The organism is Paraburkholderia fynbosensis, from assembly GCF_902859935.1.
In the GTDB taxonomy this organism is placed as follows: domain Bacteria; phylum Pseudomonadota; class Gammaproteobacteria; order Burkholderiales; family Burkholderiaceae; genus Paraburkholderia; species Paraburkholderia fynbosensis.
Window position 1 is genome coordinate 112,836 of sequence record NZ_CADIKI010000017.1, and the last position, 55,955, is coordinate 168,790.

Genomic DNA, 55,955 nt, shown 5'->3' on the forward strand with positions numbered 1-55,955 from the left:
AGATGATCGTCACGAGGCAGGTGATCGCGAAGCTTTGCATCAGCGTCGCGAGCACGTTCTTCTTGCGGACCATGCCGCCGTAGAACAGCGCCAGACCCGGGATCGTCATGAACAGCACGAGCGCGGTGGAGGTCAGCATCCAGGCGGTGTCGCCCGAATTGATCTTCGACGAATCGACCGAAAACGGCGCGGTCGGCGCCGCCGGGGCGGCGTCGGCTGCGGGAGCCGATGCCTCAGGCGCGGCTGCTGCCGGTGCCGAAGCTGCTGCGGCGGCTGGTGCGGCCGACGCGTCCGGCGCCGGGGCGCTGGCGGTCGCATCGGGAGCCGAGGCGGCTGCGGGAGCGGACGCGTCGTCCGCAAGGGCGGCGCCCATACCGCCCGCGAGCAGCGAACCGGCCATCAGCAGGGACATCAATAATTTGCGCATCTTTCGTTTCCTCTTATCGCTATCTGTGTCGCTATCTTTTCGTGTTACAGAGCGTCCGCGCCGGTCTCCCCGGTGCGAATCCGGATTACCTGCTCGATCGGCGTGACGAAGATCTTGCCGTCGCCGATCTTGCCGGTGCGCGCTGCGCGTTCGAGCGCCTCGATCGCCTGGTCGACGATGTCGTCCGAGACAGCTGCCTCGATCTTCACTTTCGGCAGGAAATCGACGACATATTCAGCACCCCGATACAGCTCCGTGTGGCCCTTCTGGCGGCCGAAGCCTTTGACTTCCGTCACCGTGATGCCCGAGACGCCGATGGCCGACAAGGCTTCGCGCGCCTCATCGAGCTTGAACGGCTTGATGATTGCGGTAATGAGCTTCATGAAATCCCTCGCTAAGTTGCGTAACCCGTTGCGTAACCGTTTTGCGTACCCGTAACCCGTTCCTTGGTCTCATCCCTCTGCCGGCGAAAAGCGTCCGGCAGTGCGCGCGGGGCAGTAACAGCAACTCGCATGCCATGTTGTGTCAGACTGCGCACCGCGCGCGCCAGGAAAGGCGCGCAAGCGGCCTTGGCCGGATGGCTAACGATGGCCGGGCACGCTGGCGCGGCGTATGGATCGTTGCTAGAGTGTTCGAAGGTTTAAACGCGAGGGCGACGCACCAAAGGCGCTCATGCCGCAGCGGCACGCAAATTGGGACGCACCAAGACGGCCCATGCGTGATGACAAAGCACAGGCGTAACGAAATATGCACATTTTTTGTGCACAAAGGGGAACACCATGAAACAACCAAACGATGTTTTCAATGACTTTCAGGCTCGTATGAGCGAGCTGTTCAAGAACTCGCCGGCCAAAGACGTCGAACGCAATGTGAAGGCCATGCTGTCGCAGGGCTTTTCGAAACTCGACCTCGTGACGCGCGAGGAATTCGATACGCAGACCCAAGTGCTGGTACGCACCCGCGCCCGCCTCGAAGAGTTGGAGCGCCGCGTCGCCGAACTCGAACAGAAGCTGCCGGTCGCCTCACCAACGCCTTAACGCATCGCTTGTAGCGCACCAGCTGTGCAGTGCTGCCCATCACAGGCAAGCGAGCCGTGACGTCATCAGCGTTTTAGGGGACTTGCGCGCGCCTCCGGCGTGCCGTCCGACGGGAGAAGATATGTCGCTTGCCGTGGTGCGCAGTCGCGCGCCGGCCTCTGGCCGCGCGCCCGAAGTTACTGTCGAGGTTCACCTCGCAAATGGATTACCCTCATTTTCGATCGTCGGGCTTCCTGATCTGGAAGTGCGCGAAAGCCGCGAGCGCGTGCGCGCAGCCCTGCAAAACTGCGGCTTCGACTTCCCTGTCCGACGTATTACCGTCAATCTCGCCCCCGCCGATTTGCCGAAGGAATCCGGCCGCTTTGACCTGCCGATCGCGTTGGGCATCCTCGCGGCGAGCGGGCAGATTCCCGTTGAATCCCTACTGTATCGGGAGTTTGCCGGCGAGCTATCGTTGACTGGCGCGCTGCGGCCGATGCGCGGCGCTTTCGCGATGGCGTGCGGGACGGCGCGCAGCGGCGCGGCTCAGCGCGGCGCGTACGGCGGCGGCTTCTCATCTTCCGCGATCCACGGAGAGTCGACCGTGGCCCCCCTCCCCCCGGAGCGTACTCCGCAGCTCTATCTCCCTGCCACCAGCGCGGCGGAAGCCGCGCTCGTGCCCGGCGTCGATGTCTACGGCGCCGCCGACCTGCCGTCGCTCTGCGCCCACCTCGCCGGAGCGCCCGATGCGCGGCTTTCTCCCGTCGCTGCGCCCGACCTCGCCGAAAGCGCGCCCGCTGCCGTGCCCGACATGGCCGACGTGATCGGCCAGCGCGGCGCGCGCCGCGCCCTCGAAGTTGCCGCGGCCGGCGGGCACCACGTGTTGCTGATCGGACCGCCCGGCGCGGGCAAATCGATGCTCGCCGCCCGCCTGCCGGGCCTGCTGCCCCCCATGACCGACGACGAGGCGCTCAGTTCTGCCGCTTTGCTATCCGCCAGCCGGGCTGGCTTCACGGCGGCGCAGTGGCGGCAGCGCCCGTTTCGGGCGCCGCACCATTCGTCGAGCGCAGCGGCGCTGGTCGGTGGGCGCAATCCGCCGCAGCCCGGCGAGATCACACTGGCGCATCTGGGCGTTTTGTTCCTCGACGAACTGCCCGAATTCAGTCGCGATGTCCTCGAAACGCTGCGCGAGCCGCTCGAAGCCGGTCGCATCACAATCTCGCGCGCCGCCCTGCAGGCGGATTTCCCGGCGGCCTGCCAGCTGATCGCCGCGATGAACCCGTGCCCCTGCGGATGGCGCGGTGACCCGGGCGGCCGCTGCCGCTGCACGCCGGAAATCGCGGCGCGTTATCTGCGCAAGCTGTCCGGCCCTTTGCTCGATCGAATCGACATTCAACTTGAGATTCCGGCGCTCACGCCAGCCGAACTTGCGGCTCGGTCGGCGACGGCTGGCGAGGCGAGCGCGGCGATCGCTCGACGGGTATGCGTCGCACGCGAGCGACAACTGCGGCGGCAGGGCAAGACCAATCGCGAACTCGGCGGCCGGGAAGTGGACGAGGTCTGCCGCCCCGACACGGCGGGCGAAGCGCTGCTGCGCGAAGCCGGCGAGCGCTTCCGATGGTCAGCGCGTGCTTACTATCGGGTGCTAAAGGTCGCCCGTAGCATCGCCGACCTCGCAGGGGCGACGATGCCGAGCGCTGCGCAGATCGCGGAGGCCATCCAGTACCGACGGGTTTTTGGCTCGTTATGAGGAGAAAAATATGCTGTCAAGACTTGACTTATGCACACATGCGCGCTTCGGATAGATTTTGATACATCTGAAAGGTGCGCTGAAGGGCTCGATCGAAACCCATTGATTTAATTGGATTTTTTAAAACAACCGAAGTCGGGGAGAACTGTCAGGATGCCCGCGGGACGGGCATGTGCGGCAGATAGCGGGGGAGTTCTCAACAGAGTTATCCACAGGGGCGCCGAGCATGGGGGAAACTTCAACGTAAACCGGGAATTAGCGCACGATGCTGCGAAGGAACTTTCACTATAAACGTCGTTCCCTCGCGCGCCCGATCGGCCAAAAATACCGCCTTCAAAAAAGTTTGAACGATGAAAAAAACTGTTCCACCTGCTCTGGCGGCAGCGGTTTGTCGGCGATGATTGCCGCCTGATAGACGTGCCGACCGCGCGCCGCCAGACGGGCGTAGACCGTGCGCATTTCATGCTGCGAGCCCGCCTCACCGCTGAGCTTCATTTCGAGACCCAGCACCTGACCGCCCGCCGCAAGCGGGATTTGCACTGCGTGCGCGTGGGGCGCCGCGCCAACGTTACGAGCTAGGCCGTCGCGCAGAAAAGCCAGCGCCGCACGCTGCGTGGCTTCCTGGTCGTCGGGCAGCATGACGGTGCCGACCGCGAATACCGCGTTACCGGCTTCGGCCGTTTGCATCGTCATCGGCATCGCCGCGCCGCCGATCTGCACCGGCCGCTGATCGTTGCCCGGCTTGGCGGGAAAGTCGACGGTGTAGCCGTTGTCGTTGTTCATGATGGTGCGCCAGTCGAAGGTCGGCGAGCAGGCGCTCAACGAGGCGCCGAGCGCCAACGCGCAAGCAGTCGCAGCGAGCAGCCTACGCCCGCGCGGCCGGCGCGAGGCAGCGTCCGCAGCGCCGACCGGCGGGTTGTCATCGGTTGGCAGGCCGCTTCGGAAACGGCTACCGAAAAAAAAGCAGGCAGGGATTCGGGCGAGGAAACGGCTAATGCAAAAGGCAGTTCTGAACATGGGGACAGAAGATCGGACCGACCGAACGTAAAACCCTATTATCCGCTGCCGCCCCGCCTCCTGCCGTGCCAACGGAATGGGGCTACAATAGCGACGCTGTCCAGCACCGGCCCAACGGCCCGACCGACCCACTGGCCCGCGCGTTCCGCGCGACTCTCGAGGTTCCGTTCATGAACTCCAACCCATCTTCCGCCGCCCGGCGCGCGAGCCCACTGCGCTACATCATCGCAGCCGCCGTGGCGATCGTGCTGGCGGTCGCCGGCTACTTCGCGTTTGCGGGTCAGCAGCGCGTGCCCGATGCCACCTTCACGCTGCTGTCCGGCCAGAAAGTCACGACCGCGGACCTGAAAGGCAAGGTCTATCTCGTCAACTTCTGGGCGACGAACTGCGATACCTGCATGAAGGAAATGCCGCAGATGGTCGAGACCTATAATCGTTTCAAGGGCCGGGGCCTCGAATTCGTGGCGGTTGCCATGAACTACGACGCGCCGATGTACGTGACCAACTACACGCAAACGCGCCAGTTGCCGTTCAAGGTTGCCATGGACGACGGCTCGGCTGCCAAGCAGTTCGGCAACGTGCAGCTCACGCCCACCACCTTCCTGATCGACAAGGACGGCAAGATTCTGAAGCGTTACGTCGGCGAGCCCCAGTTCGCGGAACTCGACCAGTTGCTGGAAAAGGCGCTGAAGGCGTAACGCCCTGTGCCCTAGCTCGATCCGAGTCGATCTGATTCAAACGCGCCGGCCGCGCCTTGCCGCCGGCGCCGTTCCTCACCGCTCCCCTTCCCCTTTGGCCGCCAGGCCATATCGCTTGATCTTCTCGTAGAGCGTGGCCTTGCCGAGCTGCAGCTTATCCGCCGCCACCGCTACTGCCCCGCCGGCCTGCTCCAACGCTTGCGCGATCATCGCCCGCTCGAACTGCTCGACACGCTCCTTCAACGGTTGCGTGGCAGCGGGGTCGTCGGCGCAAGACATGACCGGATCTTCTGCGACGCCGAGCACGAAGCGGTCGGCAGCATTGCGCAGTTCTCGCACGTTGCCCGGCCAGTCGCGCTGCATCAGGCTCGCGCGCTGGCGATCGGTGAGAATCGGCGCAGGACGTTGGTAACGCACCGCCGCATCCAGCAGGAAGTGTTCGAAGAGGGGCACGATGTCCTCGCGACGCTCGCCCAACGGCGGCAGCGCGATCGTCACCACGTTCAGCCGATACAGCAGATCGCGCCGGAACGAGCCGTCCGCGACGTGCTCGGCCATGTCGCCCTTCGCCGCCGCGACCACCCGGCAATTCACGCGAATCGGCTGATTCGAGCCGAGCCGCTCCAGCACGCCGTCCTGGAGCACGCGCAGCAGCTTGACCTGCAACGCGAGCGGCATGCTCTCGATCTCGTCGAGAAACAACGTGCCGCCCGACGCATGTTCGAGCTTGCCGATTCGCCGTTTCGCCGCGCCGGTGAAGGCGCCCGGTTCGTAGCCGAACATCTCGGACTCGAACATCGGCTCCGGCAACGCGCCGCAATTCACCGCGATAAACGGCTTGTCGCGCCGCGGCGAGAGCTCGTGCAGACTGCGTGCGATCAACTCTTTCCCCGCGCCGGTATCGCCGTTGATCAGCACGGAGGCGTCGGTCGGCGCGATGTTCGCGATCAGCCGCCGCACCTGTTCGATCGCGGGACTGCGGCCGATAATCCGCGGCGCCACCGAGTTCTGCTCCGCCAGTTCACGGCGCAGGGCGAGATTCTCCAGCACCAGTTTGCGGCGCTCCAGCGCGCGCCGCACGGTTTCGATCAGGCGCTCGGACGCGAACGGCTTCTCGATGAAGTCATACGCGCCGTCGCGCATCGCCTGCACGGCCATCGAGATATCGCCGTGGCCGGTGACCAGGATCACCGGCACGTCGGGCGCTCGCTCGTGGCACTGCGCGAGCAGATCGAGCCCGCTCGCGCCCGGCAGGCGAATATCGCTGACGATCACGCCGGAGAAATCCGCGCTGATCATCTTTGCCGCGGCTTCCACCGACGCATGGCCGACCACGTCGAAGCCCGCCAGTTGCAGGCTCTGCACGCTGGCGCGGCGCACCAGTTCGTCGTCTTCGATATACAGCACTTGCAGGCCGTGGTTCAGCATCGCGTTTTCCATCTTGATTCAGGAACCCGTGGTCAGCGGGTCCGCCGGGTGGCTCGTCTGCACGCGCGCGCGGCGCAGCGTCAACACGAATAATGCACCGCCGTCCGGCGCGTTGCGCGCGACCAGCGTGCCGCCGCAATCGCGCGCGATCGACGACGAGATCGCCAGCCCGAGTCCCAGCCCCTGCCCCATCTCCTTGGTCGTGAAGAACGGTTCGAACAGACGCGGCAGCACGTCGTCAGGAATGCCAGGGCCATTGTCACTCACCATGACCGACACGTTCGCCTCGGCGACTTCGATCTCGATCGCGATGCGCGGCGCGCTCATGCCGGCAATCGCGTCGAGCGCATTGCCGAGCAGGTTGATCAGCACCTGTTCGAGCCGCAGGTCGTCGCAATGCGCGATCAGTTCGGGATGGTCGTCGGTGAGACTGAGCGGCGTGCGCGCGCCGCTCACGGCATCGCATAGCGTGAACACGACTTCGACGCCCTGCAAGCGCTTCTGCAGCAGCCCGACGACATTGCGCAGCGCCCGCATGATCGGCGCGCGCGCATTGCGCGGCCGCGCCCGTCCGACGAACAGCTTCAACTGATTGGTGATCTTGCCCATGCGCTCGGTAAGCGCCGCGATCGCTTCGAGGTTCTCGCGCGCCGACGCCTGGTCGCCGCGTTCGAGCAGCACGCGCGTGTTGTCCGAGAAACCGCGCAACGCGGCAAGCGGCTGATTCAATTCATGCGTGATGCCGGCTGCCATTTGCCCGAGCGCGGCGAGCTTGCTCGCCTGGATCAGCTCGTCGTGCGCGGCGCGCAACTCCTGCTCGGCGCGCGTGCGCTCGATCACTTCCTTCTGCAACTGTTCGTTCGCCTGCGACAGATCCACCGTGCGTTCGGCGACCCGCTGATTCAGTTCCGCGTAGGCCTTTTGCAGCAGCGTGCGACTGCGCATCATCTCGCGCACGCGAGCGCGGCGCATACGCCAATAGAACGCGAGCAACACGATGGAGATGTAGGCGAAGCCGGTGACGATGGTCGCCTTGCGCGCGTCGGCGTCGACCGGATCGACGGGCGCCATCGTGATCAGATGCCAGTCGGGAATGCCCATGCTGCGGCGCGACGCGAGATAGCGCGGCGCATAGCGGCCGCCGCCGATGCGCACGATCTGCGCATGGCCTTCGAGCGTGCGCTCGATCGTCAGCGGCAGCGGCGCGATGGTCTGCTGCGCGTACTGCCGCGCCTGGTAGATCGAATCGGCGACCGGTCCCGACAGCGGCCGTACCGTGTGATATTTCCACGCCGGCACCGAGGACAGAAAGATCACGCCGTGATCGTCGGTGACGACGAGCGGCTCGGACGCATCCGCGCCCTGAAACCATTCGAGATCGAGTTTGACGACCGCCACGCCGACGATCTTGCCGTCGCGCCGCACCGGTTGCGAGATGTAATAGCCGGGCGCCTGCGAAATCGTGCCGATGCCGAAGAAGCGACCCACGCCGCCATTGACCGCATCGAGAAAATACGGCCGGAACTGATAGCCCGCGCCGATGAAACTGCCCGGCCCGCGCCAGTTGCTGGCGGCGACGCAGTAGCCGTCGAGCGGAATGATGTAGGTGACCGTGGCCCGCGCGTGGCGGTTGAGGTCTTCGAGATAGACGTTCGCGCGTTTGACGTTGGCCGGGCTTGGGTCGACCAGCACGTCCTGCACGATGGGATGCTCGGCGAGCAGATAGGGCAGCGACTCGTAGCGTTCGAGCGTGCTCCTCAGCGCGCTGGCGGTGCGCTCGACGCGCACGGCGGCGTTGCGCCGCAGGTTGTCGATGCCGCTTTGCCACGCGATGCTGTAGGTCAGTGCGCACGCCGCCACGAGCCCGGCAACGAGCGCGAAGAGGATCAACAGGCGGCGCGTCACGTTGGCAATGTCCGATCGGTCAGGATCGGACATTGTGGCATAAGGCGGCGCGTCGCCGTCGCCAGCTTCGCGATGCGGAAAAGCGGTGGATCGACGCGGAGCACCCGGTTTCATACGCGGGTGTCCGCAGCCGTTATAGAGAAGGCCGAACCTGCGCGCGGCTTAAACGCCGGCCGGTTCTTTGACCACCACGTCGCCGCGCAACGCGGCATTCAGCTTGTTGCGGTCCAGCTCCTTTTCCCATGCCGACACCACGACCGTCGCCACGCCGTTGCCGACGATGTTGGTCAGCGCGCGGCATTCGCTCATGAAGCGGTCGATACCGAGAATCAGCACCATGCCCGACAGCGGAATGGTCGGCACCACGGCCAGCGTCGCGGCCAGCGTGATGAAGCCCGCGCCCGTCACGCCGCTTGCGCCCTTCGACGTCAGCATCGTCACCGCCAGCAGCGTGAGCTGTTGCGCCCACGTGAGTTCGGTGTTGGTCGCCTGGGCGATGAACAGCACGGCCATCGTCATGTAGATGTTGGTGCCGTCGAGGTTGAACGAGTAGCCGGTCGGCACCACGAGGCCCACCACCGAGCGCGAGCAGCCGAGCTTTTCGAGCTTGAGCATCAGTTGCGGCAGCGCGGCTTCCGACGAGCTCGTGCCGAGCACGATCAGCATCTCTTCCTTGATGTACGCGACGAAGCGCAGGATGTTGAAGCCCACGAAGCGCGCGATGATGCCGAGCACGACCACCACGAACACGATCGCGGTCAGATAGAACGTGCCGATCAGCTTGAGCATCGGCAGCAGCGAGCCGATGCCGTATTTGCCGATGGTGAACGCCATCGCGCCGAACGCGCCGATCGGCGCCAGCTTCGTGATGATGCGCACGATGCCGAACAGGATGTGCGAAAGGCCTTCGATGAAGTTCGTCACGACCTTGCCCTTCTCACCGGCCGTGGCGAGCACCGCGCCGAACAGCAGCGCGACCAGCAGGATTTGCAGGATCTCGCCTTGCGCGAATGCCGACGACAGCGTGTCCGGGATCAGGTGCATCAGGAAGTCGACCGTGGTCTGGCCGTGCGCCTTCGCCGCGTACGACGCGACCGCCTTGCCGTCGAGCGTGGCCGGGTCGATGTTGAAGCCGGCGCCCGGACGCAGCAGGTGGGTGGCGAACAGGCCGAGCACCAGTGCGAAGGTCGAGACGATTTCGAAGTACAGCAGCGCCTTGCCGCCGACGCGCCCGACCTTCTTCATGTCCTCCATGCCGGCGATGCCGGTGACCACCGTGCAGAAGATGATCGGCCCGATCACCATCTTGATCAGCTTGATGAAGCCGTCGCCGAGCGGCTTCATGTCGACGGCGAGATTCGGGTAGAAATGCCCGAGTGCAATGCCGATGATGATCGCCACGATCACCTGGACGTACAGCACTTTATAGAAAGGTTTCTTCACGATGGTTCCTGCTTGGGGAGATGAGCTCAAGGCCTGCCACACTGCGCATCACGCGAACGAAGATTCGTCAGCCTGTGCACGGCAATAGGCCGCGACAAGACGACGAATTCAGAAATACCGGGAAGGGAAGTCGGACATCGTTGTCTCCTTGCTTTAGTTGTCGGACCGTTGCGGCCGCACCCTTTGTTTTGCAAGGTCGATGCCAGGCGGATATAAATCTTAGCGCCTTGATTCTTATGAGATTTTTATCGCAGCAACACGAATGCCGTCCGGAATTCCGGAAATCCGGACGAGGGCTGTCGGGGAATCCGGAATTCGTCGAGGCAAACCTTGCGGGAAAACCCGCAGGCTTTTTTTGCGTGTGCCTGCGGTTGCGCGGCGCGAGTGTGCCGACCGCACCGCTTCACTCACGCTTCAGCGCCCGCGTCATGCAACCCTCAGGCCGGACTCGCCGGTGCGAACAACATGTCGTGTTGCAGCTTGTCGATGCGATCCGTGCAAATCATGTCGACGCCCCATTGCGCGAGCAGTTGCGCGCGCGCCGGATCGTTCACCGTATAGGCCAGCACGCGCAACCCGGCCGCGCGAATCTGCGCGACCAGCGGCTCGCTCAGATAGCGGTGGCTCGCGTGCAACGACACGCAGTCCAGTTCACGCACAATGCGCAGCCAATCCGCCGGCACCTCTTCGAACAGCATCCCGCGTTGCAGCGACGGAGCGGCATCGCGGGCGGCGGCAAGCGCCTCGAACGAAAACGACGACAGCAGTGGCGGCGTCTGTCCATGCCACAACGTCAGCGCGCCCCTTGCCACCAGGGTGCCGGTGAGCACCTCGCGGCCCGGACACGGTTTGATCTCGATGTTGGCGGCGATGCCGTCGCGTGCGCAACGTTGCGCCGCATCGGCGAGCGTCGGCAAGCGCGTGCCGGCGAATTGCGGTCCGTGCCACGCGCCGGCGTCGAGCGCGGCCAGTTGCTGCCACGTGTGTTCGGCGGCGGCGCCGTGGCCATTGGTGGTGCGGTCTAGCTTGTCGTCGTGGAGCAGAAAGAGTTGGTTGTCGGCCGACAGCTTCGCGTCGAATTCGACCATGCGGTAGCCGTAACGCACGCACGCGTCGAAACCGGCCAGCGTGTTTTCCGGCGCCAGCGTGCCGCCGCAGCGATGCGCGACCAGGCGCGGATAAGGCCAGTCTGCGGATAGACCGCGATCAATCCCGTTTGCCACGTCTCGTTACCTTGCAGAAAGAGCGGTTGAGTCTGCTCGCGATGCGGTGCGTTGCAAGCCGCTATCACCCGCAAGGGCGTTCATACGGCACGCTGGGCGGCTTCACACGCGAGTCCCGCGCGTAGTATCGCGCGTGGGCGAATGCGACGATAGTCCGGCATGGGCGCGCGCCTCGTCTCGTCGTGTTCTTCAGTCTTTGCAAGTTCGTGATCAGGATGACGAAGCGCCCGGCTCGCGGATCCCTCGCCACGGCGCAGCGCCAATGTTTCCCGCCTCATGTGGAATTGATCGGAATTGATGCGTGCCGGCGCCCGGCCATTGCAGGCACAAGGTGGCGTAGTCCGCCGCTGCCCCGACGCCGCCGGGCAGCGGCGCTCATGCCGCCTTTAACGCGCTTGCGAAGCCGCCTGCACACGCACCCTGCCGCCGTCGGTCTGCGGCAGCAGCAGTGTGCTCACCACGCCGATCAACAGACTGAACAACACGTAGTACAGCGGCGCGGCATTGCTGCCCGTCACCTTGACGAGCCACGTGTTGACGAACGGCGCCAGTCCACCGAACAGCAGCACGGCCAGGTTGTACGTGAGCGCCGCACCCGTCGAGCGCACGCCGACCGGAAACACTTCCGTCAACACGATGGGCACGGGCGCCCAGATAAAGCTCATGAAGAACGACACCCCCACTTGCAGCAGCAACAGCGAGTGGAACGAGGGCGCGGCGATGAAGTGATGGAAGAAGAACCACGCGGCCACGCCATAGCCGACCATTCCCGGCAGCAACACCGCCTTGCGTCCGTATCGATCGGACAGGTAGCCCGCGAGCGGACAGACCAGCAGGATGACGGCCGTTCCGAAAAAGGTCGCGAGATTCGCGTCCGCCGTCGCGATGCCCAGGCGCTGCTTCGCGAAGATCGGCAGGAAGAACACGAACACGTACGCGGAGACCGTGCCCACCACGCAGATGCCGGTGCTGGAGATCATCTCGCGCGGATACTTGCGCACGAGATCACGCAACGGCGTGCGCGCGGCCTTCTGCGATGCGCTCGCGGCGCTGCGGCGATAGGCAAGAAACTCCGGCGATTCATCGACCTTCGAACGGATGATCCAGCCCACCGGGCCGATCAGGATGCCAAACAGAAAGGGCAGGCGCCATCCCCATGATTCCAGTTGCGCCGCGCTGAGGTGGGTGGTGAGCAGGTACGCCACCGCGGCGCCCAGCGAGAATGCCAGCGCCTGCGAGCACATCTGGAAACTGCCGAAGAAGCCGCGCCGATGAGCGGGCGCGAACTCCACCAACATCGTGGTCGCACCGCTGAATTCGCCGCCGGCAGAGATGCCCTGAATCATCCGCGCCAGTACCATCAGGATCGGCGCGGCGACGCCGATCGCGGCATAGGTCGGCAGCAGGCCGATCATGCCGGTGCCGAGCGCCATCAACACGATGGTGATCGACAGTGCCTTCTTGCGCCCGACCCGGTCGCCGTACAACCCGAGCAGCACGCCGCCGAGCGGGCGTACGGCAAAGCCGATGCCGAAGGTCGCCAACGTCAACATCAGCGAGGCGAGCGGGTTGTCGGCCGGGAAATACAGGCGCGCGATCGTCGCCGCAAACAGCCCGTAGATCGCGAAGTCGAACCACTCGAATGCATTGCCGAGAACGGAGGCAATCACCACCTTTCTCACCATCGAGGACGATGGCACGGGGTTAGCGGACATTGCGAATCTCCATGAAGATGTGATTGGCGAGTGCGCTCAACCCAGCCGACGCCGCACGATTTCGAGGAACACCGCCGCGCCTGCCGGTGCCGTGTCGTCGTCGAAATCGAATGCCGGGTGATGGCACGTCAGGCCGTCGTGACCGAGGAAAAAGTACGAACCCGGGCGCTGCTGCAGCATGAAGGCGAAGTCTTCGGACGCCATCAGCGGGGCGACGTCGGAAATCACATTGTCGACGCCCAGCACGTGTTCCGCGGCGGCCCGCACGACGTCGGTCTGCTCAGGCGTGTTGACGGTGGGCGGAGAACTCTGCAGATGCTCGAATTCGACCGTGCATCCATACATACGCGCCGCGCCGTCGCAAATATCGCGCAGGCGCTTCAACGTCAGTTCCTGGGCCGCGACCGACAGCGTGCGCACGGTCCCTTCCAGCATGGCGGTGTCCGGGATCACGTTGATCGCGGTGCCGGCAATGAACTTGCAGACACTGACCACGGCGGTGTCGAGCGGATCGATATTGCGGCTGACGATACTCTGGATCGATTGCACGATGGCCGCGCCGATCATCAGCGGATCGATCGAGCGGTGCGGCATCGCGGCGTGGCTGCCAACGCCCTGGATGTCGATCCGGAAAAGATCGCAGGCCGAAAGAATCGCGCCGCTGCGCACGCCGACCTTGCCCGCTGGCAACGCGTTGTTGTTATGCAGCGCGTAGATTTCGTCGCAATGAAAGCGCTCGAAGAGACCATCGCGAATCATCTCCGAGCCGCCGCGCAACGTTTCTTCGGCGGGCTGGAAAATCAGATGGACGGTGCCGCGAAACGCGCGATGCGCCGACAGATGCTTCGCGACGCCCAGCAGAATTGCCGTGTGGCCGTCGTGGCCACAGCCGTGGAAAACGTTGTCATGCGTCGAGCGGTGCGCGACGGTGCCCTTCTCCTGCATCGGCAGCGCGTCCATGTCGGCGCGCAATCCGATCGATGGCCCCGCGCCCAGCGTGCCCCGGATCGTGCCGACCACACCCGTGCCGCCCACGCCGGTCTGAACTTCGATGTCCCAACCAGTCAGCAGGCCGGCGACCAGTTCAGCCGTGCGATGCTCGTGAAATCCCAGTTCCGGATGCCGGTGAATGTCCCGCCGCCACGTCCGCATCGATTCCGCGAGCGCACCCCACTCCACATTTGTCTGCATGCCAGCATCCCTCGAAACATGATGAAGGTGAGATCTTTTTCGCCGCGGCGATGAGGATCCCGTTACCGGAAGATACTTTAATAGTTGCAAATTTCAACTAGTGCTTTTACGGACGAACGGCGCGCGGCGGCCATGCTTCGTCTATCATCGAGCTTGATCTGAGCGGCTATCCACGCCGCTCGGGCGACGCCCCCGACCCAACCCGAGCCCGACAGTCCCAAGCGGTATGCCACCTGCCAAGCCGAAAGCCCGCGCCGTTACCGAAGACATGAAGTTTGCGCGCTTCCTCACGTTCAAACTGGATCTGATCAAGACCGAGATGATCAGCCGAGCCAATGCGGTGTACAAGCCGGCGTGCGGTTTCGATGTGCGCTCTCTGCGCGTGCTGCGGATCATCTGCGATGCGCCTGGTATCACGGCGACGGCGGTGAGGGAACAGACCTTGATCGAGAAGACGCTGCTGTCGAAGCTGCTGGCGGATCTGATCGAGCGCAAGCAGGTACGGCGCACGATCCATCCGGATGACGCGCGTCACTTCCAGTTGTGGCCGACGACCACCGGCAAGCGCACGCGGGCGGCCAGCGACGAACTGGGGCAGGCTTTGGAGGCGGAGTTGTTATCGGTGTTGAGCGACGAAGAGCACTCGGCGCTCGATCGTATCGTCGACAAACTCGTCGACGCATTTCGCGCATCGGCACAACGCGAGGGCGCGAAGTCCGCGGACTGATGCTACAGCGAGGTAGCAGCGTGGGATGAGACGGGTGGCCGGGCGCAAAGCCGGCAGAAAAAAGCCCGCAACGCGTGCGGGCTTTTTCATCCTCAATACGGACAACGAGCTAAAGCGTTCAGACCACGCCGGCCCCATGCGCCTGCAAATCGGCGTGGTAGCTCGAGCGGACCATCGCGCCGACCGCGGCATGCGTGAAGCCCATCTTGTACGCTTCTTCCTCGTACATCTTGAAGGTGTCCGGATGCACGTACGAGCGCACCGGCAGATGGTGTTCCGACGGTTGCAGATACTGGCCGATGGTCAGCATGTCCACGTCGTGCTCGCGCAGGTCGCGCATCACTTGCAGAATCTCTTCTTCGGTTTCACCGAGACCGACCATCAGGCCGGACTTGGTGGCGACGTCCGGATGCAGCGCCTTGAAGTCCTTCAGCAGCTTCAGCGAATGCGCGTAGTCCGAACCCGGACGCGCTTCCTTGTAAAGACGCGGCACCGTTTCGAGGTTGTGGTTCATCACATCGGGCGGCGCGGCGTTGAGAATGCCGATCGCACGATCGAGACGCCCGCGGAAATCCGGCGTGAGAATTTCAATGCGCGTTTCCGGCGACATCTCGCGAGTCTGACGAATACATTCGACGAAGTGCGCCGCGCCGCCGTCGCGCAGATCGTCACGGTCGACGCTCGTGATCACCACGTACTTCAGCTTCAGCGCGGCGATGGTGCGCGCGAGGTTGCCCGGTTCTTCGGGATCGAGCGGGTCGGGACGACCGTGGCCGACGTCGCAAAACGGGCAGCGGCGCGTGCACTTGTCGCCCATGATCATGAAGGTCGCGGTGCCCTTGCCGAAGCATTCGCCGATGTTCGGGCAGCTCGCTTCTTCACACACCGTGTGCAGGTTGTGTTCGCGCAGAATCTGCTTGATTTCGTAGAAACGCGAATTGCCGGTGGCCGCCTTGACGCGAATCCAGTCCGGCTTCTTCAGCTTTTCAATCGGGACGATCTTGATCGGGATGCGAGCAGTTTTGGCTTGCGCTTTCTGCTTCGCGGTAGCGTCGTAGGCGGCGGAAGCCGGCACACCTTCGGGCGCGGGGGAAGCTGCGAGGTTCGCGGTAACGTCAGTCATTCGTTCGGTCCAGTCAGGCGGTGAGCGCACCAGCCTGTGGTTGGGCGACGGCCGCGGGACTGCCGTCGAGGTTTGCGGTGAGGCATGCTGCAAGGGTACGGGCCACGTCGTCCCAGCCGGCGGCAACGCCGAGCGTTGCCATGTCGACCGTTTCGAGCCCCGCGTAGCCGCATGGATTGATCGCCAGAAACGGCCGCAGATCCATCTTCACGTTCAGGCTCACGCCGTGATAACTGCAGCCGTTGCGGATTTTCAAACCGAGTGCCGCAATCTTGGCGCCGGCATGCAGTCCGGCGCCCGGATCAGGCGCTACGTAGATGCCGGGGGCGCCGGCCTTGCGTTCTCCGGCGAGATTATACGCCGCCAGGGTGTCGATCACGGCCTGCTCGATCCGAGTGACCATGTCGCGCACCATCAGCTTGCGGCGACGCAAATCGAGCAGCAGGTAGGCGACCACCTGGCCGGGCCCGTGATACGTGATCTGGCCCCCTCGGTCGACCTTGACCAGCGGGATGCCGCTGTCGGCGGCCAACAGATGCGCCGGATCGCCGGCCTGCCCAAGCGTGAAGACGGGTGGGTGTTCGACCAGCCAGATTTCGTCGGCGGTATCGGCCGTGCGTGCATCGGTGAATGCGCGCATCGCGTCGAAGCTGGCTTCGTAGGATTCGTTGCCGAGCCAGCGCAGCGTAAGCGGCGCCGTGGCGGGTGAGTGAGACGGGGAAACCGGGATGGTGCTCATGGTCCCGGCAGTTTACCGAAATACCGGGATCCGCGCCGGGGGTGACTTCATTCGAAAGGCCTCGGTGCGGACGGGCGCTGTGTTGCCGGGTGCGTAGGGAGCAGCGCCGGTTGGAAGCGCATTGGACGGCGTGGCGGCACGTGTGCCTATTACGGCCAGTGACTTGGCGTCTCGGCCTATCGGCGGCCACCGCCCAACGTCATCCGCGCGCCGCCCCCGCCTCAAACCGTGCGCCAACCGCCGCGCAGGCGCATCATCAACCGTTCACCGACCCGCGCGAGCCAGTTCAACGCGCGTTCGTCGCAGCGCGTCGGTACGGAAAATGCCACCTTCGCGTGCGTGGTGCCCTCGGCGCTCAGCCAGAGTCGCTCACCGCGCCGCAGCCGAAGCGTGTGGCCCGGTTGCAGCCAGTAGTCTTCGGTGTCGTCGCTACGCGTGACCCAGATTGCGCCGCCATGGACCACCAGCTTGGTGCTGCGCGCGACCTTCATCGGCAGCGTTTCGCCGTTACGGATTTCAAACGCAATGCTAGAGGAAATTTCTCGCATGATGCCCTCGCCAAAAATCGTTTCATGGCTACAATCGTAGGCGTAGCAAGGGTTTACGCAAAACGATCTATTTTCATCTCTATGTGAGAAATATTGCGATGGACCTCCGTCAATTACCGGCGCTGAACGCAATCAAGGCATTCGAGGCCGCCGCACGTCACGAGAGCTTCTCGCGCGCCGCCGACGAACTGTTCGTCACGCACGGCGCCGTCAGCCACCAGATCCGCGCGCTCGAAGCCGAACTGGGCGTATCGCTGTTCGCCCGCGACGGCAAGCGCGTGCGCCTTACCGAAACCGGCCGGCGCTACGCCACGCATGTGCGCACCGCGCTGATGGCGCTCGCCGACGCCACCCGCGAAATCCGCGCCGGCGACCGCGAGCGCCGCCTGGTGGTGTCGATGCTGTCGTCGTTCGCAGCGCGCTGGGTGACGCCGCGCATCGGCAGCTTCATCGAGGCGCACCCGCAATGGGACCTCGAACTGCTGTCCACCAACGCGCTGACCGACTTCGCGCGCGACGACGTCGACGTCGCGATCCGTTTCGGCTTTGGCAAATATTCGGGGCTGCATTCGGAGTTGCTGCTGGAGGAGATTTTCTTTCCGGCCTGCGCGCCGCATTTCAACGGCGGCAACCTGCCGAAAACGCCGGCCGATCTCGCCAAAGTCCCGTTGCTGCGCTCCGACGACGAATTGTGGCGCCCCTGGTTCGACGCCGCCGGCCTCACCGACTGGCCTGAGCCCAAGCGCGGCGTGCTGTACCAGGATTCGTCGAATCTGCTGCAAGCGGCGATCGACGGCCAAGGCGTCGCGCTCACGCGCCGTTCGCTGGCGATGCATGAGATCGCCGCGGGCCGCCTCGTGCGTCTATTCGATGTGGACGGGCCGAGCCCGTGGCAGTACTACTTCATCTGCCCGCCGCAAATGCTCGACACCGCCCGCGTCAGGGCTTTCCGCGACTGGGTGTTCGACGAGGTGGGACGCTTCAAGCAGCTGTTCGACCGGGCTTGCCAGGCGGGACCCGCTGCGAGCCCCGGTCTGGCGGCGGACGCATTGCACGTCACGCCGTGATACGAAACGTCGCGCGACGCGTTACAGCACCACTTTGACCATCGGATGGCCGGTCAGCGCGAGATAGATGCTATCGAGATGCTCGCGGCTCGTGGCGCGCACGGTGACCGTCAGCCCCGTGTAGTTGCCGCCGCTGGACGGCCGCGTTTCGACGCGCGACGCGTCGACTTCGCCGTCGAACTGGCGGACCACCGTGACGATGGTTTCGGCGAACTCCGGATGCGATTTACCCATGATCTTGATCGGGAAATCGCAGGGGAAATCAAACAGTGAGTCGGTCGCGGAATTCATTCTCTACTCCTTGCTGCGCCTGTTGCGCTTCTTTGTCCTTGGCTCGCTGATACGCCGCATACAGCGCCGCAAACACCGCGCCCGGCTTGCCCTCGCCGACCGGCTGGCCGTCGAGCCGCGTGACCGGCAGCACTTCCTTGGTGGCCGAACTGACGATGATCTCGTCGGCCGCGCGCAACTCGGCTTCGCTGATCTCACGCGCTTCGAAGCGGATGCCGCACTCGGCCGTCAGCTCCTCGATCAGACCGTAGCGAATCCCTTCGAGGATCTTGTGGCTGCGCGGAGGCGCCGACAGCACGCCGTCCTTCACCATCCACACATTCGACGACGATCCCTCGGTCAGCATGCCGTCGCGAAACTGGATCGTCTCGAACGCGTCATTCTCCGCCGCGAATTGCGCCATCAGCACATTGCCGAGCAGCGACACCGACTTGATGTCGCAATTGAGCCAGCGGCGATCCTCGGCGCTCACGCAGGGCACGCCTTGGGCACGCTGCGCGGCGTCCGGCAGATTGAGCGGCGTGACCATCACGAACACGGTCGGCTGGATGCCGGCCGGGAAAGCGTGGCCGCGCTTCGCGACACCGCGCGTAACCTGAATATAGGCAATCGCATCCTGATCCGCCGGCAAACCGCCATCAGCCTCGTTCGCCGCGACCACCCGCTCAATCAGTTCGCGCCAGCCGGCGTCGTCGAACGGATTGGCGATGCCGATCTTGCCCACCGAGCGCGCGAGGCGCGCGAGGTGCTGCGGAAAACGGAACGCGGTGCGCCCGCCCTGATGCGCCAGGCGCGACGCGTACAACGGTGCGACCTCGTAAATGCCGTCGCCGAAAATAAAGCCGCGATCGAGCACCGGCACGCGCGCTTCGGACAACGGCACCAGCTCGCCGTTCAGATAAACGATCGGATCGAGCGAAACCTCGGAAACAGCGGTCATTGCGTCAGGCTCTTATTTCTTCTTGTTGAACATCAGCATCAGCGAATCCCACACGCGGCCGACCACGCCGGCTTGCGGCACGGCCTGCAAGGCCACCACCGGGAACTGCGCGAGCACCTTGCCGTCGGCCACCAGCTTGGCGACGCCGACCTGCTGACCGTTCGCGATCGGCGCGATCAGCGTGTCGACCTGCTCGATCTGCGGCTTGACCTTGTCGGCCATGCCCTTCGGCACGGTGATGTACTGGTCGCTCTTCACGCCGATCTGCACACTGTCCTGCGCACCCTTGTAGACGCGCGGCGTGCCCACCACCTGATTCGCCTTGTACAGATGCACCGTGTCATACGCGGTGTAACCGTAATTCAGCATCTTCAGGCTGTCCTGCACGCGGTCGTGTTCCTTGGTCTCGCCCATCATCACCGAGACGAGACGGCGCGACGCGTCGGTCGTGCCCGGCAGCGAACGCTTCGCGCTCGCGATCAGGCAGTAGCCCGCCGCTTGCGTGTGGCCGGTCTTCAGGCCGTCGACGGTCGGGTCGATCCACAGCAGGCGATTGCGGTTCGGCTGCTTGATCTTGTTGTACGTGAAGTCCTTGACCGAGAAGATGTTGTAGTAGTCGGGGAAGTCGCGGATCAGACGCGCCGACAGCACCGCGAGGTCGCCCGCGGTCGTGTAGTGCTGCGGGTCGGGCATGCCGTTCACGTCGGCGAAATGGGTGTTCTTCATGCCGAGGCGCTGCGCTTCGGTGTTCATCATGTTGACGAACTGCGCCTCGCTGCCGCCGACCAGTTCGGCCAGCGCGATCGCCGCGTCGTTACCCGACTGGATGATCATGCCGTACACGAGGTCGTGCACGGTGACCGGCTTGTTCGCTTCGATGAACATGCGCGATTCGTCCGTGCGCACGCGGCGCACCGCTTCGCTCGGCATCACGGTCTGATCCATCGTGATCTTCTTCGTCTGCAGTGCTTCGAAGACGAGGTAGGCGGTCATCAGCTTGGTCAGCGACGCCGGCTCCACGCGCTCGTCGGCATTGCCGGAGGCGAGCACCTGATTGCTGGTGGCGTCGACGAGCACCCACGAGCGCGCGTTCACCGCCGGCGGCGGCACTTGTGCGAACGCGGTGCTGGCAGCGAGGGTCGCCGGCAACACGATGCCGAGGGTGACGGCGCGGCTAAGCTTGAGGGGAACGAAGGAAGCAACTGACGGGAAGGACGTGCGGCCGGTGGTCGAGAAACGCATAAGGTCGGTTCGTGCGGAAAATACATCGCGCGCAGGGCGCATAGTTTGGAAGAGCCGGTCGGCGGGCGTCTGGCCGTAAAACGGCGCGGCGCCCATTGGACTTCCGGCGACCTGGTTGGTTCGCGCAGCATGCCCCACAGGCACCGCTGCGCGCGAAATGACGCTCCGCGACGCGCGAACTGCCGGATGGACCGTGCTGCGCTCAAAAAAAGAGCGCTCATTATACGCGCGCTATCCGGCCAATCCCGGGTGGCGCAAACCGATTAATTGGCGGTTTCGCGTACCTGTACCCCGGAAAACGCGCGCGCGGCGCGGATCATCGCCACGCGTCGACGATGATCCGCTTCAGCACGTGCAGTTTGCGGTGCAGGAAATGTTCCGCCCCGGGAATCACGACCACGGGCAATTCCTGCGGACGCGCCCAGTCGTAAACGGATTGAATGGGAACAGTCTCGTCGGTCTCGCCGTGAATCACGAGCGTGTTTTCCGGCACCGGCGCGACATCCCAACGGCTCGCCGCGGTCCCGACCAGCACCATTCGCTCGATCTCCTGACCTTCTTCGCGCAGTTTCGCGGCCACGTGCGACAGCACGAAGGTACCGAACGAAAAACCCGCGAGCACGAGCGGCAGATCGCCCTGCCCGGCTTCGGCGCGCATGTGGTCCAGCACCGCGCGCAGATCGTCGCGCTCGCCGATGCCCGCGTCATGTTCACCCTGCGTCTGGCCGACGCCGCGAAAATTCGAACGATAGGTGACGTAGTTCAACTGCACGAGGGTGCGCGCGAGCGTCTGCGCAACCTTGTTGTCCATCGTGCCGCCGAACAGCGGATGGGGATGCGCGACCAGCGCAATGCCGCGCGGCGCGGCGCCGTTCTCGCGCATCTCGTCGGGCAGATCCAGCGCGACCTCGATCTTGCCGACCGGGCCGTCGATCAAATATTTCTTCGTGTGTACGTTCATGGGAATGCTTATTGATCGATTTTCAGACGCTCGACAATCTTGCCGTTCAGAAGGTGCGAGTCGACGATCTCGTCGATGTCGCTCTCGTCGACATACGTGTACCAGACGCCTTCGGGATACACGACGAGCGTCGGCCCCAGCTCGCAGCGATCGAGGCAGCCAGCCTTGTTGATGCGCACCTGGCCGGGGCCGGCAAGGCCGAGTTTCTTCACGCGCTTTTTTGCGTACTCCTGCATTGCCTGGGCATTGCAGTTCGCGCAACTCGGGCGCTCGGCACCGGGTTCGCGCTGATTCAGGCAGAAGAAGACGTGGTGCTTGTAGAAGGAATCCATGATGTCCGGGACGAGTTTGTGAGGGAGGGCCATGGCGCTGTCGGCGCGCCTCGTGTGCGGTCGATTATAGCGAGGGGGGCTGATGGCCGCCGATGCGGGCCAGCGGCGAGGCGTGTGCTGTGCGGGTCCATTGCGCGTGTGTCGGGCAGGCCACTCTCGCACCGCACCCTCCCTCACACGCGCTTCATACGCCGCTTGAGCCATGCCTGTTCGACGACAAACGCCAGCCACACCAGCGCCGCATACGGCCAGATCCACGCGAGCCAACGCGCGAGCCCGTTGAAGTGCAGATAACGCCCTTGCCGCCAGTCGGCCAGCACGACATCGAAATAAGGATTCACCGGCAGCAGATTGACGAACACCAGCGCAACCACCAGCGCCATGCTCGCGAGCGCCGCGCGCGAGCGGCGCCGCAGATGCAGCGCGAACAGCGCGGCAGCGGTGCCGCACACGAGCCCAGTGAGCGCACCGGGCGTCGCCCAGTCGAACGCGAGACCCGACTGCGACTGCAAGAACGTCGCGCCCACCTTCACGCACAACGTGACGACGATGAACACGAGCAACAGCCGCGCCCGCGGCGCGTGGCTGCGCACCGGCAGCGACGCCAGCGCCAGCGCGGCAAACAGATTCAGCGTGGTGATCACGGCTTCCCACGCGTCGTCGGGCAACCATGCGGCGGCCACGGCTGGCCATGCGCCGACGTGCCAGCCCTGCGGCGTCCACGCGAGCAGCGCGTCCTGCGTCGTCGAATCGAAGCGCATCCAGAGCGCACGCGGCCAGTTGCCGAGACCGAACAGGCGCGGCGCCGGATACATCGTCGCAAACGGCCATGCGACGACCAGACACGCGAGCGCCGCACGATCGCGCTCGAACCACAGAAGTCGCATACGCCTCAACAAGCCGCGATCGAGCAGCGCGCCGGTCGCGGGCGACATCATCGCCGCGCCGAGCAAAGCGCCGAGCGCGTTGGCGGCCAGATCGAGGTTGGACGCGACGCGCGTCGGCAGATACGTTTGCCCCGCCTCCATCACGCCCGACAGCAGCCCGCCGAGCACGAAGGCGAGCGCGACGGCCAATGGGCCGCGCCAGCGCGGATAGACCGCGAGCACCACCAACGCGCCGAGCGGCATATAGCCGAGCACGTTGGTGACGACGTCGAACGCCGTCAGGTACTGCGGCATGGGATCGAACAGATAGGCAAACGGCCCGAGCCCGAGTGAACGCCAGCCCGAAAACGGATACCACGAACCGTACACGATCAGCGCCGCATACAGCAGCAGCGCTTGCCGGGCCAGCACCGACGGACGGCGCAGCCAGGGTCGTTGGCTCATGCAGCGCTCCGTTGCGTGCGCTGCGGGCCCGTCATTGCGCGGCGACCAGCGCCTGCGTGGCCAGCCACGCACCGATCTGCGCGACCAGATCGTCGCTGGCCGTGGCGAGCGCCCGCGCTCCGCCGGCGGCATCCGCGGAACTGGCCGGCGCCTGGGCGACGAACGTGCGCTGGCCGATCACCTTGCCACTCTGTGTGAGCGTGGCGCGCGCGGTGATCGCCGCATGGCTTTCCATCTGGCTGTCGAAAACCTGCTCGAACTGGCTCAGGTCGACTTTCAGCACCGGCGCGGCCACGCCGTCGGCGCCCGTCAGCACGGTGCCGTGCGAACTGAGCGCGCCGCGCAGACGCTGGGTGAGCAACTGCGAAGGCATCATGGTCCAGTGGCTGTTCGCGTACGACGCGATCTGCTGCGCGTCGGCGTAGCTGAGGCGGTACAGCAGCCGGTTCGATTGGAGCACCTCGGGCGCGCTCACATCGAGCACCTTCACGGCCGGCAAGGTGCCCGCCGACACCCCCGCGCCCGGCGGCCCGAAGTCGAAGCGCGTCTCGGAGAGCGCCGCGGGGGCGCTCATGCAGCCCGCGGCCAGCACGCCGAACGCGAGCAGCACCGCCACGGCGGCGCTCGAGGACAACAATCGGTGAATCGGACGTGACATGAGCGTTCCTTTCTTCAAACCTGTGGATTCATCGGGCAGCGCGGCCGGCAGGCCAGGCGAAGCCGGCCTCGCCGGGTCCGGGCGCGGCCGGCGGTGCGCCGAACAGCACGCTGCGCGGACTGGTGCTGAACGTATCCGCCGCACGGTCCACCGAGCGGGCCGCCGAACGCACGTCTTCGGCGAGCGAATTGACGCGCGGCAGCGTGTCGTAGCCGACGCGCGCCGACAGCTCCTGCAACGTGGCGTTCATCGACGTGAGCGCGACGCCCGCCTGTTGCGCCGCCGTGCCGACCTTGTTCAGGTTCATCTCGAGCGGGCCGTTCGGACGGTTCAGGCCGGTGATCAGTTGATTGGTCGAGGCCAGCGTGCGGTCCAGCTGGTCGATCGTGCCCGGCAGCTTGGCGGTGACCGGCGAGATCTGCTGCGTCAACGTGGTGACGCCGTCGGCGGCTTTCTGGATGCTGGCCGCCGTGGTGTGCAACTGGTCGGCCATTTCCGGCGAGAGAATATTGTTCACGTCGTCGGCGACTCTTTCGAGCTTGCGCAGCAGGATGTCGCCGCGTTGCTGCAATTGATCGAGCAGGCCGGGGCGCATCGGCAACTGCGCGACCGCGTGAATCGACGACGGCAGCGGCCGCGGGTCGCGCCCGTTGTCATCCAGCTGAATGAAGGCGATGCCGGTCACGCCCTGAAAGCCGAGGCTGCCGAAGGTCGAGTGGGTAATCGGCGCGCGCGTATCGACGAGGATGCGCACCAGAATCTGCCCCGGATGGTTCGGATCGAATTTGATCGACTGCACCTTGCCGACGTCGAGCCCGCGATAGCGCACCGCGGCATCCGCAAACAGGCCGGTCACGTTGGTGCGCGCAATCAGGTCGTACGGCACGCGCACGGAACGGTCGACGTTGAACAGGAATGCCGCCGCCGCGATAGCCAGCAGCAGGACGATCGTGAAGAGTCCGGCCCAGAAGGCATGCGATTTGTTTTCCATTGTCAGGTTCCCTGGTTCACAGCGGCAATTCGGACGATGCCGGCTCGAGCGCCGCGCGCGGCAGCCTCGCGCGGCGTTCCGGCGGCAGCGCCTGCAACGCGCGGCGCCCGCGCAGGCCGAGGAAATATTCGCGGATGAACGGATGATCGACGCCCGCCGCCTCCTCGACCGGCGCGGCGACCAGCACCTTGCGATCGGCCAGCACGGCGACGCGGGTGGACAGCGCGATCATCGTGTCGAGATCGTGCGTGATCATCACCACCGTCAAACCCAGCGCGCGATGCAGCGCGGAGATCAGCTCGACGAATTCGTCGGACGCCTCAGGGTCGAGCCCGGCGGTCGGTTCGTCGAGGAACAGCAATTCGGGTTCGAGCGCGATCGCGCGGGCAATGCCGACCCGCTTGATCATGCCGCCCGAGAGCGCCGACGGCATCTTCGATGCATGCTTGCACGGCAAGCCGACCATCTCGAGCTTGAGCATGACAATGTCGCGCATTAGGTCTTCGGGCACCGTGCCGAGCTCGCGCACCGGCTGCGCGATGTTGTCGAACACCGACAGCGACGAGAACAGCGCGCCGCGCTGGAACAGCATGCCGGAGCGGCTGCGCATCAGCAGCGCGGTTTCTGGCGAGATGGTCGCGAGGTCCTCGCCGAACAGCTTGATGGTGCCGGAGGACGGCCGCTCGAGGCCGAGAATCTGCCGCACCAGCGTGGTTTTGCCCGAGCCCGAGCCGCCGACGATCGACATGATCTCGCCGCGCCGCACGTCCAGGTTCAGATGCTGATGCACGATGTTGCGGCCGTAGCGCTTGGTGATGTCGATCACCTCGATCACCGGCTCGGCGATCGACGGCAAGGGCTGGCCGCGCACGGCCTGGGTGAGTGGCGCGATCATCCTAACCCCACGTTCTGGAAGAGGATCGCGAACACCGCGTCCGCGAGAATCACGATGGTGATCGAGGTCACCACCGAGGTCGTCGTGCCTTCGCCGAGACTCTGCGAATTGGCCTTGATGCGAAAGCCGAAATGACAGCCGACGATCGCGATCAGCATACCGAACGCGACGCCCTTGCCGAGGCCGATCCACAGGTTCGCGATCGGCACCACGCCCGGCAAGGCCCGCGCGAAGTAGCTCATGTCGATGCCGAGCACGAGCTTGGCGGCGAGCGCGCCGCCGGTCAGCGCGATGATGTTGGTCCACATGACGAGCAGCGGCATCGCCACGCCTAGCGCGATCACGCGCGGCAGGATCAGGCGCAGGCCGTGGGGGATGCCCATTACGCGCATCGCGTCGAGCTCCTCGGTCACGCGCATCACGCCGATCTGCGCGGTGATCGCCGAGCCCGAGCGCCCCGCCACCAGAATCGCCGACAGCACCGGGCCCAGCTCGCGGATCACCGAGAGCCCGAGAATATTGACGATGTACTGGTTGGCACCGAACAGCCGCAGTTGCTGCGCGGACAGATAACTGAGCACGATGCCGATCAGGAACGCGACCAGCGCGGTGATCGGCAGCGCGCGGGCGCCCGCGTTGTAGACGTTCGCCGAGATTTCGGTCCACGGCGTGATTTTCGGCTTGCGCACGATCGCGAGCAGATCGAGCACGACGCGCCCGAGCATGCCGACGCCGCCGTACAGGTGCTCGAAGAACGAGAAGAGCGCGAGACCCAGTCGCGTGAACGGATCGAATCTGACCACCGGCTCGGCCTTCTCGCGCACCGTGTCGAGCAACGCGATGCGCTCGAAGATGTCGCGCTGCGTGTCGGTGAGCGTCGTGTCCGGGGGCATCCTGTGGCCCCACACGCGCCACAGCGCCTGACCGCCGACGTGGTCCATCCGGTCGATGCGCGACAGGTCCCACTCGCCGATGCCCTCGGCGCCGGTGAGCGAGCGCAGCAGAGGAATCACGTGACCAGTGGCGCGGTCGCGCGCGAGCGCGAGCGCCGTCCACTGGCCCGAGAGCCGGACGATCTTGCCTTGGCTGCCAGCCGCGACTTCAAGGCCGGGCGGAGTGTCGTAGTTCAAGGATCGCGAGAATCTGGTTATCGGGTTAAGGGCCATTGTAGCGAAGGCGCGGCAGATGGGCCGTGCTCAACCCCCCATGGAGTTCGCTGTCGCTACAATATGCGGCATGAACGCTTCCAAGACTCCACCCCAAGCCACCAGCGCGGCCGGCGCCGACTGGCGCATCGACCGCGAGCGCGCGGTCGCGCTGTTCGGCGCGCATGCGCATGATTGGCCGATCGAAATCGTCGAGGAAACCGGCTCGACCAACGCCGACCTGATGACCCGCGTCAAGGCGCTGCCGCGTAAGGCCGGCGCGCTGCCGCGCCCGATCGTGCGAGTCGCGTATCTGCAAACCGCCGGCCGCGGCCGGCGTGGCCGTCCGTGGTACGCGGAGCCGGGCAATGCGCTGCTGTTTTCGGTCGCGTGCGTGTTGCCGCGTCCGCTGGAAGGGCTGGCGGGGCTGAGTCTCGCTGTCGGCGTCGCGCTCGTCGACGCGCTGCGCTCGCTGCCCGTCGCCGGTCCCGGCCAGATCGCGCTGAAGTGGCCGAACGACGTGCTGCTCGAAGGCGACAAGCTGGCCGGCATCCTGATCGAAACCGCTTGGAGCACGCGCGACGCCAGCGCCGTCGTGATCGGCATCGGCACCAATGTGAAGGGCGCGGACGAACTGGCAGCGCAGGTCGGCGCGTTGAACGCCGATGTGCCGCCGCAGGCGCGCGGCACGATGCCGACCGCGCTGCAACGCGCGCTGCCCAACGCCAATCTCACCGACACGCTCGCCGCCGAGCTGAACGCGCTCGAACCGGCTTTGCAGCGCTTCGGCGCGGAAGGCTTCGCGCCGTTCCAGGCGCGCTGGAATGCCGTGCATGCGTATGCAGGCCGCGAAGTCGTGCTGCTGGAACAAGGTGTGGAACTGACGCGCGGCGTGGCGGCGGGCGTCGACGAGCGAGGCCAGTTGCTGCTCGACACCGCCACCGGCCGCCAGACCATCGCGACCGGCGACGTCTCGCTGCGTCTGGCCGACGGTGCCGCATGACGAGCGGCGCGCCTTATCTGCTGATCGACGCGGGCAATAGCCGGATCAAGTGGGCGCTCGTGCAGGCGGGCGGCACACAGCTCGCCGCTGGCGCGCTGGCACACATGAACCATGCGGCGCAGGGCGGCGCCGATCAGCCCGACTGGTCGAACTTGCCGACGCCGGGCAGCGCGTGGTTATCCAATGTCGCCGGTGAAGGCGTCGCCGCGCGAGTCGCGGCGCTGCTCGATGCGCACTGGCCGCAACTGCCGCTCACCACGATCCGCGCCCGGGCGCAGCAATGCGGCGTGACCAATTGCTACAGCACCCCCGAGGCGCTCGGCAGCGATCGCTGGGCCGGCATGATCGGCGCGCATGCCGCGTTTCCCGGCGAACACCTGCTGATCGCGACGTTCGGCACGGCGACCACGCTCGAAGCCTTGCGTGCGGACGGCTGTTTTGTCGGCGGCCTGATTGCGCCGGGCTGGACCCTGATGATGCGCTCGCTCGGCGAGCACACGGCGCAACTGCCGATGCTCGACGCCGCCGCGGCACGGGGGCTGCTCAATGCCGATGACGCACGCGACACCGCACGCCGCGGCCCGTTCTTCGCGACGGACACGCCGCGCTCGCTGTCCGCCGGTTGCACGCTGGCGCAAGCCGGTTTGATCGAGCGGACGTGGCGCGACTTGCAGGATGAATGGCAGGTGCCGGTGCGGCTCGTCGTCAGTGGCGGCGCCGTGCACGCAGTGGCGGGTGCGCTTAAAGTGCCGCATACTCGCCACGATTCGCTCGTGCTGTCCGGCCTCGCGCTGATTGCGGCCGAGGGCACGGTGCAACAGAGCGCCTGAATCGCAAGCCGCCAACATAAGAACGGCTCAACTTTCTCTGGACGGGACCATCCACAATGCTTCGCTGGCCGATCGCCATCTTGCTTCTTGCCAACATTCTGGCATTCGTCGCGGTGCGCGGCGTATTCGGCCCGGCGCCCACGGCCGGCGGCCGCGAGCCGAATCATCTGAATCGCCAGGTGCATCCGGACTGGCTGAAAGTGCGGCCGATCACCGCTGCCGAAGCCGCCGATCAGCCGGTCGTCGGAGCGCCGGCGCCGGCGGCGCCGGTTGCGGCATCGGCGTTGCCGCAGTAAGAAGCTGCGGGCGAAAGCACGACACAGCGCGGCAATTGCAGTTTCTTATGAACGCGAGCGCGCCGCGTGACCTTCACCACGACACCGTTTAGCCCTGCGTGCGGACCTTCTTCAGCAGCGCGGAGGTCGAGCGATCGTGCTCGAAAGGAATCGCCAACGCCTTGCCGCCCCAGCCTCGCACGATCGCCGACTCCGGCAACGCGTCCATATCGTAGTCGCCGCCCTTGACCAGCACGTCCGGGCGCAACGCCGTAATCAGTTCGACCGGCGTCTTCTCGCCGAAGCACACCACGTAGTCGACGCTCTCCAGTGCCGCCAGCAACGCCATGCGGTCGGCTTCGTTGTTGATCGGCCGGTCATCGCCTTTGCCGAGCATGCGCACCGACGCATCGCTATTCACACCGACGACGAGGCACGCACCCAACGCCTTCGCATCGGCAAGATAGGTCACGTGCCCGCGATGCAGGATGTCGAACACCCCATTGGTGAACACGACCGGCGCGCTCAACGAAGGACGCAGCTTCACCAGTGCATCGCGCGTCAGAATCTTGCGTTCGAAAATAGCAGCCATGACAAAGTCGGAGAGAGAAAATGCCGTCACGATACACGGTGCACGCCCTGAAGCAAAACGGCCCGACAAGCTCACGCCTGTCGGGCCGTTCCAGAAATCGTCAAACCGGTTCGCGGCTTCGGCACTAAAGGGCGCCTGAATCCGCGAGACCTCATCACTCCATCACGCCGGCTGTTCTGCCGACTTTTGCTCCGCCTGCAAGCGCGCCACCACTTCCTTGCGATAGCGGTTCAATTCCTGCGCCGTGGTGAAGGTGCGCTCGAACAGCAGCGACAGGTTGTGCAGAATGCGCTCGATCACTTTCTTTTCCCAGCCGTCGTCGAAACGGATCTGTTCGTCGAGCCAGCGCTCGAGCCATTCCGGATCCGGCAGACGCGATTGAATCGTGTCGCGCGGGAACAGCGCCTGATTCACGTGCAGGTTGGTGGGATGCAGCGGCTTTTCCGTGCGGCGCGCCGAAGCCATCAGCACACCGATCTTCGCGAATGCAGCGCGTGCGATGTCGCCGGTTTGCACCATCGCCTTTTTCATGTAGCGCAGATACGCGCCGCCATGGCGCGCTTCGTCGCGCGAAATGGTTTCGTAGATCTGCTTGATGACCGGCTCGGTGTGCCACTCGGCTGCACGGCGATACCAGTGATTCAGGCGAATTTCGCCGCAGAAGTGCAGCATCAGCGTTTCGAGCGGCGGCGCCGGATCGAATTCGAAGCGCACGGCGTGCAGCTCTTCTTCAGTCGGGCACATTTCCGGTTTGAAGCGCCGCAGATATTCCATCAGCACCAGTGAATGCTTCTGTTCCTCGAAGAACCACACGCTCATGAACGCGGAGAAATCGCTGTCGTGATGGTTGTCACGCAGAAACATTTCCGTGGCGGGCAACGCCGACCATTCGGTGATCGCGTTCATCTTGATCGTCGCGGCCTGCTCGTCGGTCAATAGCGATGCGTCGAACTTGTCCCAGGGAATGTCTTTTTCCATGTCCCATCGAACGGATTCGAGCGATTTATAAAGTTCCGGATAAAGCATGGTGTTCATAGTCCCACCCCTGTTCTGCGCATACTGTCTGTGTCTGTAACTACTACGTGTAGCATTTTCGCTCACGACGAACGAAATACACCGTTTGTCGGCCAAGCATTCAATTTTACGCGGTAATCGGCTGCCTAAATGCACTTGGCAGCAAAGAAGTGCGGGCGTCTTGCGCCAGCGCCAACCCGTAAGTTACGCGCTGTGCGGCCAACCGTGGGTGAGGGATACCCTGTGCCTGAGGTCGAGCCAGTCTGCGATGAAAACCGCACCGTCCAGCCCTGCGCCGGTCGCACCGGCGGCAAATGAAGCGAGGGCGGCTGGATTGGTTCTTGTCAACGCACGCCCAAAGCCAAATGAAGCTTACACAATGATAGCACGCGGACTTTACCGATTTCGCATCACACAGGTCGCAATTCCGGTGCCCGCTTGAGCTGTGGCAAAAAAGCCCGCAATCGGCGCAGTGTGCCTCGTCATCAGCGGCAAAAGCATGACAGGCGGCGAATCTGCGTTTTGAGCCAGGCCCGCCTCGAGGTTTTGGCGCTGCGACGCGACGCGCGCGCCGCTGTCTTTCGTTCCTGTCTTTAAATAGACTTTTTCGCAGTCGAGCCGCTCGTTCCCGTGCTGCTCGTGCGTTTTGCGGAGGTCGATGCACGCTTTGCCGCCGGCCGCTTCTTCGCCGGACTGCCGGCTTGCTCCGATGCCGAGGTGTGAGCCGCCGCGCCGCGCGCCGCCGACGGCTTCGCCGCGTCCTTTTTGGCGTCCGTCGCTGCCCCGCTTGCTGCCCCGCTTGCTGCTGCGGCGGCGGCCGGTTGCGTCATCGCGAACTGGGCGATCTGGTCGAACTGCGATTGCAGGAGATTCCACCAGGCCGACGCGTCGAACGGCGGCGTGGCCGGCGTGTCCTCTTCCGTCTTGTCTGCGGCAGCCGCACTGTCCGATGGCGCGGCGCTCTGCGCGGCCGGACTCGGCGCGGGCGCCGCCGGATGCGGCCAGCCGCTCGCCGGCGCGGGACTCGGCGCGGCGGACGCCGCAGCGGGCTGCGCCATCGACGACTGCGCGAACGCACCAAACGCGCGCAGGGTCGCGAGCGTCGCGCGCTGCACTTCGAGCGCCTGAATCGCGGACTGGAGCATGCTCAGATTCAGCTTCAGCCACTGCTCGACGGCGCGCATATCGGTGATGCGCTTGTCGAGTTCCTCGACGTTGGTGAGCGGCGCCATCATGTCGGACATCATCGACAGCGACGGCCCGAGGCCGCCGCCCGGTTGCGCGCCGGTGAGCGCGGAGCCGAACGGCGAGAGCCGCATCATGCCCCACATGCGATCGAGCATTTCAGCGGGCGGGAAGCCAGGAAAGCCGGGAAAGGGCGGCGTGGAATCAGTCGTGTCGGTCATGCTTGTCGCCTCGATGCATTGGGGGAAGGAATGAGCGCGATTCGCGCGTGTGCGATTCGATCATACCGTGCGAAGCACGGCCTCAGGACCGCTCTTTGCCCGCTGCGCCGTTGTTGGCGCTGCCATTGGTGTCATCGTTCGCGCCATTGCCCGACGGCGCCTGCGGCTGGCCGCGCCACGGATCGCTTGCGCCGAAAGCGGGCGCGCGCCGTTCACGCAGCGAGTTCACGCCCTCACGCACGTCCGGCCCGGCAAAACCCATGAATTCCAGCGCGAGCGACGTATCGAACGCGGGGCCCGCCGAGCGCAGCCAGTTGTTCAACGCATACTTGGTCCAGCGAATCGCGGTCTGCGAGCCGTTCGCGAGTTTCTGCGCGACTTCGAACGCCTTCGGCAGCAGATCGTTTTCATCGACGGCGAGCGACACGAGGCCGATGCGCTCCGCCTCTTCGCCGCTCACCGGTTCGCACAGCAGCAGGTAGTACTTGGCCTTCGCCATGCCGCACAGAAGCGGCCAGACGATCGCCGCATGATCGCCGGCGGCGACGCCGAGGCGCGTATGGCCGTCGATGATGCGCGCGGTCTTCGCCGCGATCGAGATATCGGCGAGCAGGCCCGCCACGAGTCCCGCGCCGACCGCCGGACCATGCATCGCCGACACCACCGGCTTGCTGCAATTGATCACGTTGTAGACGAGATCGCGCGCCTCGCGCCACACCCGCGCGCGCACGTCGAAATCGGTCGCCATGTCTTCGACCAGTTGCAGGTCGCCGCCGGCAGAAAAGCCCTTGCCCTCGCCGCGAATGATCGCGACGCGCGTGTCGGGATCGCGGTCGATGTCGCGCCAGATCTCGGCGAGTTCGAAGTGCATTCGCGCATTGGCGGTGGCGAGCCCGCTCTTGTTCGCGCCCTCGCCGCTCATCACGACTTCGAGCACGCCGTGCGGATGGCGATGCAACTGCAGCGACTGATAGTGAGCGTAATACGGGTCGTTGCTGTGGCCGTTACTGTGTGGTGCCTGAGACATGATGAACAATCCGTGTGTCGCTGTAGCTGTTGAACCGGAGCCGCGCGAACGGGAAAGGCGGCGGCATGCGCCGCACCTTCAACGCGGCTGATAAACCCATTTAGCGTTCCTGATTTCCACCATCACGCGCGCCCGCTGATCAAGCCCGAGATGATCGGTAGCGCTCATGTTGACCACGCCGTTGGTGTCCGCGAGACCGTGCGTCGCTTCGAGCGCATCGCGCAGCGCGCGGCGAAACTCCGGCGTGCCCGGCGCGCCCGCCTTCAGCGCGATCGGCACGGCATGGTCGAGCAACACGCCCGCGTCCCACGTATACGAGCCGAACGCCGACACGCTGCCCGGTCCGCGCAACGCCTCGAAGCGCGCGATGTAGTCGAGCGCGAGGCGTTTGGCCGGATGATCCGCCGGCAATTGCGCCGCGACCAGCACCGGGCTCGCGGGCAGGAACGTGCCATTGCAGTCGGCGCCGCAGACGCGCAGGAAGTCGTTATTGCCGACGCCGTGATTGTGATAGATCAGGCCTTTGTAGCCGCGCTCCCGCAGTGTCTTCGGCGGCAACGCGGCGGGCGTGCCGGCCGCGCCCACCACCACCGCATCGGGATGGGTCGCGATGATCTTGAGGATCTGGCCGGTCACGCTCGGGTCGGTGCGATTGAAGCGCTCGCTCGCCACCATGCCGATGTGATGCAGTTGCGCGAACTTCGCGACTTCGGCATAGAAGGTTTCGCCGAGCGCATCCGCCTGGCCGATGAACGCGATGGTCTTGACGCCGTGCGTGCTCGCGTGTTCGGCGATGGCCGAGGCCATCATCGCGTCGGTCTGCGGGGTCTTGAATACCCAGTGACGTTTGGCGTCGACGGGCTCGATGATTTTAGCCGACGACGCGAGCGAGATCATCGGCGTTTCACCCGCGGCGACCACGTCGATCATCGCGAGCGAATTCGGTGTGATCGACGAACCGATGATCGCGTCGACGCGATTTTCGGAGATCAGCTTCTTGGTATCCTGCACGGCCTGGGTCGTGTCGGATGCGTCGTCGAGCACGATGTATTCGACTGTCTGTCCGCCGATCTGTCTGGGCAGCAGCGCGACCGTGTCGCGTGCGGGAATGCCGAGCGACGCAGCCGGGCCGGTGAGCGACAGCACGAGGCCGATCTTGACCTGCGCGCTCGCCAGCGCCGGCAACGCACCGACGAGCGCCGCGCATAGCGCGGCGGCGCGGCGCACGAAACGGTTGTGCCCATGACTCGCGCGCACGCATGCAATCACGTTCGGCGCGCGAGCGCGCAGGCTTCCAGGCTCGAGGGATTCCAATCGCGGCATGCTGTCTCCTCACGTCGGTTTTTCGTTTTTGATGGACTGCCGATGCGCTGCGCCCGCGCCGCCGAGCGCGGATTTGCGCCATTGTTTTCACTGCACGACTTGCGATGAGCCGGCGGCCCGCCGCCCCGGCCTTGCCGCCGCGCCAGTCAGTGTAGCCGCGCGCCGTGGCGGCGGCATCGGGCGAAACCCTTTCGTCCGTGCAAGGGTGGCGCGAACGCGGTTCTGCATTCCGCCCTGCCGCCAGATTTCAATCCAGCGGCGCGATGCCCTGATCGATCGAACCGAAAATCGACTTGCCCGCTTCGTCGAACATTTCGATCTTCACGGTATCGCCGTATTTCATGAACTCGGTTTGCGGCGCGCCGTGCTCGATGGTTTCGAGGCAGCGCTTCTCGGCGATACAGCAATAGCCTCGCTTCGCGTCCTTGTTCGACACCGTGCCCGAACCCACGATCGCTCCGGCGCGCAGGTTGCGCGTTTTCGCGGCGTGCGCGATCAGTTGGCCGAAGTGAAACACCATGTCGGTGCCTGCGTCAGGCTGGCCGACCTTCTTGCCGTTCCAGTGGACGATCATCGGCCGGTGCACGCGGCCTTCGCGCCAGTGTTCGCCGAGCTCGTCGGGCGTGACCGCGACGGGCGCGAACGACGTGGCAGGCTTGCTCTGGAAAAAGCCGAAGCCCTTCGCGAGTTCGGCGGGAATGAGGTTGCGCAGCGATACGTCGTTGACCAGCGTGATCAGGCGCACGCTTCTGAGCGCCTGGTCGGGCGTGACGCCCATCGGCACGTCGGCGGTGATGACGGCGACTTCCGCTTCGAAGTCGATGCCGAACGCCTCCGACGCGCATACCACGTCGTCTTTCGGGCCGATGAAGTCGTCGCTGCCACCCTGGTACATCAGCGGATCGGTCCAGAATTCCGGCGGCATGTCCGCGCCGCGCGCGCGTCGCACGAGTTCGACATGATTCACGTACGAGGAGCCGTCGGCCCACTGGAACGCACGCGGCAGCGGCGCCATGCATTCCTTCGCGTCGAAGGAGAAGCTGTTGCGCGCGCGACCCTGATTGAGCGCGTCGTACAACTCGTGCAGTTGCGGCGCGTAGAAGGACCAGTCGTCGAGCACGCGCTGCATGGTGGGCGCGATCGCATCGGCGATGGCCGCGGTGTGCAGGTCGCGGGACACGACGATCAGTTGGCCGTCGCGCGTGCCGTCCTTCAGCGTGGCAAGTTTCATAGGGGAGTGAACCGTGTTAGTGACGATGGAGTGAATCTATTCTACGATGGTGAATCGGCGTGGCCCAAGTGGACGGGGTTGCCTGGGCAAGGGGCGTTGCTGGCTGCCGGGTGCTGCTTGCCCTGCACGATGCCGGTGCGTTGGCGGGCGCGACCGCGACTGCGCGCGAACGCCACTATCCCATGTGCCGCCACTCATTTCTTTCCATCATCTTTTGAACGCGCTCGATGCGCCCCGCTCATGCCTTCAACCACCCGCTCCGGCGCGATCCGCACCGACACCGCCTCTGCTGACCCGCTCGACGCCCCCGAAGCCGACGACGAAAGCATCGAGGCCAGCGAGGAGAAGCTGCGCTCGGGCATCCAGTCGATCGAAGTCGGCTTCCGGCTGCTCGACGTGCTGACCCGCGAACCGCGCGCGATGATGCTGCGCGATCTCGCGCAGCGCGCCGGCATGAGCCCGGCGAAGGCGCATCGCTATCTGGTGAGCTTTCTGCGCCTCGGCGTCGTCGCGCAGGACCCGCTGTCGGGCCGCTACGAGCTCGGCGGTTTCGCTTTGCAGCTAGGGCTTGCGCGGCTTGCGCGTGTCGACGGCGTCAAGCTCGCGCGAATCGCGCTCGCGGAGTTGCGCGACCGGCTCGATCTGACGGTCGGTATCGCCGTGTGGGGCAATCAGGGGCCGACCATGGTTCACTGGATGGAGTCGAGCCATCCGGCCAAGGCGTCGCTGAAACTCGGCGACGTGATGCCGTTACTCAGTTCCGCCACCGGCCTGCTGTTCGCCGCCTATCTGCCGGCGAGCAAGACCGCCGCGATGCTCGAGCGCGAACTGGCCGATTCGCGCCGCTCGTCGCAGATGGGCGGCCCGCGTACGCGCGAGGAAGTCGACAAGGTGCTGGCTCAGGTGCGCGAGCATCAAGCAGCGCGCGTGGAAGGCATGTTGCTGCCGACCATTCACGCGTTCTGCATGCCGGTGTTCGACTCGACCGGCGAACTCGCGCTCGGCCTCGTCACGCTCGGCCAGGAAGGCGGGTTCGATATTCGCTGGGGCGGCGAGATCGATACGGCGCTGCGTGAATGCGCGCAAAAGCTCTCGTACGAGCTGGGGTATAGTGCCGCGCCACGTCACGAAAACTGAGGACCCGGCGGTGTTGTAGTCGTCGGCGGATGATTCGATGTCGGCAGTATGGGATGGCGGGCGCGGGTGACGCTGTTGGCGGTCGTGGACATTGCGGGCCGCGTCGAACGCATAAGGCCCCTGCGTGTTTTCGCCGTCGAGGAACATCATGCGCGGCTGTGCGGTCGAATCCGTTCGCCGCTCGCCATGCGCGTGCACATCGGAGTGAACGTCTTTTCCCGTCAGCCGACATACGTGCGCCCCGCAGCGCCCTCATCCATCCCATCCAAATTCAATCGCCGATGGCTTCAGCTCCCGCCGCACGCCGCGTCAATCGCCAGCCGCCCAACGGGCCGCGCGGCGCGGCGCGCGCGTGGCGATGGCTTGCGGTGCTGGCCATGGTAGCCGTTCTGCACTGGATTGCCGCGCAGTGGTTCGAGCGCAACCGCGCGACGCTCAATCCAACCGATCACGAGCACGTACCGGTGCAGGTCGCGCTGCTGACGCCCGAGCGTATCGAGCGCAAAGCCGCGCCGGCCGCGCCCCCCGCGCCCGCCCCGGTGCCTGCGCACAAGGCCGCGGCGAGTCCGCCGCGCGAACATGTGCTGACCGCGCTGCAACCGGCAACGCAAGCTGCGCAGCCGACAGCCGCTGCGTCGGACGTGGCGGCAAGCGCGCCGGCCGCAGCGGCGAGTCCCAATGCTCACGCCGATGCCGCCGCACATGCCGCAGACACAGCCAGCGCGCCTGCTGCCGCCAGCGCGCCTCAAGCGGCGCCCGGGGTGAAGTTTTCGGTCCCGCCATCCGCCGAACTGCAGTACGACATGTTCTACAACGGCGTGCGCAACCAGCCCGGCACGATCCACTGGACCAGCAACGCGCAAGGCTACGAGATGATCGTGTCCGTGCCGCTGCCGTTCGTCGGCCCATTTGTCTACTCGAGCCGTGGCCGCATCGATGCGTTCGGTCTCGCGCCGGATCAGTACAGCGAAAAGCGCGGCCATCGGGCGGAAGACATCGCCATCTTCAACCGCACCGATAAAAAGATCGGCTTCACGCGCACCCCGGCCACGCTGGCGCTGCCCGATGGTGCGCAGGACCGTTTCAGCATGGTGATGCAACTCGCGAGCCTCGTACGCGGTGACCCGTCTGCGTATAAGCCCGGTGTGACGCGGCAGTTCTTCGTCGTCGATAACGACAGCGGCGAGAACTGGCCGGTCGAAACGATCGGCGACGAGACCATCCGCACGGCCGAGGGTTATCTCGATACGCGTCATTTCAAACGCTTGCCGCGTCATGACGGCGACATGCGACGCATCGACGTCTGGCTCGCGCCGTCGCTCGGCTGGCTGCCCGCGCGCATCGTTCAAACGGAGCCGAACGGCACGCAATTCGAACTGGTGTGGCGCGGCAAGCTCTCGCTCGACGATGCCGGCCCGAGCGTCGGCAGCAGCGATGACGGCGGCGCGGCCGCTGCGCCTTCGCCTTCGCCTTCGCCTTCGCCTTCGCCTGACAATTCAACCACCCCGCCCGCCGATACGTCGGCAATAACGCCCGAACCTTCGCGCGTCGCACCCGTCGATTCGACCGCCCCGGGCGACGTCAAACCCTGACATCCCCACAATCCGAACAGGGTTTCGATCGAATCGCCGAACTTCCGCGACGACGCCGACTCGCACCACTTGCTGCACCCGTTCGCGCGTACGCTGCGTTTAGGATCAGCCCCATCGCAGGGGCGGAACACGACGCGCAAATGGAGAACGGACCCTTCCACTGCGTTCCCTTCAAGGAGCCCGCATGCAAGTGAACATCAACGGAATCGAAACGCGCTATGTGCTGAGCAACGAGGGCGGCGGCCCGTGGCTGACGTTCATCCATCAACTGGGCGGCGATCTGTCCGTCTGGGACCAGCTTGCCGGCTATTTCCGCGACGACTACACCGTGCTGCGCTACGACGTGCGCGGCCACGGCAATACCGCTGTATCCGGCCAGCCGTTCAGTGTCGACGATCTTTCAAACGATCTCGCCGCGCTGCTCGATGCGCTGGGTGCCCCGACGACGCATCTGGTCGGCATGTCAATGGGCGGCATGATCGCGCAGCAATTCGCACTGAACCACCCGTCACGCGTCGACACCCTGACAATCGCCGACAGCGCCGCCCGCACGTTGCCGGAGGGCCGCGCCGTCTGGGATCAACGCGCCCGTACGGCGCGCAGCGACGGCGTCGCGGCGCTAGTGCCCACGACCTTGGGCCGCTGGCTCACACCCGGTTTTCAGGCCGCGCATCCCGAAGCGGTGGAGCAGATTCGCGAGGTGCTCGCTCATACGTTGCCAGAAGGCTACGCCATGGCATGCGAAGCGCTGCGCGATTTCGACGTAAGCAGTAAGCTGGGAAGCATTCGTTGTCCAACCTTGACCGTGGCGGGCCGCCACGACTCAGGCACGCCGCCTGCTGCAACCCGTGCAATAGCAGACGCCATCGAAGGCGCACAGTTCGAACTTCTCGACGCCGCTCACCTCGCGCCCATCGAGCAATCTCACCGTTTTGCTGCACTGCTTGAAACGTTTCTTGAAAGGCCGGTCTAACCGGTAGGTTCGGAAGCTGGGCAAGCGTCACATCCGGACCCACCCCTTGAATTCCACCAAATACGCTCCACGTATGGTGCAGAAACGGCCAGGAGCCAACGGAAATAAGGAGTGTCGCCATGCAAATGATCTATAACAGCCCCAACTATTGTGTCGTCGAGTTTCCGCCGCAGGAAGGTCCTCTGGCCATGAAGTCGGGTGGCTACGAGATCGTCGACAAAAACATGCAGCGCGAAATCTACATCGACGGTGCAATGGCGGCGCGCTTTCGCGAGCACGTGCAGAAGCTGATTGAAGAAGAACCGTCCCTGGACGAGGTCGACGAATTTCTCGGCCAGTTCGACAGTCTGATGCATCAACCTGTGATCCTTCACTAACCGCGAGATTCGCTTCGACCTCTTTGGCGACATGGATTGACCGCGCCGTCCGGCCCAGCCGGCGGCCTTTATAGGGCGGTCAGCACCCGTAAAACGGCCCAGCAGGCTTTTGCCTCGCTGGGCCGTTTTCTTGGCAGCGTGCTTTTGTCCGCTAACGGTTTGTCCCCATACCCTTCTCGCGTTATCTTTGGCTCACTGTCATGCCCGCAGGCCGGGGCGTGGCTTCACCCGCGCCGGGCGCATCAGCCCGGCAGCGGCTACAATGACAGGTTTCCCGAAAAAGCCGGCGCAAGCCCTCATCCGCCATGAACCAGCCTGCTCAAACCGCCACGCCAGTCCGTTCCGAGCCCGCCTACACGCGCGGCACGGCGCTCCCCGCGCTGCTCAAGTCGCGCATTCTGATCCTGGACGGCGCAATGGGCACGATGATCCAGCGCTACAAGCTCGACGAAGCCCGCTATCGCGGCGAGCGCTTCAAGGACTACGGGCGCGACATCAAGGGCAACAACGAGTTGCTGTCGATCACTCAGCCGCAGATCATCGCCGAGATTCATGAGCAGTATCTGGCGGCGGGCGCCGACATCATCGAAACCAACACGTTCGGCGCGACCACGGTGGCGCAGGCGGACTACGGCATGGAAGCGCTCGCCATCGAGATGAATCTCGAGTCGGCGAAACTGGCGCGCGCCGCGTGCGACAAGTATTCGACGCCGGACAAGCCACGCTTCGTCGCGGGTGCGATCGGACCGACGCCGAAAACCGCAAGCATTTCCCCTGACGTGAACGATCCGGGCGCACGCAACGTCACGTTCGACGAACTGCGCACCGCCTACTACGAGCAGGCCAAGGCGCTGCTCGACGGCGGCGTGGACCTGTTCCTCGTCGAAACGATCTTCGACACGCTCAATGCCAAAGCCGCGCTGTTCGCGCTCGACGAGCTGTTCGAAGACACCGGCGAGCGTCTGCCGATCATGATCTCCGGCACCGTCACGGACGCGTCGGGGCGTATTCTGTCGGGGCAGACCGTCGAGGCGTTCTGGAACTCGCTGCGTCACGCGAAGCCGCTTACGTTCGGTCTGAACTGCGCGCTGGGCGCGGCGCTGATGCGCCCGTACATCGCCGAACTGGCGAAGCTTTGCGACACGTACGTGTCGTGCTATCCGAACGCCGGGTTGCCGAATCCGATGAGCGACACCGGCTTCGACGAATTGCCCGCGGATACCTCGGGCCTGCTCAAGGAGTTCGCCCAGGCCGGTCTCGTGAACATCGCCGGCGGCTGCTGCGGCACGACGCCGGAGCACATCGCGGCGATTGCCCAGGCGCTCGCCGAAGTAAAGCCGCGCCAGTGGCCGACCCAGTATCGCGACGCCGCGTAAGCGAGGCGGCCCGAGTTCGCGCCGCCGCTCCCGCAGTATCGAAATAGCCGCACTGCAGCCGCACCTCAACGCAAGCAATCGACTCCCACATACGCCATGACCGATCACACCATGCGCCTTGCCGGCCTCGAGCCGTTCAACGTCACGTCCGGGACGCTTTTCATCAACGTCGGTGAACGCACCAACGTGACTGGCTCGAAAGCGTTCGCGCGAATGATCCTGAACGACCAGTTCGACGAAGCGATTGCCGTCGCGCGCCAGCAGGTCGAAAACGGCGCGCAGGTCATCGACGTCAACATGGACGAAGCGATGCTCGATTCGAAAGCGGCGATGGTGCGCTTCATGAATCTGATCGCGTCGGAGCCGGACATCGCGCGCGTGCCGATCATGATCGACTCGTCGAAGTGGGAAGTGATCGAAGCGGGCCTGAAGTGCGTGCAAGGCAAGGCGATCGTCAACTCGATCTCGCTGAAGGAAGGCGAAGAGGCGTTCCGCCATCACGCGAACCTGATTCGCCGCTACGGCGCGGCCGCCGTCGTGATGGCCTTCGACGAACAGGGCCAGGCCGACACTTTCGAGCGCAAGACGCAGATCTGCAAACGCTCGTATGACTTCCTCGTGAACGTAGTGGGCTTCCCGCCGGAAGACATCATCTTCGATCCGAACATCTTCGCGGTCGCCACCGGTATCGAAGAACACAACAACTACGCGGTCGACTTCATCGAAGCGACGCGCTGGATCAAGCAGAACCTGCCGTACGCGAAGGTGAGCGGCGGCGTGTCGAACGTGTCGTTCTCGTTCCGCGGCAACGACCCGGTGCGCGAAGCGATCCACACCGTGTTCCTCTACCACGCGATCCAGGCGGGCATGGACATGGGCATCGTCAACGCGGGCCAGCTCGGCGTGTATGCCGACCTCGACCCGGAGTTGCGCGAACGCGTGGAAGACGTGGTGCTGAACCGCCGTGAAGACGGCACCGACCGGCTGCTCGAAATCGCCGACAAGTTCAAGACCGGCGCCGCGAAGAAGGAAGAAAACCTCGAGTGGCGCAACCAGCCGGTCGAAAAACGTCTGGCGCACGCGCTCGTGTCGGGCATCACCAATTTCATCGTCGAAGATACCGAGGAAGTGCGCGCGAAGATCGCGGCAGAAGGCGGCCGCCCGATCAACGTGATCGAAGGCCCGCTGATGGACGGCATGAACATCGTCGGCGACCTGTTCGGTCAGGGCAAGATGTTCCTGCCGCAGGTCGTCAAGTCGGCGCGCGTGATGAAGCAGGCGGTCGCGCATCTGATCCCGTTCATCGAAGAAGAAAAGAAGCTGATGGCCGAAGCCGGCGCGGACGTGCGCGCGAAAGGCAAGATCGTCATCGCCACGGTTAAGGGCGACGTGCACGATATCGGCAAGAACATTGTCTCCGTGGTCCTTCAGTGCAATAACTTCGAAGTGGTCAACATGGGCGTGATGGTCTCGTGCAACGACATTCTCGCGAAGGCGAAGGTCGAAGGCGCGGACATCATCGGCCTCTCGGGGCTGATCACGCCGAGCCTCGAAGAGATGGCCTACGTCGCATCGGAAATGCAGCGCGACGACTACTTCCGCGTGAAGAAGATTCCACTGCTGATCGGCGGCGCGACCACCTCGCGCGTGCACACCGCAGTGAAGATCGCGCCGCATTACGAGGGCCCGGTGGTGTATGTGCCCGACGCGTCGCGTTCGGTGTCGGTGGCATCGAGCCTCCTGTCCGACGAAGGCGCGGCGAAATACGTCGACGAACTCAAAGCCGACTACGACCGCATCCGCGACCAGCACGCCAACAAGAAAGCGCAGCCGATGGTCACGCTCGCCGAAGCGCGCGCAAACAAGACCAAGGTCGACTGGGCGAACTATCAGCCGGTCAAGCCGAAGTTCATCGGCCGCCGCGTGTTCAGGAACTTCGATCTGAACGAACTCGCGAATTACATCGACTGGGGCCCGTTCTTCCAGACCTGGGACCTGGCCGGCCCGTATCCGGCGATCCTGAACGACGAGATCGTCGGCGAATCGGCGCGGCGCGTGTTCTCGGACGGCAAGTCGATGCTCGCGCGTCTGATCCAGGGCCGCTGGCTGCAGGCCAACGGCGTGATCGCGCTGCTGCCGGCCAACACGGTCAACGACGACGACATCGAAATTTACACGGACGAATCGCGCTCGGAAGTCGCGCTCACGTGGCGCAACCTGCGCCAGCAAAGCGTGCGGCCGGTGGTAGACGGCGTGATGCGGCCGAACAGGTCGCTCGCCGACTTCATCGCGCCGAAAGACTCGGGCGTGGCCGACTACATCGGCATGTTCGCGGTGACGGCGGGTCTGGGCGTCGACGTGAAGGAAAAGCAGTTCGAAAAGGATCACGACGACTACAGCGCGATCATGCTGAAGGCACTCGCCGACCGCTTCGCCGAAGCGTTCGCCGAAGCGTTGCATGCACGCGTGCGGCGCGACCTGTGGGGCTACGCGAACACCGAAAGCCTGTCGAACGACGAGTTGATCGCCGAAAAGTATCGCGGCGTCCGTCCGGCGCCGGGCTACCCGGCCTGCCCGGATCACCTCGTGAAGCGCGACATGTTCGACGTGCTGCAAGCCACCGAAATCGGCATGAGCGTGACCGAATCTCTCGCGATGCTGCCGGCGGCCAGCGTGTCGGGCTTCTATCTGGCGCACCCGGACAGCACGTATTTCTCGGTCGGCAAGATTGGCCAGGACCAGCTCGAAGACTACGCGCAGCGTATGTCGCTGTCGAAAAAGGACGCCGAACGGGCGTTGGCGCCATTGCTATAAGCCTTGTGGCGGGAAACCCACCATATCGGGTCTGAAAGACTGAATATTTGCGGCAGCGTAATTTTCGGCTTTGTAGACTGGGTCGGTTTCATCCCGCCAGGCGCGGCCAAAACGCGTCGGCTTATTTAATTGCAATCGTCAATGGAGAAAATCGTATGAAAAAGCTGGCGCTGTTCTTGACTGCTGTTTCACTTGCCGTGGGTGCCTCTGCGGCACTGGCCCAGCCCGCCGCCCCCGGCGGCTCCAGCGCGGTCAGCTCGTATTCGCCGCCGGTCGCGAAGCACGTCAAGAAACCGAAGAAGCATAAGACGAAGAAAGGTGCGTCGGCTCCCGCTGCCGCCCCGGCAGAGGCCGCCAGCCAGTAAGCGGTACGGCCGGCCTCGGCCCGTTCCAAAAACGAAGAGCCCGCGTCGAGCGGGCTCTTTTCATTGGTGCGTCAGGCCTCAGGCCTCGCGTATCAGCCGTTGCGGCTGCTGCGCACGCTCTCGCGCGGCGTGCGGGGGATCAGAGACCCCAGACGATGTCCGCGTTTTCCTTCTGCGCCGCGCGCAGCATGTCGAGGAACGGATACGCGCGCTGCGCGAGCCCCGGCGGAATCTCGTGATGCTCATGACCATCTTCGCCTTCGTGGAAATGGCCGTCGTGCTCGGCGCGTTCCTGCTTGTCGAAGGTGATGGCGGCTTCGAGCTTCTCGATGGCCGGGCCCAGTTCGTCGTGAATGATGACGCCCCGCTCCCCAAGGCGTTTGCCGACAATGCCGACCAGATACTGAGCCAGATTCTCCAGCATCAACACGTCTGGGCAGGCGCGGCATTTAAAAGTAATCAGCATGACTGTTCCCTTTTTCGTTATGTCGGATCGACGCGCGAGCGGCCCGAAGGCGGCTGCCGGCGCGCATGACGCGCCTGTCACGACAACTCGCCGGTCAGGCGCGGCGGCCACGGCCCTTGCTGGGCATCTCATTGAACATATTAGCACCTGCTAAAATCCGTCTGGACGGAAAAGCGCGCCGCCCTGCGCCGCGCGAGGCGAAGCGAAGCGCGAGCAGCGTGGCCGGGCAGTTGGCCGCAACCCCGTATGCCATGCAGTCGACACCGCTGCAGTTGCCGTGCACCGCTTACCACGTTGCAGACAACGTGCCCGATGGCGCTTCGGATGTACCCCGGCGCCTTCAAAAATGCCGCACCGGGTGCCTCGCCGCTTTCCTCGCTTCTAACGAATCGGCCGCGCCAGCCGCGCGGCCGGCGCCCCTTCCGCATCACCGGATTGCCTCACTGGACTCGCAACAAGCATGCTGCCCGCACATAAACATACCCTCGAAACCCTGCTCGCCGACACCGTGAAGCAGGTCGCGCTCGCCACGCAAGGCGCGAGCGAAGCCGCTTTCGTGTCGCCCACCATCACGCTCGAACGCCCGAAGGTCGCCGCGCACGGCGACGTCGCGTGCAATGTGGCGATGCAACTGGCCAAGCCACTGCGCGCCAATCCGCGCCAGTTGGCGCAGCAGATCGTCGATGCGCTGCTCGCGCAGCCGCAAGCCCAGGGTCTCGTCGAAGCCGCCGAGGTGGCCGGCCCCGGCTTCATCAACCTGCGCCTCACGGCCACGGCCAAGCAGGCGGTGATTGCCGCCGTGTTCGCGGAAAAGGGCACATTCGGGCGCTCGCAGCGCGACGCCGGCAAGCATGTGCTGATCGAATTCGTCTCGGCCAACCCGACCGGTCCGCTGCACGTCGGCCATGGCCGCCAGGCCGCGCTCGGCGACGCGCTGTCGAACGTGCTGGCCTCGCAAGGCTGGGACGTGCACCGCGAGTTCTATTACAACGACGCCGGCGTGCAGATCCACACGCTCGCGCTGTCCACTCAGGCGCGCGCGCGCGGCCTCGCCCCCGGCGACGAAGGCTGGCCGGCTTCGGCCTACAACGGCGAGTACATCGCCGACATCGCGAAAGACTATCTGAACGGTGTGACGGTGGCCGCGAGCGACGGCGAGCCGGTCACCGGCGCGGGCGACATCGAGAATCTCGAAGCGATCCGCCGCTTCGCGGTCGCGTATCTGCGCCGCGAACAGGACATGGACCTGCAGGCATTCGGCGTGAAGTTCGACCAGTACTACCTAGAGTCGTCGCTGTACACGGAAGGCCGGGTCGAGAAAACCGTCGAGGCGCTCATCGCTGCCGGCAAGACCTACGAGCAGGAAGGCGCGCTGTGGCTGCGCACCACCGACGAAGGAGACGACAAAGACCGCGTGATGCGCAAGACCGATGGCACCTACACCTACTTCGTCCCCGACGTCGCCTATCACGTCGCGAAGTGGGAGCGCGGCTTCACCAAAGTGATCAATGTTCAGGGCTCGGACCACCACGGCACGATCGCGCGGGTGCGCGCCGGCCTGCAGGGTCTCGGTGTCGGTATTCCGAAGGGCTATCCCGACTACGTCCTGCACAAGATGGTCACAGTGATGCGCAATGGCGAAGAGGTGAAAATCTCCAAGCGCGCCGGCAGCTACGTGACAGTGCGCGACCTGATCGAATGGTCGGGCGGCGCGATGCCGGGCTCGGAAGCGGCCGTCGACCTGATCGACGAGGAAACGATTCGGCGCGGTCGCGACGCGGTGCGCTTCTTCCTGATCTCGCGCAAGGCGGACACCGAATTCGTGTTCGACATCGACCTCGCGCTGAAACAGAACGACGAAAATCCCGTGCATTACGTGCAATACGCGCATGCCCGGATCTGCTCGGTGATCGCCGAATGCAAGGCGCGCTATGGCTCGGACAAAAGCACGGACGAAAGCGCGCTCGCGAGCGTGGACGTCGCGCCGCTCACGAGCGAACGTGCAATGGCCCTTCTGAACAAGCTCGCCGAATTCCCCGACATGCTGCAACACGCGGCCGACGAACTCGCGCCGCACGCGGTCGCGTTCTATCTGCGCGACCTCGCCGGGGAATTCCACTCGTTCTACAATGACAGAGCCGAGCGCGTGCTGGTCGACGATGCGGCCGAGCGCAATGCACGCGTCGCGCTGCTCGCGGCCACGCGTCAAGTGCTGGCCAACGGTCTCGCGACGATCGGCGTCTCCGCTCCCGTCAAGATGTAAGTCCTCCGACGCAACATGCACGCGGCCGTCGTTATAATCGACGGCCGTTCCAGGATTCTTTTTGCAGGTAATTCGTACGATGGCAAAACCACGCCGCACAACAAAGCAATCGAAACAAACCGGGGGGACTTTTCTCGGCATCGTGCTGGGCCTGATCGTCGGCCTTGCGATCGCGGTAGTGGTGGCGCTGTATATCACCCGTGCGCCTACGCCGTTCGTGTCGAAGGTGGCGCCGCCCGCGGCCTCGGACACCGGCGCGAGCCAGGCGCAATTCGACCCGAACCGTCCGCTGCAAGGCAAGACGCCGGGCCAGCCGGTGCCGCAGGCTGCGCAACCCGCGCCGCCCAATACCGCACCGGGCCAGACCAATTCGCAGACCCAGTCGGGCATGCTCGAAGAACCGCAGATCGTCGAAGTGCCGCCGTCGGCAGGCAATGCAAACGGTACGGCGGTCGCGCCGAAGCCTTCGCAGGATAACGGCACCGGCCCGGCCGCCGTGCCCGCTCCGGCGAAAAAACCGCAAGCCTCCAGCGCGCCGGCCGCCACCGCGGCGGGCTCCGCGCCGAAGAGCACCTCGGCTCCGGCTACCGCTAACGCCGCCAAGCCGGGCGCGAGCGCGGCGCCAGCGCCGGGCGATGCAAACACCGGCTACTTCCTGCAAGTGGGCGCGTACAAGACCGCAGCCGATGCCGAACAGCAGCGCGCGCGTCTGGCGTTCCAGGGCTTCGAGTCGAAGGTGACCCAGCGGGATGCGGGCGGCGTGACGTACTATCGCGTGCGCATCGGACCGTTCTCGAAGTTCGAAGACATGAATTCGAGCCGTCAGCGTCTGTCGGACGCGGGCGTGGATACCGCCGTGATCCGCTTCACCAAACAATAAACAAACGGTAAACGCCGGCACGCACGGCCACCGAAACTATCGGTGCGCGGTGCGTGTCACAACTCGTCGGACAGTTCGACGTCCATTGCCGAATCTGACAACGGTGACGGGCATTTGCGTGGCGCCACCGTTTCTTCGCCTACTCGAGTCAACACAACATGAAAAAACTGCTGAGCATTCTGTTTCTTTCGCTGGGTCTGATTGCCGCCTCGGCACAGGCGTCGCCGGCCGCGCCGGTATCGGGCAAGGACTACACCGTGCTGGCTTCGCCGCAGCCTACCGACGTGCCGGCCGGCAAGATCGAAGTCATCGAGTTCTTCTGGTACGGCTGCCCGCACTGCAATGAATTCAACCCGTACCTCGAAGCATGGGTGAAGAAGCAGGGTCCGGACGTCGTATTCAAGCGCGTGCCGGTCGCCTTCCGCGACGACTTCATTCCGCACTCGAAGATGTTCCATGCGCTCGACGCACTCGGCGTCGTGAACGAACTCACGCCGAAGATCTTCAACGAAATCCACGTCAACAAGAACTACCTGCTGACGCCGGAAGACCAGAGCAAATTCCTCGCGAAGCTCGGCGTCGATCCGAAGAAGTACATGGAAGCGTACAACTCGTTCTCGACGCAAAGCGCGCTGCAGAAAGACAAGAAGATGCTCGACACGTACAAGATCGATGGCGTGCCGACGCTGGCCGTGCAAGGCAAGTATGAAACCGGCCCGGCCGCGACCGACAGCCTGCCGGGCACGATCCAGGTGCTCGACTACCTGGTGCAGCAAGTCCGCGCCAAAAAGATGTAACGACGAGGCGCCGGAATGAGTTCACCGCTGAAGGTTTTCATTACCGGCGCTTCGAGTGGCATTGGCCTCGCGCTCGCCGCCGACTATGCGCGGCGTGGCGCGATTCTCGGCCTGGTTGCCCGCCGCGGCGACGCGCTCGCCGCGTTCCAGCAGTCCCATCCGCACAACACCGTCTCCATTTATTCCGTCGACGTTCGCGACGCCGAAGCGCTCGCCGACGCGGCCACGCAGTTCATTGCGCAACACGGCTTGCCGGATATCGTGATCGCCAACGCCGGCATCAGCCGCGGCGCGGTCACCGGGCAGGGCGATCTGCGCACCTTCCGCGAAGTGATGGACGTCAACTACTTCGGCATGGTCGCCACCTTCGAGCCTTTCTCCGCCGCGATGGTCGCCGCGAAGCGCGGCACGCTGGTGGGCATCGCCAGCGTCGCGAGTGTGCGCGGCTTGCCGGGCTCGGGCGCCTATAGCGCGTCGAAGTCGGCGGCGCTCAAGTATCTCGAAGCGCTGCGCGTCGAGATGCGGCCGCACGGTGTCGGCGTCGTCACCATCGCGCCCGGCTATATCCGCACGCCGATGACCGAGCACAACCCGTACACGATGCCGTTCCTGATGGACGCCGACCGTTTCGCCGCAAAGGTCGCACAGGCGGTCGAGCGGCGGACGGCGTTCGCGGTGTTTCCGTGGCAGATGCGCATCGTCGCGATGGTGCTGCACGTGCTGCCGCGTTGGCTCTACGACCGCGCGTTTGAACGCGCGCCGCGCAAGCCGCGCGTCCTCGCCGAATAAATCATGCAACCGCGTGCGGTCGATGCAGCCGGCGTCACGCACGAAACAGCGGGCGCCGACGCGCGCATCGTCTCGCTGGTGCCGAGCATCACCGAAACGCTTTTTGCGCTCGGCCTCGACCGGCAGGTCGTCGGACGTACTGGCTTTTGCGTGCATCCGCACGACAAGGTGCGCGAGGTCCGCAAGGTCGGCGGCACCAAGGCCGTCAAGCTGGACGCGATTCGCGCGCTGCGCCCCACCCATCTGATCGTCAATATCGACGAAAACGAGCGCGACACCGTCGAGCAATTGCGCGCGTTCGTGCCGCATATCGTCGTCACCCATCCGCAGACACCGCAGGACAATCTCTCGCTTTACGCGCTGCTGGGCGCGATCTTCGACCGTAGGCACGAAGCTCAAAGGCTCTGCGAAAGACTCGAAGCCCGGTTGCGCGAAACCGCGGCACAAGCTTTCGCCGCGCAAAACGTGCTGTATCTGATCTGGCGTGAACCGTGGATGAGCGTGGCGCGCGACACATACATCGCCTCGATGCTGCAACTCGTGAACTGGCGCACGCTACCCGATGTGCGAGGCGGAACGGCGGGCGCCGCGCGTTATCCGATGCTCGACTTCGACGACGCGCCGTGGCTCGCCGATGTCGACCGCATCCTGCTGTCCAGCGAGCCGTATCGCTTCACGCAGACGCACCGCGACGCGCTCGCGCGTGATCCGCGGCTGGCGGACAAGCGCATCGAGTTGATCGATGGCGAAATGGTGTCGTGGTACGGCGTGCGCGCGATCGAAGGCATCGCTTATCTGCAGCGGCTTGCGTCAACGCCATGAGCGCGGACGCCCGCTCTCCATATGAATATGCGGATTATGTTGTTGTCGCCATAATCTGCCTTCGATAAGCTTTCGCGGAGGCGCGCGGCGCGCATGAGCCAGAATCACCCGCCCCATGCGCGAGCGCCGCAAACGTATCACAATCAGGGCGGCGTCGACGCCCGTCCCTCGTCACCGGAATAACACACAACCAGACGCACCGACTGACTGCGCTTGTTATGGGAGAACCTATGCGCTTCAAACTGCTCGCAGCCGCCCTACTGTTCACGGCGCCCGCGCTCGTGCTCGCCAAACCGCTGACCGTCTGTACCGAATCGAGCCCGGACGGCTTCGACGTGGTGCAGTTCAATTCGCTCGTCACGACCAATGCGTCGGCCGACGTGATCTTCAACTCGCTGGTCTCGTACGACGAGGCCGCGAAGAAGGTCGTGCCGGCGCTGGCCGAGACGTGGGACGTGAGCGCCGACGGCCTCACCTACACGTTCCATCTGCGCCCGAACGTGCAGTTCCAGACCACCGACTACTTCAAGCCCACCCGCGCGCTGAACGCCGACGACGTCGTCTTCACGTTCGACCGCATGCTCAACGACAGCAATCCCTGGCACAAGGTGGCGGGCGCGAGCGGCTTTCCGCATGCGCAGTCGATGGGCTTGCCGAAGCTGATCAAGTCGATCAGCAAGGTCGACGAGAACACCGTCAAGTTCGAACTGACCATACCGGACGCGACCTTCGTGCCGATCCTGACGATGGGTTTCGCATCGATCTATTCGGCCGAATACGCCGACCAGTTGCTCAAGGCGGGCAAGCAGACCGATCTGAACGCGAAGCCGATCGGCACCGGTCCGTTCCTGCTCAAGAGCTACACGAAAGACGCGGTGATCCGCTACGACGTGAACCCGACCTTCTGGGGGCCCAAGCCGAAGATCGACCGCCTGATCTACGCGATCACGCCGGACCCCACCGTGCGCGCGCAGAAAGTGAAAGCAGGTGAATGCCAGATCGCGTTGTCGCCGAAGCCGCAGGATCTCGCCGACGCGAAACAGGACAAGTCGCTCGCAATCGTTCAAACGCCCGCGTTCATGACCGCGTTCGTGGCGTTGAACACGCAGAAGAAGCCGCTCGATAACCAGAAGGTGCGCGCCGCGCTGAACATGGCGTTCGATCGCAGCACCTACCTGAAGACCGTGTTCGACAACACCGCGACGCCGGCCACGAACCCGTATCCGCCGAATACGTGGAGCTATAACAGGTCGATCAAGGGCTGGCCGTACGATCCGGTGAAAGCGAAGAAGCTGCTCGCCGATGCGGGCTATCCGAACGGCTTCGAAACGACCATCTGGGTGCGGCCGAACGGCAGCGTGCTGAACCCCAATCCGAAGGCCGGCGCAGAATTGCTGCAGGCCGACTTCGCGAAGATCGGCGTGAAAGCGGACGTGAAGGTGATCGAATGGGGCGAGCTGATCAAGCAGGCCAAGCAAGGCCAGCATGACTCGCTGTTCATGGGCTGGGCCGGCGACAACGGCGATCCGGACAACTATCTGACGCCGCTCTTCAGTTGCAACGCGGTGAAGTCGGGGATCAACTTCGCGCGCTTCTGCGATCAGGATCTCGACAAGCTGATCAGCGACGGCAAGGCCACACCGGATCAGGCCAAGCGCACCAAGGCGTATGAACAGGCGCAGCAGATCATCCACGATCAGGCGCTTTGGATTCCGCTCGGCTATCCGACCGCCTCGGCGATCACGCGCACGAACGTCAGCGGTTATCACGTCAGCCCGTTTGGCCGGGTCAACTTTGGGACGGTCGCGGTACAGTAATTCGCGCTTGCCTGAAGGTACACAGAAAAAAGCCCGGTTTGCATGGCCGGGCTTTTTTTATCGACGCATCAAGGCGATCTCTTCATTCACGACGCCGAAAAACGGATCACGCCGTCCGCGTCCTGGGTACGCCTCAACTCGCCTGCGAGCCACAGCAGATGCAAATGCGCGAGCGCCTCACCCAGCGCAAACGTCATCTGATGGATATCGAGCTGGCGCTTGAACATCAGCGGCACGATGTCGGCCGCGCTCTGCGGCTTCTGCGCACATGCTTCGCGCACTTCGGCCAGTCGCGCATCATGATGCTCGCGCAGTTGCCGGATGCGCGTGTGCACGCCGCGAAACGGCTTGCCATGCGAGGGCAGCACCAGCGTCTCTTCAGGCATGGTCTCGTAGCGGCCGAGCGACTCCAGATACAGCGCGAGCGGCGAGCCTTCCGGTTCGATATCGAACACCGACACGTTGGTCGAAATGCGCGGCAACACCATGTCGCCGGAAATCAGCACGCCGGTTTCTTCGCAATGCAACGCACAGTGTTCCGGCGAATGGCCGAAGCCCGTCACCACCCGCCAGGTCTTGCCGCCGATCTTCACACCATCGGCTTCGCGCAGACGCCGGTATTGCCCCGGAATCGCCGGCACGAGGCTCGCGTAGTAGCTCTTGCGATTGCGCAGCTTTTCGAGCGATTCCTCATCGTTCAGACCGTGGCGGGCGAAGTGCCGCGCCGCCGCCTCGCCGCCTGCATTCGAACCGTCGCCGGCGGCCATCACGCGAGCCTGCATGTATTCGCCGAGGGTCATCCAGAGCCGCGCGTCCCAGCGCTTCCTGTCACCGCCGCTGCACACCCAGTGCGCGAGGCCGATATGGTCCGGATGGCAGTGCGTGACGATCACGCGCAACACCGGCAGGCCGTCGAGCAGCGAGTCGAACACGCTCTCCCAGTTCTGCTTGATCGTGTCCGACGTGATGCCGCAATCCACCACGGTCCAGCCCTGCTCGCCGTCGATCTCGTCACGCAGCAGCCACAGGTTGATGTGATCGAGCGCGAAAGGCAGCGGCATGCGCAACCAGAACACGCCGGGTGCGACTTCCATCGTCTGGCCGGCTTCCGGCAAGCTGTCGTTGAATGGGTATTCGAGTTGATGTTCGAGTGCATTCATTGGGGATGTCTTCCTCCGTCGGCCGTCCGGCATGGCGGGGTGTGCGATGCGGGTCGGCGTGGTTATGGCGCGCGCCTGCCGTGTCGCGCCGTGGTTGCAGCAATGGTTGCGTTCAGCTCAGGTTGACGATAACGTAAACGTCGATTCTATCGCCCAATCCGATTTTCTGCCCGGCCACGGGATGCCCCGTATGAATACGCAATACACGATCACCGAGCTCGCGCGGGAATTCGACGTCACACCGCGCGCAATCCGCTTCTACGAAGATCAGGGTTTACTCTCGCCGAGCCGCGAAGGGTCGAGCGGTTTGCGGCGCGTCTATTCGGGCCGCGACAGAACGCGTCTGAAGCTCACGCTGCGCGGCAAGCGGCTCGGCTTCACGCTGTCGGAAATCCGCGAATTGCTGGACGTGTACGAATCGCCGACCGACACCGTGCCGCAATTGCACGCGTTTCTTGCCACGGTGGCGCGTCATCGCGAGGTCTTGGAGCGTCAACTGGAAGACCTCAACGCCACGCTCGAAGATCTTGCGCAGTACGAAGCCCAGGCGCGCGCGTTGCTCGAGGGTGGCGCACGCGAGGCCAAGCCCGCATAAGCACGGCATGACGTGGCGCGACATGGCGCGAGCCGATAAACGCAACGTAACGCAGCCAAGCGCAGCCAAACGCAGCACGAAGCAAATTTTTTAGCGGAATTTGCGCCGGTTAGTGATGCCAAACCGGCGCATTGAGCGAAGATAGTCGGAAAGTCGGTGAACGCCTGACAACGCCCACCAGGCGGCAGGGCGCGAGCCGAGCGGCGCGATGCGTCGCGGGCCCACCCGGACGATACAATCAGGGTGTCTTCACGACATGGGACGAATGCACGGTCGACATGAATCACTTCCCCAAACTGCTGTCGTCGCAAATCGGCTTTGACGTCGCCCAGACGATGCTCGAAGGATTCGATCGCCATTACCGGATCTTCCGCGACGCCGCGATCCGCGCGAAGACGCTCTTCGAAACCGGCGACTGGCACGGCCTGCAAAAGCTCGCGCGCGAGCGCATTACCTCGTACGACGAGCGCGTCGAAGAATGCGTCGAACTGCTCGAAGACGAGTACGACGCGGAAAACATCGACGGCGAAGTGTGGCAGCAGATCAAGCTGCACTACATCGGTCTGCTGACCACGCATCGCCAACCCGAGTGCGCGGAAACGTTTTTCAATTCGGTGTGCTGCAAGATCCTGCACCGCTCGTATTTCAACAACGACTTCATTTTCGTGCGCCCCGCCATCTCGACCGAATACATCGAGAACGACGAGCCGGCCGCGAAGCCGACCTATCGCGCGTACTACCCCGGCAAGGACGGACTCGCCGCGACGCTCGAGCGCATCGTCACGAACTTCCAGCTCGACCCGCCGTTCGAAGACCTGACGCGCGACGTCGGCTGCGTGATGCAGACGATCCACGACGCGTTCGGCGTTTTCGACGAAGCGCCGAACTTCCAGATTCACGTGCTTGCGTCGCTGTTCTACCGCAACAAGTCGGCGTATATCGTCGGACGGATCATCAACGGCGATGCGCTGCTGCCGTTCGCCGTGCCGCTGCGTCACGCAAAGCCGGGCCTGCTCGCGCTCGACACCGTGCTGCTCAGGCGCGAGCAACTGCTGATCATCTTCAGCTTCTCGCATTCGTATTTCCTCGTCGACATGGAAGTGCCGTCCGCTTACGTCGAATTTCTCGGCACCATCATGCCGGGCAAACCGAAGGCGGAAATCTATACGTCGGTGGGATTGCAGAAGCAGGGCAAGAATCTGTTCTATCGCGATCTGCTGCATCATCTGTCGCATTCGAGCGATCCGTTCATCGTCGCGCCCGGCATCAAGGGGCTCGTGATGCTGGTGTTCACGCTGCCGTCGTTCCCGTATGTATTCAAGCTGATCAAGGACAACTTCCCGCCGCCGAAAGACACCACGCGCGCGCAGATCCAGGCGAAGTATCAGCTCGTCAAACGGCACGACCGCCTCGGCCGCATGGCCGACACGCTCGAGTATTCGAGCGTCGCGTTGCCGGTGGCGCGGCTCGATGAAGCGCTCGTGCGCGAACTCGAAAGGGAAGTGCCCTCGCTGCTCGAATACGAGGGCGAGAATCTCGTGATTCGCCACATGTACATCGAGCGCCGCATGGTGCCGCTGAACCTGTTCCTGCAAAGCGGCAACGACGACGACGTCGAGCACGGCATCAAGGAATACGGCAACGCGGTGAAGGAACTGATGCAGGCGAACATCTTCCCCGGCGACATGCTGTACAAGAACTTCGGCGTGACGCGTCATGGCCGCGTCGTGTTCTACGACTACGACGAAATCGAATATCTGACCGACTGCAACGTGCGCGCGGTGCCGGCGCCGCGTAACGAGGAGGACGAAATGTCGGGCGAGCCGTGGTACTCGGTCGGCCCGCACGACATTTTCCCGGAGACGTACGGCACGTTTCTGCTCGGCGACCCACGCGTGCGCCGCTCCTTCATGCAGCACCACGCGGACTTCTTCGATCCTGCGCTATGGCAACGGCACAAGGATCAACTATTGAAAGGCGAACTGCCCGACTTTTTTCCGTACGACAGCCACGAGCGCTTCTGCATCCGCTATCCGGAACGCTTTGCCGATGCATCGGCATCCGCTTCACCGGATACACCGCACGCGCCACCCGACGAGCGCAGCGTGCGCGTGGCGTGAAGCCTGCGCCGCCCGCCTCGTTGAATGCATCGTCCAAACTTTATGTAACGACTTCGACCGCTCAAGCGGTCGAGAAACCACCAAGACGCACCATGAACACAAACGCTT

Annotated in this window: 54 protein-coding genes (2 of these 54 cut by a window edge); 24 read left to right on the forward strand and 30 right to left on the reverse strand. The window is 64.5% G+C overall.

Annotation, left to right across the window (positions count from 1 at the left end):
* Both HV770_RS25740 and HV770_RS25745 read right to left on the reverse strand, forming a co-directional pair.
* Positions 1-427 carry the start of an ammonium transporter gene (locus HV770_RS25740; protein WP_175164261.1) on the reverse strand. The gene continues 1,052 nt to the left of window position 1, outside the view, so 427 of the gene's 1,479 nt are visible here — the first part of the coding sequence; the start codon lies at positions 425-427; the stop codon falls past the left edge of the window.
* Between the two features lie 44 nt (positions 428-471).
* Positions 472-810 carry a P-II family nitrogen regulator gene (locus HV770_RS25745; protein WP_006048089.1) on the reverse strand — a complete coding sequence of 113 codons (339 nt, stop codon included), beginning with the start codon at positions 808-810 and terminating at the stop codon, positions 472-474.
* A gap of 396 nt (positions 811-1,206) precedes the next feature.
* Between HV770_RS25745 and HV770_RS25750 the strand changes: the two genes are divergently transcribed.
* Both HV770_RS25750 and HV770_RS25755 read left to right on the forward strand, forming a co-directional pair.
* Entirely contained in the window at positions 1,207-1,464 is a 258-nt protein-coding gene (locus tag HV770_RS25750) for an accessory factor UbiK family protein (RefSeq protein ID WP_175164264.1), read from the forward strand.
* 121 nt (positions 1,465-1,585) lie between these two features.
* Positions 1,586-3,193 (forward strand): YifB family Mg chelatase-like AAA ATPase, encoded by a 1,608-nt coding sequence (locus HV770_RS25755; protein WP_175164266.1) that lies wholly within the window; start codon positions 1,586-1,588, stop codon positions 3,191-3,193.
* A gap of 333 nt (positions 3,194-3,526) precedes the next feature.
* Here HV770_RS25755 and HV770_RS25760 read toward each other — a convergent pair whose 3' ends face one another.
* Positions 3,527-4,210, reverse strand: coding sequence for a hypothetical protein (locus tag HV770_RS25760; RefSeq protein ID WP_425497478.1), 684 nt, complete (start codon positions 4,208-4,210; stop codon positions 3,527-3,529).
* A gap of 170 nt (positions 4,211-4,380) precedes the next feature.
* Between HV770_RS25760 and HV770_RS25765 the strand changes: the two genes are divergently transcribed.
* Entirely contained in the window at positions 4,381-4,908 is a 528-nt protein-coding gene (locus HV770_RS25765; RefSeq protein ID WP_175164268.1) for a peroxiredoxin family protein, read from the forward strand.
* Between the two features lie 75 nt (positions 4,909-4,983).
* On the opposite strand, the gene HV770_RS25770 is transcribed toward HV770_RS25765, so the two are convergent.
* The 6 genes from HV770_RS25770 to HV770_RS25795 form a co-directional block, all read right to left on the reverse strand.
* Positions 4,984-6,336: a sigma-54-dependent transcriptional regulator gene (locus HV770_RS25770; RefSeq protein WP_175164270.1), complete on the reverse strand. Its 1,353-nt coding sequence runs from the start codon at positions 6,334-6,336 to the stop codon at positions 4,984-4,986.
* Positions 6,337-6,354: 18 nt separating this feature from the next.
* Positions 6,355-8,355 carry a sensor histidine kinase gene (locus HV770_RS25775; protein WP_175164272.1) on the reverse strand — a complete coding sequence of 667 codons (2,001 nt, stop codon included), beginning with the start codon at positions 8,353-8,355 and terminating at the stop codon, positions 6,355-6,357.
* A 48-nt stretch (positions 8,356-8,403) separates the two neighbouring features.
* Positions 8,404-9,684 carry a dicarboxylate/amino acid:cation symporter gene (locus HV770_RS25780; protein WP_175164274.1) on the reverse strand — a complete coding sequence of 427 codons (1,281 nt, stop codon included), beginning with the start codon at positions 9,682-9,684 and terminating at the stop codon, positions 8,404-8,406.
* Positions 9,685-10,121: 437 nt separating this feature from the next.
* The gene (gene ugpQ, locus HV770_RS25785; RefSeq protein ID WP_175164276.1) at positions 10,122-10,907 is read right to left on the reverse strand and encodes a glycerophosphodiester phosphodiesterase; all 786 of its coding nucleotides are present in this window, start codon (positions 10,905-10,907) and stop codon (positions 10,122-10,124) included.
* A 386-nt stretch (positions 10,908-11,293) separates the two neighbouring features.
* Positions 11,294-12,622, reverse strand: coding sequence for an MFS transporter (locus HV770_RS25790; protein ID WP_175164278.1), 1,329 nt, complete (start codon positions 12,620-12,622; stop codon positions 11,294-11,296).
* Between the two features lie 36 nt (positions 12,623-12,658).
* On the reverse strand, positions 12,659-13,813 hold the full coding sequence (locus HV770_RS25795) for a M20 aminoacylase family protein (RefSeq protein ID WP_246291159.1): 1,155 nt from the start codon (positions 13,811-13,813) through the stop codon (positions 12,659-12,661).
* 268 nt (positions 13,814-14,081) lie between these two features.
* On the opposite strand from HV770_RS25795, the gene HV770_RS25800 reads away from it, so the two are divergent.
* A complete protein-coding gene (locus HV770_RS25800) occupies positions 14,082-14,540 on the forward strand; it encodes a MarR family winged helix-turn-helix transcriptional regulator (RefSeq protein ID WP_175164280.1) in 459 nt (152 codons plus the stop codon).
* A gap of 118 nt (positions 14,541-14,658) precedes the next feature.
* On the opposite strand, the gene lipA is transcribed toward HV770_RS25800, so the two are convergent.
* The 3 genes from lipA to HV770_RS25815 all read right to left on the reverse strand — a co-directional run bounded on the left by lipA (position 14,659) and on the right by HV770_RS25815 (position 16,950).
* Complete coding sequence (lipA, locus tag HV770_RS25805; RefSeq protein WP_175164282.1) at positions 14,659-15,663, reverse strand: lipoyl synthase; 1,005 nt, start codon at positions 15,661-15,663, stop codon at positions 14,659-14,661.
* A gap of 13 nt (positions 15,664-15,676) precedes the next feature.
* Complete coding sequence (gene lipB, locus HV770_RS25810) at positions 15,677-16,402, reverse strand: lipoyl(octanoyl) transferase LipB (protein WP_175164284.1); 726 nt, start codon at positions 16,400-16,402, stop codon at positions 15,677-15,679.
* Between the two features lie 221 nt (positions 16,403-16,623).
* Entirely contained in the window at positions 16,624-16,950 is a 327-nt protein-coding gene (locus HV770_RS25815; protein WP_121316408.1) for a DUF2917 domain-containing protein, read from the reverse strand.
* Between the two features lie 98 nt (positions 16,951-17,048).
* Here HV770_RS25815 and HV770_RS25820 point away from each other — a divergent pair, with 98 nt between their 5' ends.
* Positions 17,049-18,017 (forward strand): transcriptional regulator GcvA, encoded by a 969-nt coding sequence (locus tag HV770_RS25820; protein WP_175164286.1) that lies wholly within the window; start codon positions 17,049-17,051, stop codon positions 18,015-18,017.
* Between the two features lie 21 nt (positions 18,018-18,038).
* Here HV770_RS25820 and HV770_RS25825 read toward each other — a convergent pair whose 3' ends face one another.
* The 10 genes from HV770_RS25825 to HV770_RS25870 form a co-directional block, all read right to left on the reverse strand.
* On the reverse strand, positions 18,039-18,308 hold the full coding sequence (locus HV770_RS25825) for a DUF493 family protein (protein ID WP_175164288.1): 270 nt from the start codon (positions 18,306-18,308) through the stop codon (positions 18,039-18,041).
* Positions 18,280-19,248 (reverse strand): D-amino acid aminotransferase, encoded by a 969-nt coding sequence (locus HV770_RS25830; protein ID WP_175164290.1) that lies wholly within the window; start codon positions 19,246-19,248, stop codon positions 18,280-18,282. The genes HV770_RS25825 and HV770_RS25830 overlap by 29 nt, the downstream gene beginning before the upstream one ends.
* A gap of 12 nt (positions 19,249-19,260) precedes the next feature.
* Positions 19,261-20,490, reverse strand: a complete 1,230-nt coding sequence (locus HV770_RS25835; RefSeq protein WP_175164292.1) for a D-alanyl-D-alanine carboxypeptidase family protein — start codon at positions 20,488-20,490, stop codon at positions 19,261-19,263.
* A gap of 316 nt (positions 20,491-20,806) precedes the next feature.
* A complete protein-coding gene (locus tag HV770_RS25840; RefSeq protein WP_175164294.1) occupies positions 20,807-21,451 on the reverse strand; it encodes an alpha/beta hydrolase in 645 nt (214 codons plus the stop codon).
* A gap of 8 nt (positions 21,452-21,459) precedes the next feature.
* Positions 21,460-21,783 (reverse strand): (2Fe-2S) ferredoxin domain-containing protein, encoded by a 324-nt coding sequence (locus HV770_RS25845; protein ID WP_121319203.1) that lies wholly within the window; start codon positions 21,781-21,783, stop codon positions 21,460-21,462.
* Between the two features lie 173 nt (positions 21,784-21,956).
* A complete protein-coding gene (locus HV770_RS25850; protein WP_175164296.1) occupies positions 21,957-23,114 on the reverse strand; it encodes a VanZ family protein in 1,158 nt (385 codons plus the stop codon).
* A gap of 31 nt (positions 23,115-23,145) precedes the next feature.
* A complete protein-coding gene (locus tag HV770_RS25855; protein ID WP_175164298.1) occupies positions 23,146-23,772 on the reverse strand; it encodes an ABC-type transport auxiliary lipoprotein family protein in 627 nt (208 codons plus the stop codon).
* 28 nt (positions 23,773-23,800) lie between these two features.
* Positions 23,801-24,763, reverse strand: a complete 963-nt coding sequence (locus HV770_RS25860; RefSeq protein WP_175164300.1) for an MlaD family protein — start codon at positions 24,761-24,763, stop codon at positions 23,801-23,803.
* Between the two features lie 16 nt (positions 24,764-24,779).
* A complete protein-coding gene (locus HV770_RS25865) occupies positions 24,780-25,658 on the reverse strand; it encodes an ABC transporter ATP-binding protein (protein ID WP_175164309.1) in 879 nt (292 codons plus the stop codon).
* Complete coding sequence (locus tag HV770_RS25870; protein ID WP_175164311.1) at positions 25,655-26,788, reverse strand: MlaE family ABC transporter permease; 1,134 nt, start codon at positions 26,786-26,788, stop codon at positions 25,655-25,657. Before HV770_RS25870 ends, HV770_RS25865 begins: the two co-directional genes overlap by 4 nt.
* Positions 26,789-26,894: 106 nt before the next feature.
* Between HV770_RS25870 and HV770_RS25875 the strand changes: the two genes are divergently transcribed.
* From HV770_RS25875 to HV770_RS25885, 3 genes are read left to right on the forward strand one after another with little or no spacing between them, the layout of a single operon-like run.
* A complete protein-coding gene (locus HV770_RS25875; protein ID WP_175164313.1) occupies positions 26,895-27,806 on the forward strand; it encodes a biotin--[acetyl-CoA-carboxylase] ligase in 912 nt (303 codons plus the stop codon).
* Positions 27,803-28,636, forward strand: coding sequence for a type III pantothenate kinase (locus HV770_RS25880; RefSeq protein ID WP_175164315.1), 834 nt, complete (start codon positions 27,803-27,805; stop codon positions 28,634-28,636). Before HV770_RS25875 ends, HV770_RS25880 begins: the two co-directional genes overlap by 4 nt.
* A 56-nt stretch (positions 28,637-28,692) precedes the next feature.
* A complete protein-coding gene (locus tag HV770_RS25885) occupies positions 28,693-28,932 on the forward strand; it encodes a hypothetical protein (protein WP_121316396.1) in 240 nt (79 codons plus the stop codon).
* An 88-nt stretch (positions 28,933-29,020) separates the two neighbouring features.
* On the opposite strand, the gene rfaE2 is transcribed toward HV770_RS25885, so the two are convergent.
* From rfaE2 to HV770_RS25915, 6 genes are all read right to left on the reverse strand, one after another.
* A complete protein-coding gene (gene rfaE2, locus HV770_RS25890) occupies positions 29,021-29,503 on the reverse strand; it encodes a D-glycero-beta-D-manno-heptose 1-phosphate adenylyltransferase (protein ID WP_175164317.1) in 483 nt (160 codons plus the stop codon).
* Positions 29,504-29,665: 162 nt separating this feature from the next.
* Positions 29,666-30,538, reverse strand: coding sequence for a ferritin family protein (locus tag HV770_RS25895; protein WP_175164318.1), 873 nt, complete (start codon positions 30,536-30,538; stop codon positions 29,666-29,668).
* A gap of 572 nt (positions 30,539-31,110) precedes the next feature.
* Positions 31,111-31,923 (reverse strand): PhaM family polyhydroxyalkanoate granule multifunctional regulatory protein, encoded by an 813-nt coding sequence (locus HV770_RS25900; protein WP_175164320.1) that lies wholly within the window; start codon positions 31,921-31,923, stop codon positions 31,111-31,113.
* 82 nt (positions 31,924-32,005) lie between these two features.
* Complete coding sequence (locus HV770_RS25905) at positions 32,006-32,950, reverse strand: enoyl-CoA hydratase/isomerase family protein (RefSeq protein ID WP_246291161.1); 945 nt, start codon at positions 32,948-32,950, stop codon at positions 32,006-32,008.
* A 78-nt stretch (positions 32,951-33,028) separates the two neighbouring features.
* Positions 33,029-34,273, reverse strand: a complete 1,245-nt coding sequence (locus HV770_RS25910) for an ABC transporter substrate-binding protein (protein ID WP_175164322.1) — start codon at positions 34,271-34,273, stop codon at positions 33,029-33,031.
* A gap of 247 nt (positions 34,274-34,520) precedes the next feature.
* Complete coding sequence (locus HV770_RS25915; RefSeq protein WP_175164324.1) at positions 34,521-35,504, reverse strand: fumarylacetoacetate hydrolase family protein; 984 nt, start codon at positions 35,502-35,504, stop codon at positions 34,521-34,523.
* A 240-nt stretch (positions 35,505-35,744) separates the two neighbouring features.
* On the opposite strand from HV770_RS25915, the gene HV770_RS25920 reads away from it, so the two are divergent.
* From HV770_RS25920 to HV770_RS25950, 7 genes are all read left to right on the forward strand, one after another.
* Positions 35,745-36,641, forward strand: coding sequence for an IclR family transcriptional regulator (locus HV770_RS25920; RefSeq protein ID WP_175164326.1), 897 nt, complete (start codon positions 35,745-35,747; stop codon positions 36,639-36,641).
* 281 nt (positions 36,642-36,922) lie between these two features.
* A complete protein-coding gene (locus HV770_RS25925; RefSeq protein ID WP_175164328.1) occupies positions 36,923-38,233 on the forward strand; it encodes a DUF3108 domain-containing protein in 1,311 nt (436 codons plus the stop codon).
* Between the two features lie 184 nt (positions 38,234-38,417).
* Positions 38,418-39,206 carry an alpha/beta fold hydrolase gene (locus HV770_RS25930; protein WP_175164329.1) on the forward strand — a complete coding sequence of 263 codons (789 nt, stop codon included), beginning with the start codon at positions 38,418-38,420 and terminating at the stop codon, positions 39,204-39,206.
* 119 nt (positions 39,207-39,325) lie between these two features.
* The gene (locus HV770_RS25935) at positions 39,326-39,583 is read left to right on the forward strand and encodes a BTH_I0359 family protein (RefSeq protein WP_007179533.1); all 258 of its coding nucleotides are present in this window, start codon (positions 39,326-39,328) and stop codon (positions 39,581-39,583) included.
* Between the two features lie 305 nt (positions 39,584-39,888).
* A complete protein-coding gene (locus HV770_RS25940; protein WP_175164331.1) occupies positions 39,889-40,959 on the forward strand; it encodes a homocysteine S-methyltransferase family protein in 1,071 nt (356 codons plus the stop codon).
* A 96-nt stretch (positions 40,960-41,055) separates the two neighbouring features.
* Positions 41,056-43,773 carry a methionine synthase gene (gene metH, locus HV770_RS25945; RefSeq protein ID WP_175164341.1) on the forward strand — a complete coding sequence of 906 codons (2,718 nt, stop codon included), beginning with the start codon at positions 41,056-41,058 and terminating at the stop codon, positions 43,771-43,773.
* 155 nt (positions 43,774-43,928) lie between these two features.
* The gene (locus HV770_RS25950) at positions 43,929-44,138 is read left to right on the forward strand and encodes an acid-shock protein (protein WP_175164343.1); all 210 of its coding nucleotides are present in this window, start codon (positions 43,929-43,931) and stop codon (positions 44,136-44,138) included.
* A 139-nt stretch (positions 44,139-44,277) separates the two neighbouring features.
* On the opposite strand, the gene HV770_RS25955 is transcribed toward HV770_RS25950, so the two are convergent.
* Complete coding sequence (locus tag HV770_RS25955) at positions 44,278-44,604, reverse strand: DUF1840 domain-containing protein (protein ID WP_175164345.1); 327 nt, start codon at positions 44,602-44,604, stop codon at positions 44,278-44,280.
* Positions 44,605-45,064: 460 nt separating this feature from the next.
* Between HV770_RS25955 and argS the strand changes: the two genes are divergently transcribed.
* From argS to HV770_RS25985, 6 genes are all read left to right on the forward strand, one after another.
* Positions 45,065-46,867, forward strand: coding sequence for an arginine--tRNA ligase (gene argS / locus HV770_RS25960; RefSeq protein WP_175164347.1), 1,803 nt, complete (start codon positions 45,065-45,067; stop codon positions 46,865-46,867).
* Positions 46,868-46,928: 61 nt separating this feature from the next.
* Positions 46,929-47,747, forward strand: coding sequence for an SPOR domain-containing protein (locus HV770_RS25965; RefSeq protein WP_175164349.1), 819 nt, complete (start codon positions 46,929-46,931; stop codon positions 47,745-47,747).
* Between the two features lie 158 nt (positions 47,748-47,905).
* Positions 47,906-48,544, forward strand: a complete 639-nt coding sequence (locus HV770_RS25970; RefSeq protein ID WP_121316382.1) for a thiol:disulfide interchange protein DsbA/DsbL — start codon at positions 47,906-47,908, stop codon at positions 48,542-48,544.
* 15 nt (positions 48,545-48,559) lie between these two features.
* On the forward strand, positions 48,560-49,333 hold the full coding sequence (locus tag HV770_RS25975; RefSeq protein WP_175164351.1) for an SDR family oxidoreductase: 774 nt from the start codon (positions 48,560-48,562) through the stop codon (positions 49,331-49,333).
* 3 nt (positions 49,334-49,336) lie between these two features.
* Complete coding sequence (locus tag HV770_RS25980) at positions 49,337-50,155, forward strand: helical backbone metal receptor (RefSeq protein ID WP_175164353.1); 819 nt, start codon at positions 49,337-49,339, stop codon at positions 50,153-50,155.
* Positions 50,156-50,385: 230 nt separating this feature from the next.
* Positions 50,386-51,972, forward strand: a complete 1,587-nt coding sequence (locus HV770_RS25985; RefSeq protein WP_175164355.1) for an ABC transporter substrate-binding protein — start codon at positions 50,386-50,388, stop codon at positions 51,970-51,972.
* Positions 51,973-52,058: 86 nt separating this feature from the next.
* Here HV770_RS25985 and HV770_RS25990 read toward each other — a convergent pair whose 3' ends face one another.
* Positions 52,059-53,132 (reverse strand): MBL fold metallo-hydrolase, encoded by a 1,074-nt coding sequence (locus tag HV770_RS25990; RefSeq protein ID WP_175164357.1) that lies wholly within the window; start codon positions 53,130-53,132, stop codon positions 52,059-52,061.
* Positions 53,133-53,322: 190 nt separating this feature from the next.
* On the opposite strand from HV770_RS25990, the gene HV770_RS25995 reads away from it, so the two are divergent.
* The 3 genes from HV770_RS25995 to can all read left to right on the forward strand — a co-directional run.
* On the forward strand, positions 53,323-53,727 hold the full coding sequence (locus HV770_RS25995; RefSeq protein ID WP_175164359.1) for a MerR family transcriptional regulator: 405 nt from the start codon (positions 53,323-53,325) through the stop codon (positions 53,725-53,727).
* Positions 53,728-54,005: 278 nt separating this feature from the next.
* The gene (aceK, locus tag HV770_RS26000; protein ID WP_175164360.1) at positions 54,006-55,847 is read left to right on the forward strand and encodes a bifunctional isocitrate dehydrogenase kinase/phosphatase; all 1,842 of its coding nucleotides are present in this window, start codon (positions 54,006-54,008) and stop codon (positions 55,845-55,847) included.
* 92 nt (positions 55,848-55,939) lie between these two features.
* Positions 55,940-55,955: the beginning of a carbonate dehydratase gene (can, locus tag HV770_RS26005; protein WP_175164362.1), read on the forward strand. Its footprint extends 761 nt past the window's final position; 16 of the gene's 777 nt are visible here — the first part of the coding sequence; its start codon is at positions 55,940-55,942; its stop codon lies beyond the right edge, outside the window.

What these genes read in the sequence shown, in the direction of transcription:
- HV770_RS25955 (WP_175164345.1), bottom strand. Translation starts at nt 44,604, where the DNA reads ATGCTGATTACTTTTAAATGCCGCGCCTGCCCAGACGTGTTGATGCTG.
- HV770_RS25895 (WP_175164318.1), bottom strand. Translation starts at nt 30,538, where the DNA reads ATGAACACCATGCTTTATCCGGAACTTTATAAATCGCTCGAATCCGTT.
- HV770_RS25775 (WP_175164272.1), bottom strand. Translation starts at nt 8,355, where the DNA reads ATGAAACCGGGTGCTCCGCGTCGATCCACCGCTTTTCCGCATCGCGAA.
- HV770_RS25835 (WP_175164292.1), bottom strand. Translation starts at nt 20,490, where the DNA reads ATGCGTTTCTCGACCACCGGCCGCACGTCCTTCCCGTCAGTTGCTTCC.
- HV770_RS25885 (WP_121316396.1), top strand. Translation starts at nt 28,693, where the DNA reads ATGCTTCGCTGGCCGATCGCCATCTTGCTTCTTGCCAACATTCTGGCA.
- lipA (WP_175164282.1), bottom strand. Translation starts at nt 15,663, where the DNA reads ATGACTGACGTTACCGCGAACCTCGCAGCTTCCCCCGCGCCCGAAGGT.
- HV770_RS25905 (WP_246291161.1), bottom strand. Translation starts at nt 32,950, where the DNA reads ATGTCTCAGGCACCACACAGTAACGGCCACAGCAACGACCCGTATTAC.
- HV770_RS25950 (WP_175164343.1), top strand. Translation starts at nt 43,929, where the DNA reads ATGAAAAAGCTGGCGCTGTTCTTGACTGCTGTTTCACTTGCCGTGGGT.
- HV770_RS25830 (WP_175164290.1), bottom strand. Translation starts at nt 19,248, where the DNA reads ATGACCGCTGTTTCCGAGGTTTCGCTCGATCCGATCGTTTATCTGAAC.
- HV770_RS25935 (WP_007179533.1), top strand. Translation starts at nt 39,326, where the DNA reads ATGCAAATGATCTATAACAGCCCCAACTATTGTGTCGTCGAGTTTCCG.
- HV770_RS25845 (WP_121319203.1), bottom strand. Translation starts at nt 21,783, where the DNA reads ATGGATTCCTTCTACAAGCACCACGTCTTCTTCTGCCTGAATCAGCGC.
- aceK (WP_175164360.1), top strand. Translation starts at nt 54,006, where the DNA reads ATGAATCACTTCCCCAAACTGCTGTCGTCGCAAATCGGCTTTGACGTC.
- HV770_RS25860 (WP_175164300.1), bottom strand. Translation starts at nt 24,763, where the DNA reads ATGGAAAACAAATCGCATGCCTTCTGGGCCGGACTCTTCACGATCGTC.
- HV770_RS25855 (WP_175164298.1), bottom strand. Translation starts at nt 23,772, where the DNA reads ATGTCACGTCCGATTCACCGATTGTTGTCCTCGAGCGCCGCCGTGGCG.
- HV770_RS25750 (WP_175164264.1), top strand. Translation starts at nt 1,207, where the DNA reads ATGAAACAACCAAACGATGTTTTCAATGACTTTCAGGCTCGTATGAGC.
- HV770_RS25970 (WP_121316382.1), top strand. Translation starts at nt 47,906, where the DNA reads ATGAAAAAACTGCTGAGCATTCTGTTTCTTTCGCTGGGTCTGATTGCC.
- HV770_RS25840 (WP_175164294.1), bottom strand. Translation starts at nt 21,451, where the DNA reads ATGAACGTACACACGAAGAAATATTTGATCGACGGCCCGGTCGGCAAG.
- HV770_RS25770 (WP_175164270.1), bottom strand. Translation starts at nt 6,336, where the DNA reads ATGCTGAACCACGGCCTGCAAGTGCTGTATATCGAAGACGACGAACTG.
- HV770_RS25790 (WP_175164278.1), bottom strand. Translation starts at nt 12,622, where the DNA reads ATGTCCGCTAACCCCGTGCCATCGTCCTCGATGGTGAGAAAGGTGGTG.
- HV770_RS25880 (WP_175164315.1), top strand. Translation starts at nt 27,803, where the DNA reads ATGACGAGCGGCGCGCCTTATCTGCTGATCGACGCGGGCAATAGCCGG.
- HV770_RS25800 (WP_175164280.1), top strand. Translation starts at nt 14,082, where the DNA reads ATGAAGTTTGCGCGCTTCCTCACGTTCAAACTGGATCTGATCAAGACC.
- metH (WP_175164341.1), top strand. Translation starts at nt 41,056, where the DNA reads ATGACCGATCACACCATGCGCCTTGCCGGCCTCGAGCCGTTCAACGTC.
- HV770_RS25920 (WP_175164326.1), top strand. Translation starts at nt 35,745, where the DNA reads ATGCCTTCAACCACCCGCTCCGGCGCGATCCGCACCGACACCGCCTCT.
- HV770_RS25985 (WP_175164355.1), top strand. Translation starts at nt 50,386, where the DNA reads ATGCGCTTCAAACTGCTCGCAGCCGCCCTACTGTTCACGGCGCCCGCG.
- HV770_RS25910 (WP_175164322.1), bottom strand. Translation starts at nt 34,273, where the DNA reads ATGCCGCGATTGGAATCCCTCGAGCCTGGAAGCCTGCGCGCTCGCGCG.
- HV770_RS25915 (WP_175164324.1), bottom strand. Translation starts at nt 35,504, where the DNA reads ATGAAACTTGCCACGCTGAAGGACGGCACGCGCGACGGCCAACTGATC.
- HV770_RS25815 (WP_121316408.1), bottom strand. Translation starts at nt 16,950, where the DNA reads ATGCGAGAAATTTCCTCTAGCATTGCGTTTGAAATCCGTAACGGCGAA.
- HV770_RS25995 (WP_175164359.1), top strand. Translation starts at nt 53,323, where the DNA reads ATGAATACGCAATACACGATCACCGAGCTCGCGCGGGAATTCGACGTC.
- HV770_RS25990 (WP_175164357.1), bottom strand. Translation starts at nt 53,132, where the DNA reads ATGAATGCACTCGAACATCAACTCGAATACCCATTCAACGACAGCTTG.
- HV770_RS25765 (WP_175164268.1), top strand. Translation starts at nt 4,381, where the DNA reads ATGAACTCCAACCCATCTTCCGCCGCCCGGCGCGCGAGCCCACTGCGC.
- HV770_RS25975 (WP_175164351.1), top strand. Translation starts at nt 48,560, where the DNA reads ATGAGTTCACCGCTGAAGGTTTTCATTACCGGCGCTTCGAGTGGCATT.
- HV770_RS25875 (WP_175164313.1), top strand. Translation starts at nt 26,895, where the DNA reads ATGAACGCTTCCAAGACTCCACCCCAAGCCACCAGCGCGGCCGGCGCC.
- HV770_RS25865 (WP_175164309.1), bottom strand. Translation starts at nt 25,658, where the DNA reads ATGATCGCGCCACTCACCCAGGCCGTGCGCGGCCAGCCCTTGCCGTCG.
- argS (WP_175164347.1), top strand. Translation starts at nt 45,065, where the DNA reads ATGCTGCCCGCACATAAACATACCCTCGAAACCCTGCTCGCCGACACC.
- HV770_RS25755 (WP_175164266.1), top strand. Translation starts at nt 1,586, where the DNA reads ATGTCGCTTGCCGTGGTGCGCAGTCGCGCGCCGGCCTCTGGCCGCGCG.
- HV770_RS25820 (WP_175164286.1), top strand. Translation starts at nt 17,049, where the DNA reads ATGGACCTCCGTCAATTACCGGCGCTGAACGCAATCAAGGCATTCGAG.
- HV770_RS25825 (WP_175164288.1), bottom strand. Translation starts at nt 18,308, where the DNA reads ATGAATTCCGCGACCGACTCACTGTTTGATTTCCCCTGCGATTTCCCG.
- HV770_RS25940 (WP_175164331.1), top strand. Translation starts at nt 39,889, where the DNA reads ATGAACCAGCCTGCTCAAACCGCCACGCCAGTCCGTTCCGAGCCCGCC.
- HV770_RS25795 (WP_246291159.1), bottom strand. Translation starts at nt 13,813, where the DNA reads ATGCAGACAAATGTGGAGTGGGGTGCGCTCGCGGAATCGATGCGGACG.
- HV770_RS25980 (WP_175164353.1), top strand. Translation starts at nt 49,337, where the DNA reads ATGCAACCGCGTGCGGTCGATGCAGCCGGCGTCACGCACGAAACAGCG.
- HV770_RS25900 (WP_175164320.1), bottom strand. Translation starts at nt 31,923, where the DNA reads ATGACCGACACGACTGATTCCACGCCGCCCTTTCCCGGCTTTCCTGGC.
- HV770_RS25850 (WP_175164296.1), bottom strand. Translation starts at nt 23,114, where the DNA reads ATGAGCCAACGACCCTGGCTGCGCCGTCCGTCGGTGCTGGCCCGGCAA.
- lipB (WP_175164284.1), bottom strand. Translation starts at nt 16,402, where the DNA reads ATGAGCACCATCCCGGTTTCCCCGTCTCACTCACCCGCCACGGCGCCG.
- rfaE2 (WP_175164317.1), bottom strand. Translation starts at nt 29,503, where the DNA reads ATGGCTGCTATTTTCGAACGCAAGATTCTGACGCGCGATGCACTGGTG.
- HV770_RS25930 (WP_175164329.1), top strand. Translation starts at nt 38,418, where the DNA reads ATGCAAGTGAACATCAACGGAATCGAAACGCGCTATGTGCTGAGCAAC.
- HV770_RS25760 (WP_425497478.1), bottom strand. Translation starts at nt 4,210, where the DNA reads ATGTTCAGAACTGCCTTTTGCATTAGCCGTTTCCTCGCCCGAATCCCT.
- HV770_RS25745 (WP_006048089.1), bottom strand. Translation starts at nt 810, where the DNA reads ATGAAGCTCATTACCGCAATCATCAAGCCGTTCAAGCTCGATGAGGCG.
- HV770_RS25925 (WP_175164328.1), top strand. Translation starts at nt 36,923, where the DNA reads ATGGCTTCAGCTCCCGCCGCACGCCGCGTCAATCGCCAGCCGCCCAAC.